Below are 57,671 nucleotides of genomic sequence, written 5' to 3' on the forward strand. Positions count from 1 at the left end.
AATTTTGGCAGCAGTACATGCAAAACAATCTATGCTCCAATATCCCAAACCCTCTCAAACCAAAAGAAGAGCTAGGCATCTGCACCGATTTCTGCCCTGAAACCAATGAATTTGTTTACATCATTGGTAAAGAAGTGGAACAAGGAACAAAGGCTCCAAGTGGATTAGTATACAGAGAATTTCCTGAAATGGAGTATGCCGTATTTACAACGCCAACAGCAAACGAAGAATCATTCACCTCTAACATTCAATCAACCTGGAATTATATCTTTGCAGAATGGTTTCCTCAAACAGACTATGAACATAATGGTACGACTGAATTCGAACTGTACGATGAACGATGCTACGGATCTGAAAAGGAAATGGATATTTATATACCGGTGAAAAAACGAGTCGTTTAAATAGAATCCTTTGCTAAAAAGTATAAGAAGCCCTTTCAAAAGCTAGTTGAAAGAGCTTCTTTTTTATTTCTGCTTATTGTTTTTAGAACATACACTTGACATCGATATTTTTATATATTATATTTAAATGATACGTAATAGATAAGAACAAACATAAAAGTTTATATATAAGATTTATTGGCATTCTATTAAGATTTTTTTACTTATTCACACTGGATTGGCTTCGGAGCCATGAGGATGTATGAGAGGTAGGGCTTACATTGTTTAGGTTTTTAAAGGTTAGAATAAAAGACGCGGCTATCTTACAAATTACTTGAAATGATCAGATTATCCTATATACGTAAATTCACGCGAACAAGATGATGATCTTGTTCGCGTTTTTATGACACGAACGAGACCACATCTTTTGAGAAACATCCCCCTAAAGAATCGTATGATCATTAAAGCTAAACATATAACTCCAAGAGGATTCATTTCATCCTTTCTATCATACACCGAGTAAATTTAAGAGGTTGCATCGTTTAGTTGACTAGAATGTCACGTAGTATCACATTCCTGTTTTTCTTGAATTAGTCACAGTAATATATATAGTTAGAACTATACATAATAACAATATAATATGAAATAGTGTATGAAGAGTATTCGGAATAATACCATTTAATTCAGGAAGGAAAGTGTGTGTATCTCCAAACATTTGATTGTACCTAACCGTCCTTTGCTCTGCGCCATAGCCAAAGAAATAAGGAATCCACCAATCCAACAATGCCCCTGCAAAAATACAGATTTGATGGATAACCAACCAGAGCTTTACCCAGATTGGATACTCTTTACCCATAAAAATAGATAAGAGTCCCATTAATAATAAAATTTGCATTACACCAATCATTGTAACGATCAACATCTCATTAAATGAACGGCCTTCTGCAATAGCTTGGACATCATTTAATGATCCTAATGGTATCCAATCTTGCATAATCATAAATAATAAAATCAAACTGAACCCTGCAAATAATATCTTCTCCGAAAACCTAATTTCTCTTCTCACAACGTTTCCCTCCTAGTATTTAATAACGCATTTCACAAGGTAAAGTCATATGCTGTATAAAAGATTATGGCGTTTATTGCACGAACATCATGAATTTCCTCGGTTACACTTTAAAATATCTGTTTTTTTCAAATATACCCAATAGAACACCATGAGATTAGCGCTCGGGAAACAAACATGTCCTTGCATTTTTGAACTTAACAAAAAAGAAAGTGCTCACAGCTTTATAACGCTGTAAGCACATTTCCTTTCCTATTCTTAAATAGCTTTTTCGATACTCTCAGCTTTTTTTCTCTTTTTACGAGTAAAAATCTTTTTCACACCACGTCCAACGTCGTTAAATAACAGATAAACAGATGGAATTAGCACTAACGTAATCACTGTCGCAAACAGCAAACCACCAATAATAACGGTCGCCAATGGCGCCTGATACGCACTAGCACTTCCTGTTGCAAGAGCAAGTGGAAGCATCCCACCTACTGTTGTTAAGGTTGTCATGAAAATCGGACGAATACGGTTTTTCCCAGCTTCTTTGACTGCTTCATGAACGGTAAGTCCCTCATTACGAAGCTGTTTCGTTCGATCAATTAGTAAGATCGCATTGTTTAGCACAATTCCAATCAGCATTAACAATCCTAATGCAGAAAACACACTCAGTTCACTCTGTGTGATTAATAATGCCAAAATCGCTCCAATCACTGTCATCGGAATAACAGACATAACAATAATCGGATGGACTAAGCTGTTAAATTGAACAGCCATGACAAAGTATACAAGGAAAATCGAGATGGCTAAAACGATTAACAGGTCCATGATCATTTCTTGCTGTAGCTCAATGTCACCAGCCATCTCTACCGTATAGCCTGCAGGCGTATCAAAGTCAGCTACAACCTGTTGAACATCACGTGAAACCGAGCCTAAATCTCTACCTTCCATTTCTGCAGAAACCGTCACATAACGCTCGCCATTATCTCTGCTAATTTCTAAAGGTGAATGGATCGTCTCTAAACTCATATAATTCGATAACGGCTCTGTTCCAGTCAGTGTCCCAATTTCGAACTCCTCTAGCGCTTCCTCGTTATCAAGCACAACATCTAATTTAGCAACAACTGGTACGGTCAATCCATTTTCAACCAATTCCCCTACTGGCGCAGTAGAGAAAGACCCTTGCAATTGCCCTAGTATCTCTGAAGCAGTTAAACCATCCTCTTCTAAGGCATCCTCGTCAAGTACTAATAAACGCTCCTCACTTGTCTTATCGATTGAAGTTCCAACATTTACTAAGCCTTCAATCCCTTCAAGCTCACTTACTAAATGATCACCTAGCTCTTGAATGGTTGATAAATCATCACCTTTTACGACTAACTGAATAGGCGCAGCACCTGTTGGTCCCATCAACATGCCAACACTTTTCACAGGGTACTCGTCTTCAAGCTCTCTTAACGCCTCATTAATCGCAATGTTTACCTCATCTTGATCAGTCGTAATCTCATCGCCCTTGGTCATATTTATAAGAGCAAACAAATACTGAACATCATCGAGAAAAATACTCGTCTCAACATCTGGAACTGTTGTTAACTTCTCGCTCGCTGCTTGAACGATTTCATCTCTTTCAGAAGGAGTCAAACCACTTTCAAGCTCAATACCAAGTTCAGCATAACGATCATATACATCTGGCATCAGTGTAATAGGTACTTTCGTTGTCATCACAATTGAGCCAACAAATATGAGGAAGAAGAGACCGATCATCGAATAACGACGTCTTTTCTTACCACTTAACCAACCAATCAAACGGCCATACCCTTCAATGATTCGACTCGATCGCTTCTTTTTATTGGCCTTTCTTTTCAGCTTCAGAAAGTTTTCCGAAAGAGAAGGGATAAGACTAAAGGAAACCACGACCGAACTTACTAACGTAATGACGACTACAACGCTTAAAATAAGAATAAACACACCAAAATCGCCACCAAATAACCCTACAGGAACAAATACAACAACTGTCGTTAACATCGAAGCAAGAACAGCAGTGGCTACCTCACGCACCCCCTTGACAACAGCATCCATTCCAACAAAGCCTTGTTCCTTCTTACGATAAATCGATTCTAAAATAACGATTGACGCATCGACCATCATTCCAATCCCCAGACCGAGACCAACTAATGTCAAAATATTAAAGCTATATCCAATTATCCACATTGTGGAAAAAGTTAAAAGAATCGATACAGGAATGGTCAATCCAACAATGATTGTCGCTCGAATGTTTCGTAAAAACAGCATTAAGATAACGAGTGCAATCATTCCCCCAATCAAAATATTTTGTACCACACCATCTAACGCTGAGCTTACGTAATCAGCCTCCGCGACAATTTCCGTAAAGGAAAATGGAAAGCCTTCTTCTTTCATCGTCTCTACTTCGGCACGAACAGCTTCAGCCATATCTAATTGCGTATAGCCATTCGCACGGCCAATCTCGATCAGAATGAAGTCCCTGCTTCCATCCTTCCACGCGATAGATGAATGTTGATTCGCTTCTTCTCTTACATCAGCAATTTCATCGAGTCTGATCGCTCCATTCATTGTCGGAATCATCGTCTCTTCCAATTCTCCTAGCGTATGAAAGGCTGTATCCCAACGGAGTGACGGTGCATTCTCTTCTTCAGTCAATTCCCCTAAAGACATCGCGATATTTTCTTGCTGTAGAACACTAATCACTTGATTCATATCAAGCCCATGCTCTACTAACTCATCACGATCAAATTCAATGACATACTCTTTCTCTTCAATCCCACTTAAACGAACTTCTCTTACTGAAGCAATGGCTTCGAGTCTTTTTTTCACTTCATTTCGAGCGAAGGTACTTAACTCATCCATCGAACCATCAGACAGCTCCATGTAAAACTCAAACCCTTGATCTGTAGACATCGGGAACACTTCAATAAAGTGAACCTCCGACAGCTCTGCCTCCAAACGACTCGCCCCAGCCTCGAGATCTTTCATCACATCTTGTAAACGTCCATCTTCTATTTCTACATATAAAGAACTACTTCCGGTCGCTGAATTAGACTGAAAGGACTCTACTCCGTCCGTCCCACTTAAAAGCTGCTCAAGTGGTTTTGTTACCCGTTCCTCAACATCTAATACCGGCATATCACCCGCATAGACGGAAACAAGAGCCATATCAAAATCAATGCCCGGTATGAGCTCCTTATCAAGCTTATTAATCGAATAAACCCCTACGATAAAAACTAATACAACCATAAGTCCAATTAAAATTTTACGTTCTAAAATCTTACGTAGTACACTCATTAAAACCCCTCGCTTTTTTCATTGTTATGTATGGACGCATCATCCACACATCATTTCCTTCACTACTTACTATACATGGAAGGATTATCCTACTCGACGTGCTTGAGTCTGTTCCATTCTAAGACTTAAGACTGATTTTCTATTAGATTGCAAACGATGAACCACTACCGGAACGAATAAAATCACATTTACGTATCAAAAGATAAGAAAAATACGATAGCAAACTTTCTTTTCTACAGATATGTACGTAGTGGATTTATTTCAGAAAAACTTATAAAGCACGCATCCTACGCACTCGTGAATTCGTCTTTCTACTCTTTCATTAAATTTCCAGCAACCCCCCTCGTCACATGTAAAGTTATACTGTTTATATAGATATACACAGTATAACACCGAATTTTTCATTGTCAATACAAAATGGCACAGAAAAAAGATGCTACCCATTACGTATGATTTTCATTGGTGCAATTCTCCACTTAAACGTCCATGTTCACCATCTACGTTCTTACATTTGTTCATTACATTGAAAAAAGCCTCTAAATTAACAGAAAGCCATTTATCCCTATGGACAGCACTATAAATCGCAAGAGGGGTATTATCAAGATTCGTTTGTATCTCCACAAGCTCCCCACTGTTCATTTCTTCTTCCACCGTAAAGTCTGGAAGAATTGCTTTTCCTAAACCAGACAGTACACACTTTTTAATTGCTTCAATGCCAGGTAATTCAATCTTTCTCATTGACACTTGTTCCATCGTTTTGACATATTCGTCAATTATCGAACGCCAGCTACAAGCATTTTCCGTTACAAGCATCGTATGTTGATGAAAATGATTTTTATACTTTGTCGATTGAATGAGTGATAATCTAGTATCCTCCATTTTAGTGATGGTCAATTCATTCGTAGTCCAACCGGCTGTTTCTACTAGAATAGCCACGTCTATTTCGCCCTTCCGTAGCTGATCTGTTAAATTCTCATACTTAATCGATTTAACGGTTAATTGGACATTAGGATAATGCTCCGTGAAGTTCATAATGATTGTTGGGATCCAATAAATCATTAACGATTCACTAACACCGATTGTGAGCTCTCCTGAAGGTTCATCCGATTCTTTAATCATTTCTTTTGATTTAGTGTATAAGGTAATGATATCCAACGCATAAGGGAGAAAACGCCGGCCAGTTTGTGTCAATGTTACTTTTTTACCTAATCGATCAAAAAGCGGATAGCCCAATTCGGTTTCTAACTCTTTAATATGAGCTGTAATGGATGATTGGGCATAACCTAATTCTTGAGCAGCCTTGTTAAATCCCCCTAAATCAACAATTGTTCTAAACGTAATAAGATGACGAAGCTCCATTTCAATCCTCCTATCATTTTTAATGAATTTATATATCATAATTATCAATTTTACTGAATTATAATCCTATTATATACTGAATCTATACAATATTCCAAAGAGAAAAGAAAGAGGTGCATGATGAAAGTATTAACCGTCGTTACCCACCCAAGATCAGACTCATTAACTTTTGAAGTAGCTCATTCATTTATTAAAGGGCTAAAAGAAGCAGGTCATGAAACGGAATTATTCGATCTTTACCGAAGTGGCTTTGACCCAGTACTATGGGAGGAGGATGAGCCGGATTGGAAAGCAACTGAACAAAGCTATTCTCCTGAGGTTGAATCAGAAATGAAAAAGTTAAATGAATTCGATGCATTAGCATTTATCTTTCCGCTCTGGTGGTGGAGTATGCCAGCTATGATGAAGGGCTATATCGATCGTGTCTGGAATTACGGATTTGCATACGGGCCAGGCAAGCTTCAACATAGTCATGTTTTGTGGCTTAGTCTAGCAGGGGCTCCAATTGAACGTTTTGAAAAAAGAAAATACGATCACATGATCACTCACTACTTTAATGTCGGTTTAGCTGATTACTGTGGCATTCCTCATTCAACCTTTGAGCTTTTTTACGATACTGTCAATGTTAAATCAGGTTATGTAAAAACCTGGTTAAATAGAGCTTATGAGCTTGGTTACCATTATGGAAAATAGATATCATGAATGAATCGAGATGAATACTCTTATATTCATTAATGATCACTGGAGAAAATTGAATCACCATTCGAATTTTCTTTGACTTGACTACAACTCTTATGTCCCTACCTCAACACTTTCAATTTTGCTTTCTATTTGACTTTGAAACGTAATCCTATCATAATTTAAATCGTAATAATTACGATTTAAATTAAGGAGGAACTATGACAAATCAAATACACCCTTTTCAATTAGGCGCTTTCAAGTTAATGGCTATATCAGATGGTGCTTTTCCTGTTACAAGAGATTTTTTCTTTGCGGAAACACCAGATGAACTTATTCAACATATTCCAACTCAGTTTAGAGCCCCTTTAAACTTTTTATTGATTGACTCTGGAGATAAGAAGGTATTAGTTGATACGGGACTTGGATATGAACATTCTCCAACAGCAGGTAAACTGCTCTCCAATTTAAAAGCAGCAGGAATTGACCCAGAGGATATCCAAACCGTCATCATCACGCACGCCCATCTAGATCATACTGGCGGTATGCTAACGAATGGAAAACCAACTTTCCCCCACGCACAATATATTATGCACAAAGAAGAATGGGATGTATGGACAAGCCAGCCAGATTCTAATGAATATAAGCAATTACTCCCTCTTAAGAATCAAATTAAACTGTTAACAGAAAACAAAGAGATCCTTCCTGGCATCCGTCTTATTCATACACCTGGACATACAGCAGGTCACCTGTCTCTTTCTATTTTTTCAGAAGGGGAACACCTAATGCTCGCTTCCGATATTCTTAATTACCCAACAACGCTAGAGCATCTGCCTTCCCATATTCGGGCAGAGCAAACACCGACACAAGCATTGGAAACTCGGAAAAAGTTCTTAGAAGAGGCATCATCCAAATCAGCACTTCTATTTGTTTGTCACTATCCTTTCCCAGGGTTAGGGCGAATCGAACGAACTAATAAAGGCTGGAAATGGATTCCTGTATTAGTGCAATAATCGGTACTTATTTCTTGTTGAACTATAACATTAAATGAAAATTCATCCCTTGATAACTTTCTAATCAGGGGGTGATTTTTTTAGTCTAAGTTAATATTGATCCTTGACTATAGGGTTACTCCATACCTTAGAGTGTATATGTTAATAGTATCTAATAGGAGATGACCATTATGTCTATTTCAAAAGGAATCGAACAAGAATTTACCATGAAATCGTTACTAGAATATGCTGCTCCTACCATTGGAGTAATGGTATTTGTTGCGATTTATACAATGGTTGACGGTATTTTTGTAGCACGTTATGTGAATGAAACAGCATTATCTGCAGTAAATTTATTCATGCCAATTTATACTTTACTATTTGCCATTGCGTTAATGCTCGGTACAGGAGGAAGTGCCATTGTTGCTAAGAAACTTGGGGAAAAGAACATCCTTGAAGCGAGAAGTAACTTTACATTTCTCCTAATATGCGGAGCAGCTATCGGCCTATTCATTATGTTGTTAGGATTATCCTTTCTTCAACCAATATTAAAATGGTTTGGAGCAGAAGCAAATGAGCAACTCTTTGAATACACACACACATATGGAAAAATCATTTTAGCCGTCAGCCCATTGATAATCATTCAAATGATGTTCGAAAATTTCTTTGTGACCGCTGGAAAACCGAAATTAAGTCTAGCCATTACCGTTGCAGGAGGAAGTTTAAACATTATTTTAGATTACGTATTTATCGTTAAGATGAACATGGGAATACAAGGAGCTGCTGTTGCAACAGCAATAGGAATTGCCGTCCCAGCCATTATTGGAATCGTCTATTTTCTATTTGCAAAAAATAATCAACTTCACTTTTCTAGTCCTAAAGCGCATTGGAAGGTATTGATACAAAGCTGTATCAATGGTTCGTCTGAATTGGTAACAAACCTCTCCACTTCAGTTATCATTTTTGTCTTTAACCTCTTAATGCTATCGTACTTAGGAGTCGATGGAGTTGCAGCTGTTACCATCATGCTTTATGTCATGATGTTTTTAACTCCTGTTTTTATGGGATACTCCGTTGGTATTGCACCAATCATAAGCTATCATTATGGCAGTAAAAATACAACTCAGCTTAAACGTATCGTTAAAAGTAGCCTCCTAATTATTAGTATAGCCTCAATCATGGTATTTGGTTTATCCTTTCTCATTGGACCAATTCTTATTCAATTCATGGTCGAGAAAGGTAGTAATGTTTATAACATTGCTAGAGACGGGTTTCGTATTTTTTGCATCAGCTTTTTATTCATGGGAACTAATATCTTCAGTTCAATGTTATTCACTGCACTTTCAAATGGGAAGGTTTCAGCTATTATTTCATTGCTTAGAACATTCGTATTCGTACTAATTGCATTATTCGTGCTCCCATTAGTTATCGGTGTTAACGGAATTTGGATCGCTATACCGTTAGCAGAATTTCTATCTATTATTGTTTGTACCATCTTTTTATTAAGAAATAGAAAAGTGTATGATTATTTCTAAAGCACTATTTAAATGAAAGGAATGATGAACATCAACCCCCAAGTCAACTTAACGACTGGTCAATTTGCAAAATTAATGGAGATTAGTAAAGATACTTTGTTTCATTATGATAAGGTTGGAATATTTTCACCAGACATGATTGCTTCTAACGGCTACCGTTACTATTCCATTTATCAAGTAGACGTGTTCCATGTCATCTCGTTATTAAAGGAATTAGATATGCCTTTAAAGGATATTAAAACATTTCTTGATAATCGATCACCTGAAAGGCTTATTCAATTACTTGAAAGAGAAGAAAAGACTCTTACAGCGAAAATCCATCGTCTCGAAAAGATGAAAAAAATGGTATCAGAAAAAATAAACGTAACAAAAGAAGCACTGGAGATAACTCCTACAAGCATTCATGTTGAATACAATGATCAAATGTATTTAGTCATTACCGATTCAAAGCCTGTTACAAGTGACAAAAACATTTATGAATCCCTCCTTAACCACCACAAGTATTTAACTGAACATAACATCGACGAAGCGGCTAATGAAGGTTGGATGATAGGTGTCAAGAAGGTTTTAAGTGGAGATAATTTGCTGTATGACTATCTTTATACAAGAGTAAATGATTCAAAATACGCTAATCACTTAATAGAGAAAGGAATCTATTTAGTTGCTTACCATGATAAGGGATATCTCACCATCGAACAAGCTTACAGTCGATTAATTCAATATGCTCAAGATCACAACTTAGTGTTAAAAGGATACTTTTACGAGGATATATTACTCGGCGAATTAGCTGTAAAAGGGTTTGAAAAATATGTCATTAAGCTTTCGGTGCAAATTCAAGATTAATTCGACATACTGAGACGCTCTTTTGTCACTTGCTTCCATCAATGAATGGAGGATTTTAGGACCGGCTGATCTTTATATTAACATCACTCGATATTGCCTTTTCTTCTATTCAAGTTTCTGACACGTATCCCATCCACTAACCCTTTATAAATTCGTTTTTTTTAAAGTTACTCTGTCAATAGCATGTTATATTGTAAAATCTACTTGAAAGTGACGTAGCGTCATTTTGTATAATGTAATATTGAAGCATACAGACATGGGGAGGATGCCAATGATTTCGATAAAAGAGGTAGTCAAGCAAACAGGTGTGACAGTCCGCACATTACGCCATTATGATCACATTGGCTTACTGAAGCCAGCTGGAAAAACGGAAGGAGGACATCGATTATATGGTGTTAATGAAATAAAACGGCTGCAGCAAATCCAATTTTTAAAGACACTTCGGTTCACGTTACAGGAAATCCAAGACATGTTAGCAGGAGAACAACAGGATTGGTACAGCAGTCTTCAAAATCAACTAACGTTTGTTTTAGAAGAAAAAGCAAAGCTAAATCAAATGGCTCAATTACTTCGTGGCTTAATGAATGAATACACTTTAGAAGGAAAAAACGACCTCCTTCATATTCAAAAGCTCATCAAAATGTATGAAGGTGTTAAGGACGAGCAGAAAACTTTTCTACATGAATCATTCAATCAAAATGAAAGAGAGCTATTAGACCTCCTACCAAACGTTAATAGTGGCGATCCTGATACATTAGAATGGATCTCTTTACTCGCTCAAATCAAAAGACATATGTCAAAAGGTATTGGAGCCATTGAAGTTCAGCGGATCATTCGCAGAATGGAGGAAAAAGAAAAGGAGCAATTTGGTGGTGACGAAGCCTTTGCTGAAAAGGTATGGGAAATTAGAAGATCAGAGGAGCAATCAAAACAAGCAGGGTTTTATCCGATCGAGCCAGAAGTGCTTACATTTATTGAAGACGCTACGAATTATTATTTGAAACAGCAGAAGTCATTATGTTAAGTCGTTACAGAGGTGATTAGATGGATTTTTTAATAGAGTTTCAATGGGAGTTATTTATAGCTGCCGAGGTGCTATCCATTACTTCCCTATTATTATTTGGCTATTTTCGCTATTTTCTTGGGCAACCAAGAATTAGCTTGATCTTTATTCTCGGCTTTATTGGCTTTCTCATACTCGAAGTATTGCTTGGTTTGTATATTTACGAGCGTACCGGCGAGTTTTCAACGATCCTTCTCGTCATGACTATTTTTGTGATTTACGCTTGTACTTTTGGGATCGCTGACTTCATTAGACTGGATCGGTGGATGCGCAGAAAAATAGGCCAATTCCGTGGTGTAGAGCTATTATCCAAGAAGGACTATAACATAATCGAACGTAACAAAAATCCCAACTATATTGCAAAAAAATACCGGATCAGTGCGTTTATTCATCTGATCATCTTTGTTATCGTTCAAGCGATTTTCTGGCATTTAGGAACATCTAGTACGAATGAGATGGTGGAATATATTACTGATTTTTCTTGGATTGAAACGGGGTCAGCTGCCAACTCCCCCTACGCAAATGAGACAATGTATGCCATCGGTATCATATGGGGCATTGTCTTTATTATCGACTTCCTTTATTCGATTTCTTATACCATCTTTCCGAGTAAGAAAGCATAATCCTATAAAAGAAAGCCGCCTAAGTATGATTCCTAGGCGGCATTTACTATATATTATACGATTCTTCTCTTTGTAGAAACAATCGCCGTGAAGACGATCCCCGCTAATAAAGCAAAAAGTCCGAAGAAAAGAATCGTATAGTAATTCGTTGCTGTATCTGGAAGACCTTGTCCTCCTGATTTGCTTTCCCCAGTAGTATCATCAGAACCTGAGCCTAGTTGACCTTCCTTATGCTCATTTTCATCTATAACTGGTTCTTCCTTTTCATCTTCAATATCCTCTAGCTGAGCCTCTAAGCTTTCTATCATTTTTCTCAGGTCTGCAATAGCCTGCTCAAAGCTAGCTAGTTGATCTCTTAGTTCCTCATCTAATGCTAACAAGCCTGCCATGAGTCTCTCTAACAGTTCAAGCTCCTTTTTCAATTCATCTAATTGCTCTTTTGTAACATCCTCAAGGCCCGCTAATCTACGCTCTAAGTCATTGATGTAGTCGATCAATTCGTTAATAAACCTTTCCAAATCCTCTAGATCGGGATCAGTTGGTAGAGTAGGAGGATCTTCTTCAGTTAAGTTAGAGAATCGTAGAACGCCAAACCTTGAAGTATTTTGATAAGATTGACCAGTTGGGTCATTCCAAATCGCTATACTATCACGAGATCCATCACCATTCTCATCGTTATTCACTTGAATATCAAATCCAATGATCGTTCCTTCTGCTGGATCAATATCTGTTAAGCTAATGGCTGCTTCCACCACATAACCATCTTCCGTTAGTCTAGTTGCTGTTTCGAATGTGTCAGCATTAGCGTAGCCACCATAGCTTTGCTCATTTTCATAGTTTACTCGGAATTGACCATCATCCGCTTGATAGTATTCTGTCTTTGCATTGTTTTGGTCAACGAAAACTTCAATAGAATCCTGCTCCCACACATTAGCACTTTCTTTACTTAAATAGCTGTCTGTTACATCAGCATAGACATAAAGATTCTCTTCATCCCAAAGTGTGCGAACAACTGCAGTTGACCCTTCTGAACCTTCTACCCACACGTCAGTAGATAGTTCATTTGCATTCTCCCAAATATCATCAAACTCTGCATTAATTTCTGGTGTACCATAAATCGCTTCAGAAACATTTACTTCAGGCAATAAAGATAATGTTCCTAACCTTCCACTAGTCTCCTGCTCATGGGTAAGATCATTCCAAGATAAGAAGCTATATGTCTCACCGTCTAAGACACGTAGATCAAAGGCTACTTGATCCCCTTCCGTTAATCCATTCGTTAATGGAATCATCGCTTCGACAATATATCCACCATCTATCTCAGAAATAGACACTTCATCAGTAGAGCCACTTCCTCTAGCAAAAATAGAATGTGACAATTCTTCGCCGTCAACAATGAACACTTCTAACGCATCATCTTCGTGAAGATGCTCGTCACTTACTTCAGCCCAAAGATATAAATGATTCTCATCCCATGTTGTTTTGAATGATGCTGATAAAGCTTCTCCTGCTCCAATCGTAACCGGTACAGTTGTTTCCCAAAGGAGTTCTTTCTCTCCATCAATTTCAGGTGTACCGTAAGTTGAATTCGCTTCCTGTTTCAATTCAGGTAATCGTGATGGGTCGACTAGCGCCCAAAAAGCTAGCTTCGGTTGTAAATTATGATCAAATACAAACGGAGCATTTTGTCGTGGAATCGGTCTATCCGTTAACCAAGTATGGTCATCTCCAATTCCCCAAAACGTTACATTACTAATAGAGTCACTCATTCTAACAAACTCATCAAATAGCTGCTTATACCGTTCAGCTTGAAGAACAAATATCTCTTCAGGAATATCATCAAATGTCTCATATACTGTCGTATCATCTGTATAGATACTTACATCAAGCTCAGTAATTTGAATATCGAATCCTTCATTCGCAAACAGCTCAATTGAGTCTGTAATAAGGTTAATATGAGGATTACGTATATTCACATGCGTTTGATGGCCAACACCATCAATTGGAACACCATCTGCAGTTAATTCCATCACAAGATCAAATAGAGCATCCCGTTTGGCTGGTTCGTGTGTGTTGTAATCATTAATATACAGTTTGGAGTCATCACCATACTCATCTAGTACCGATTTAGCCGTACGAAACGCAGTAGCTATGAAATCTGTTCCCGTTAGTCGGTACCATTCACTCTCTCGCATACCTTCTGGACCATTCGGATTAACAACCTCATTTACTACATCCCACGAATCCACTACACCTGGATAGTTCTCCATAATATGTCTGACAACTGTATCCACATGCGTTTCGACACGATCTAATACGAGCTGCTTATTCTCTTCTGTCGCTTCTAACGGATCACCATTTTCATCTTCATGGAACCAATCTGGTGATTGGCTATGCCATAACAATGTGTGATAACGCAAAGATAAGTCATGATCCTGCGCATATTGCATCATTTGATCTAACTGACTAAAATTAAATTCACCTTCTGATGGCTGAATATATGCTGGTTTCATTATATTTTCAGCAACGATGCTATTGTAATGATAATCAAGCATTTCTCCGTGTGGCCCTTCCATTTGATACAACTCAATGGCCGCCCCAATTTGGAAATGCTCTTCATAGAATTGATACAAAGAAGGAATCACTTCTTCCTCTTCTTCTTGTGGTTCTTCAATGATCGCCCAATAAGCTGGCTTCGCTTGAAGATTATGGTCGAATACAAACGGAGCATTCGTCCGTCCACTTACCGGAAAGTCATGTAACCACGTATGGTCATCGCCAATCCCCCAGAATACAACGCTACTTATATGATCCTTTAATCGTCTAAACTCATTAAACAATTCCTTATAGCGTTCTGCCTGTGTTTCCAATACTTCAGCTGGAATATTGTCAAATCCATCATAATTTTGGTTATCGTTTGTGTAAATGCTAACATCTAATTCAGTAATTTCATTATCTAAGCCAAGCTCTGCAAACTTTTCAATGGAATCTGTAATTTCACTCATTGGTGGATATTCAATGTTGATATGTGTTTGATGACCAACTCCATCGATTAAACCATCCTCAACTAGGTTTAAGTCAAGAATCATATCATAAATGAGGTCTCGTTTTTGAGGACTGTGCGTGCTGTAATCATTATAATAAAGCTTTCCACTAGCATTATGCTTCTCTAGCTCTCTCGCTGTAATTTCAAATGCGTGGCGAATAAAATCTGACCCTGTAATAAGATAATATTCACTTCTGCGGTATCCATCACTTTCATGAGCGACTATAACTTCATTGACAACATCCCATGAGTCGATTCGATCATGATAGCGATCCACTACAGCAACAATATGATCTTCAATACGATCTAGAAGTAATTGTTTATTTTCTTCGAGGTTATCAGGATCTGCCACTTCTCCACCAACTACCATAGGATTTCCATCTGCATCATTGAACATCCAACTTGGTGATTGGCTATGCCATACTAACGTATGAAAGCGAGTTTTCATCCCATTTTCTTCAGCGAAGTCGAGCATCGCATCAGCTCTTGACCAGCTAAATTCTCCTTCATTGGGCTGAATGGCTTCTGGCTTCATTACATTCTCAGCAACGAGCATATTATAATGCTTCTGCAGCATTTCACCATGTCTACCGAACATTTGATCACGCTCAATCGCAGCTCCAATGTCAAAGTAATCTGCGAACACTTCTTTTAATTCCGGAATATCTTCAATCTCATCTTGTATTTGTGCTTCAGCTTTGAAATCATCCAAATAGAAAGAAACACCTGATGATTGATCCGGGTCATATGGCTCCTCGACATAAAAGAATAAGTCGTTTACTCCACTAGACAACGTATATGTCCCTTCTAATAAGACCCATTCCTCGTCTGTTACCATTTTTGGCGTCACTACTGGCGGCCAATAATTCGTACCATCCGCATCCGTTTCAGCTCGCGATACTTGTAACTCTGTCGGTTCTTCACCAGGAGCTAATTTCACCCATACACTAATGTCATATGTATAACCTTCATACATATTTTCAAGAAAATCCAACTTCGCACTGTAAAACGTACCTTGACGATTTTCAATTAATAAACTGTATTCACTGTCTTTACCAGTTCCAGCATTGACAGATAATTCTTCCACACCTTCTCGTGGCTCCCAGCCTTGTAAAGAACCATCTTCAAAGTCCGTATAAACAGCAATACCTTCTCCTTCAGGAATTTCAGGACCATCTGATTCAGAACTTCCCTCTGTTGTAATTAAAATATTACCAATATAAAACGGAACAGTCTGACCTGCGTCATTGGATTGTATCCGTAACGCTGAATCGCTCTCTACATTGACAGTATATTGTCCTTCTAAAGTAAACGGCTCACCCGCTACATAATTAGCGTTTAAATACAAGCCATCATAGCTGTCTATATTTTGAAGTAATGCTTGTCCACCTTCTGGAACACTTACACTTTCATCGACATACCCTGTCACCTTGATATCATAAGTTTGTCCATCTTCCATTCCAACATCGGCAAAGGAAATGTCCACCCCATCCCAATTGTTCGTTCTTCCAGTTACATGTAAGGCATATCCATCATCATTTCCATCAAATACAACGTCAGATACCGCTTCTAATTGTGAGTCACCTGATTGTGTAGCTAAACCTAAATCATTTTCGAACGTTTCGTGATAGACCGTCTCCGTTTCTGACTCTGTCCCTGTCGCTTCCTCAGCGAACGCAGACAGCCAGCCAGTTGGCATGATCAGCAAAGCAATTAGAAAAATTAAAGTGAATTTTTTCATCTTCCTACTCATTTGTTGCACTCCCCTACAGTAGAATTTTCCTCCAATTAAAGTAAAGCGCTTACAATCTTTCGAAACGACTAATCACCACCTTTCTTCATCCTTCAATTTCTTATTATCATCTTTTTATGTAAAGGCTTACATCCGAATAACTAAAGATATTACTTTAAAAAATTAATATGTTTAATTCTGTCTATAACTAATGACTCATGCCTTTGTTTATACAGAAAAAAGCCCCGGTATAAAATACCAGGACTCTTATACTAACGAAGACATTATTTAATTTTATACCTGTACTTCAAATACCGGATCAGAATCGGTTCCAATTCTATCTCCATTCACAATCATTTTCCGTGTCTCACCTTTAGTTAAGTACACTCGAACAGTATTATAAGGTAAAACAAACTGCCCTTTTTTCTTGACCTCTATTTGAACCTCTTTCTTCGAACATCTCATTGTTATATTTACAAACGAACTTTTTCCATTTTTATAATCATTTGTAAGACCATCATCTTCATAAAGAGAAAAGCTTGTTTCACCCACTTCAAAATGTGGGTAGCAAATAAAGCCTCTCGACTCTTCATTTTTGTTTTCAAACGTGATCTGCTGATCATTAATTGGAACAATCGATCCAGCTTGAACCATAAGCGGTGTTGAATTGTACGGTGCAGGAAGTACAATCGTTTGACCTGCATCATACTTCATTTCTGTATAGAAATCATACCAGCCCTTTTGATTAAGAGGTAAATATACCTCTCTTTGTTGAACACCTTTTTCAACAACAGAAGCAACCAATAAAGAGTCTCCAAGCATAAAATCATCATTCTCTTCAAACGTTTTTTCATCTTCAGGGAATTGATAGAATGTAGGCTTAATGATCGGCTTATACTTTGTGTGCGATTCATACATCAAATGATATAAGTATGGGATCATTTTCACTCTAAATTTCATTAATTCACTTACTGGTTTAATGATTTCTGGATACATCCATGGAACATTTACACTTTTGTCATCGTTCCAAGAGTGAATCGTAAAACGAGGATGAAAGATCCCATTTTGAATCCAACGAACAAACAACTCCGGCTCTGGTTTCCTTCCAGCAAAGCCACCTACATCATGTCCAACATTATAAACTCCTGATAAGCTTAAGCCTAATCCGGTTTTAATATTAAACTTTAATGAGTCCCAGCTCGTTCTATTGTCTCCAGTCCACGTTTGAGCATACCTTTGCATTCCAGGGCAACCCGAACGAGAAATAAGGTACGGTCTTGTATGAGAATCAAATTCTTTTTGCGCTTCATAGGATGCTTTCATCATTAACAAAGGCTGAATGGGACGGAGCAATCCAATATTAATTGGCGATCCAAAACCATTAACTGTAGCATCTGAATTCCACAATTCAAATTCATTATTATCGTTCCATGTTGAATCAATTCCGAACTCTAATAACTGTTCTTTTATGTTCTCTTTCCACCATTTAATCGTATCAAAATTTGTAAAATCCAAATATGCTCCTACATCATCCCAAAATTGAACAACCTCTTCTCGTTCACCTTCTGAATCTTTAATAAACATTTCACCTTGCTTCAACTCTTCATATTTTGGATGATCATGTAGAAGAGCAGGCTTAATATTAGCACAAAGCTTGACCCCTGCTTCATGGAAATCAACAGTAAATTGTTTAGGACTTGGAAATTTGCTCTTATTCCAATTAAAAACATAACGTTTATTCTCAATAGAAGTGTAGCCAGAAGATAACTGGAATGAGTCACAAGGAATGTCATATCTTTTGCAATCTTCTAAAAATTGATATAATTGCTCTTGTGCATTTTCAGCATCTGTATATGTCATTGTCGAACCAGAGTAACCTAAGCTCCATTTCGGAAATAATGCAGTTTGACCAGTTAACCATGAGAATGTCTCAACAATTTCAGAAGCTTGATATCCTTGGATCATATAATAATCTAAATCCCCACCTTCCGAGTGATAATAGCGATAGAACCCATGGTAGTTATCTAATTCATTTCCCATATCAAATGTCGACGTTGACGTATTATCATAAAAGATGCCATACCAACTTTTTTCTTTCGTTCTCGTAAAATAAAAAGGAATGTGTTTATATAATGGGTCTGTGTGAATCGGGTCATATCCCATTGGGTCAAGATTCATCATACGATATCTTCTTCCATGGCGATTAAGATTCCCTGTTTTTTCCCCTAAACCATAATACTTATCTTCTAAATCTCTTTTCATATAATGAAAAATACCATTACCAAGAGAATCATCATGGTTATACGATTGAGTTTTTCTATCACCTGCAATTTCATGCCAGTGATTATTCCTATTTTCAAACCATGTTAGAATAAAGCCATCTAATTGAACGATTACTTTTAATTTATCTGTAAAGATTGATATTTCATTATCATTTTCTTCATACTTAAATGTAGGTAAAGAAAAAGGAGTCAGATCCATGCGATCTCTCCCTTCAAATGGGATATCCTCCATACCTGGTGCCACTAGCCATGTATTTTTCATTTTCAATTCGTTATTTTTTTTAAAAAGAACACGAAAGATATTCTGTTCTAATATTAAAATACTTATTTCAATGTCTTTCATACGGTTTATAAAATGCAAACCTTCTTCAGTTATTTTATTTACAGTAAATTGTTTCTTTGAATAATTCACTCTTCATCCCCCTCTACAGACTACTATATTTCTACTAATTCATTTTTTGCATTCTATAACAGACCAAGCCATCGTGGCAAAGCTAAACTAATCTCAGGAATATATACAACAAACAACAATGTAACAACTAAAACAATAAAAAATTTACTAAGTGGCTTTATAACAGCTTCAATAGGAACATTCCCCACACTGCAACCTATAAATAGACAACTCCCTACAGGTGGTGTAATCACTCCAATTGCTAAATTGAATACGAGCATAATGCCAAAATGAACGGGATCTATTCCTAACTGAATGGCTATCGGTAAAAAGATAGGTGTAAAGATTAATACAGCTGGAGTTAAATCCATAAAAGTTCCAATAACTAACAACATAAACATCATGATCAACAAAATAATAATAGGATTATCTGAAATACTTAGTAGAGCATTACTTATAGCACTCGGTAAACCCGTTACAGCCATGGCCCAAGACATAATAGAAGAAGCACCTACTAAAAATAAGACAATACCAGTCATAACAATAGTTTCTTTTAATATTTTCGGAACATGTGACCACGTCAAATTACCGTAAATCAATGAAAGGACTAATGAGTACAAGACAGCAATTGCTGCACCCTCTGTTGCTGTAAAAATTCCAGCAACAATCCCTCCGATAACAATGACAATTAACATTAAACTTGGAATCGCTTGAAATATAATCTTAATGGCGTCTCTTATACTTACTTTTTCAGAGACTGTATAATTATTCTTTTTTGCAATAAAATAAGCCACGATCATAACCGCTAGTCCCATTAAAATCCCTGGTAAGTAACCCGCCATAAACAATGCTGAAATTGACGTCCCTCCACTAGTCAATGAATAAAGAATTAAGACACCACTAGGAGGAATGAGTAAACCTACGGGTGAAGAAGCGATATTTACTGCTGCGGAAAACCCTTTATCATAGCCCTCTTTTGCTTGTAATGGAGACATAACACTTCCAATAGCAGCCGCAGAGGCTACAGCTGAACCCGATATAGAACCAAATAGCATGTTTCCAACTACATTCGTATGTGCTAATGACCCAGGCAACCTACCAGCTATCAATTTTGCTAAATTTACTAACCGTAACGCTATTCCACCATTGTTCATAATACTTCCTGACATAATAAAAAAAATAACAGCTAACAATGCAAAACTATTTATACCACCTAGCATTCTTTGTGCCGCTGTAAATAGAACAATATCTATTGGCAAAACAAGAATTACGGAGGCTAAAGAAGATATTCCAATACTAATTGATATTGGTACCCCTAATAATAGAAGCAAAAAAAATACTCCAAACAATAACAGAGCCGCTTGTACTGCTAATTCCATTGTTATCCCTCCTTTTTATTCTCTAGATTAGAAGAACTAGGGGCAATTACAGCTTGTTCAATCGAACTTTCCTCTTCTCTTCTCTCAAAGACATTTATGATTTGATAAAATATTATCAGCACCCCAGAAACCGGTAAAATAGCATAAATATAACCCATTGGAATTTGTAAAATTGGAGAAGTTTGATTGAGAGTTGAAATTGTAATACTATATCCACCTTTTACGAGAATTAATGCTGCAAAAAATACGATAGAGGCATCAATAAAAATTTGTAATGACTTTTTCTCCTTGCCACGTAACTTGTTCTTCACAAAAGTAATTGCTAAATGTTCATTTGAGCCAAATGCATAAGTTGTTCCTAAAAAAGCTACCCAAATTAACAGAAATCGTAAAAGCTCTTCGGTAAATACACTTGGATCATTTAATACATACCTACTAAATACTTGCCATAGCGCTCCGCAAACAAGGATAACAGTTAGTATAGAGGCGAATATCATAATTCCTAGGTTCAAGATATTCTTCACTTTTTTTAAAATTTTCAGCATATTTAGTCACCTCTTTTTATAAAATCATGTTCTCCTTAATGGTAAAACCTTTATCTATGATCAAAATAATTATCTTAGTCTCTCTATATGAATCCCGCGTGTTAAATCTATTTCAATAAATGTCAGTGCCCCACTAAAAAGAGGGGCACTTCATTTAAAGTTTTCCTATTATCGTAAAGCTTCAAAAGCATCTAACAGTTCAGCGATTTGCTCATCTTCTCGATACTTCTCATGCATTGGTTGAACAGCTTCGAAAAATGGTTCCTGGTCTGGATAGAAAAACTCCACTCCCATTTCTTCAGCCTCTTCTATGGCTTGATTAATAGCTTCAGCCCATAATTCTTTTTGATACTCTGTTGATTCTTTAGCTGCATCTCTTAGTAATTCTTGTTGACCTTCTGTCAGCTCATTCCATAAATCACTGCTAATTACTACAATATCAGGAATTCGTGCATGTTCATCAAATGAGAAAGCTTTAGCAACTTCACCATGCTTTCCCGTTGTCAAGGCAGTTGGGTTACTTTCAGCTCCATCTACTACTCCTGACTGAAGTGCTGTATATATCTCACCGTAAGGCATTGGAGTTGGTGATCCACCTAATTCCTCCATCATTTCAATTTGAGTTTGGCTATCCATCACACGAATTCGAAGTCCACTTAAATCATCTGGATGCAGGATCGGCTGATCTTTTGTATAAAAGCTCCGAGCACCAGAGTCATACCATGTCAATCCTACAAAACCTTCTTCATCTGTTGAATCAAAAAGATCTTGTACCACTTCAGAATCCATTGACGTAAAGAAATGATCTTCATCACTAAAAACATATGGCAAACTAAACACTGAATATTGTGAAGAGAAATTCTCAAGTGAAGCTGCGCTTACCTTTGTAATATCGACTCCACCTACTTGAACTTGCTCTAGTATCTCTCTTTCTTCACCCAACACTGCATTAGGAAAGATCTCCATTGTAATTTGACCTTCAGAACGTTCTTCTACTATTTCAACAAACCTTTCTAATCCCATATGAACAGGGTGATCTTCACTCAAGTTATGAGCCAGCCTTAAGTTATGCTCTGTTGCTTCTACATTCTCGTCCCCGGTTGGTGTTTTTTGTGGATCATCATTATCATTCCCACATGCAGATGCCAACACTAACAAACTTCCCATGATTAAGCTTCCAATTATTTTTTTCAATGTAAATCCCCCTTTTAGTATTGATCTTATATAATGAACTGCTTTGCAGCTAATTCTTTAGTATAGACTCAACCCACTAACTTAAGTAACATCCTCAAAACCACCTGGCACATCCAAATGTATAGCCTTATTTTGTGCGTCAATACATAATTCAGCAGCTTTAAAAGCATGCTCTTGACTCATTGATTCTTCGCTTCCATTCATACAATCCAAAATAAACTTTCCAAAGAATGGATACCCTACTTGGCCATGACAATGAATATGTTGCTCTCCTTCATGATTCACTACATAAACGTGATCGCCTTTTTCATCTCTAGCAATGTCTATATATTTTCGTACTTCGATGTACCCATCTGTTCCCAATATGATGACACGACCATCTCCCCATGTCCCTAAACCATCTGGTGTTAGCCAGTCTACGCGAAAATAAAAAGTAGCACCATTATCAGCAACGAGTGTGGCATCTCCAAAATCCTCGAATTTAGGATAATCCTTAAATTTATAATTAGCTACTTTACTATGCAATACTCTTGCATCCTTCGCTCCTGCATAATATAAAAACTGTTCAATTTGATGGCTTCCAATATCACATAAAATACCTCCAACATAATCACGATCAAAAAACCAATTCGGTCTAGACGACGGATTAGCTCGGTGTGGACCAGTTCCAATAACTTGAACAACCTTGCCAATTGCGCCATCTTCAATTAATTGACCTGCTAAAATCGCCCCCTCAACATGTAAACGTTCACTGTAGTATATCCCCCACTTCAACCCTGTTTCTTCTGTTTTCTTCCTTGCTTCTTCCAATTGCTCTTTAGTCGTAAATGCAGGCTTGTCTACAAAGAAATGTTTTCCTTTATCAAGTGTTCTTAATCCTAACTCACAGCGCATTGCTGGGATTCTAGCACTTGCAACTAGGTTAATCGTCGAATCTAGCAATATTTCTTCCTCTGAATTAGCTATTTTAGTATTAGGGAACTTTTTAACAAATTCTTTTACTTTTGTTGAGTCAGGGTCATAAACAAGTTTCAATTCTCCTCCTGCTTCCAACAATCCATTACACATTGCATAAATATGTCCATGATCTAAACCAATTGCCGCAAAGAAGAATTCTCCACTATCGATAACTTTGCTTGCTTTTCCTTTTGGCTGATAATTCATCCCATCACTATTACTCATTTTTTATTCCTCCTTAATGGCAGTGGAATTAACTAATTCATGATGACTACTCATATTTGCCACCTGTCGTAATCTCATTTGTAGCGAAGTTTTCTATACTATTTTTCTTTTCATAAAAATAAGTGGCATTCTTTAATACCCCTTCTCTAGAATAAAATGGGCTATTCTTTCCTAGAGGTAATGTAACGCTTTCTCCTAAGCTAGAAGATTGATATATAGCCGTGATAAGCTCCAAAGTTTCTCTTCCATCCTTGCCAGTCACTAATACGTCTTTCTCCCCTTCTATGGCCAATAGAACATCTTGAATTTGTCCTGCATGACCTTCATATTGCAGTTTTGGTTTTAAATCATATTCTTCCTGTATTTTAGATTCTAGTTCTTCATTGATTTCAGGAAATCCATTTTCCTGTGGTTTAGATGCCGTTACTTTCCATGGTACAGAGACACGAGCAAATTCCCCTTGAAAAATTAGCTGTTGCTCTTCTCCATGATGTACAACAGAGCTTGTAATTTGCGCTAAACTACCATTTACATAACGAACAATAGCGATTGAAATATCTTCTACTTCCGCATTATCATGTGCCACATTACTCATTACCGCTGTAACTTCAGCTGGCATACCATTCATCCAATTAAATATATCGATATGATGAACCGCATGGTTTAAGGTACACCCTCCCCCTTCTTTTTCCCACAAACCTCTCCACCATAAATCATAATAAGAATAGCCCCTCCACCAAAATGAATCTACTTGAGTATGAAGAATTTTTCCCATTAATTTAGAATCGAGCACACTCTTCAGTTTCATCATCGGAGATGTAAAACGATTTTGTGCAATAACCGATAAAATTTTCCCGCTCTGTTCAGCAGCCGCATTCATTGCATCGCATTCCTCTAAAGAGGACGCCATAGGTTTTTCAACAATGACATGCTTTCCTTGCTTTAAAGCTTCAATTGTAATATCTGCATGAGTGTACGGAGGCGTACATATAGAAACTAAATCTATGTCATTACGAGCCATTACGTCTTTATATTCGTTAAATATTTCTACATCTAAATTAAAATCTTTGGCCTGTTTTTGAGCCTTTTCTGAATAAATATCACATAATGCAACAATTTTGCATTGATCTTGAAATGCTAAAAAACCGTCAATATGAGAAGTAGATATTGCACCTGTTCCTATTATCGCGACTTTAATCATTGTTAATGCTCCTTTTATTTATAGAATAGATTACTTGTTCCAACAAATTAATGAAGACTCTTTCTAAAACTCACAATTTTGAGCTTATTTATAAAGAACTTCGCTTAAACTTCATCGCGGCTTCGACTGCTTGCTTCCATCCGTCATATAATTCTTTTCTTTCCAATTCATCCATCTGCGCAGTAAACGTACAATCGATGTTCCACCTTTGTGTAATCTCATTTTTATCCTTCCAAAATCCAACAGCAAGTCCTGCCAGATAAGCAGCTCCAAGAGCGGTCGTTTCCTGAATGACTGGTCGTTGAACAGGTACATTGAGAATATCACTTTGGAATTGCATTAAAAAATTGTTTGCTACTGCCCCACCATCAACCCTTAATGCTTTGAGATCGATTCCAGCATCTGCTTCCATCGCATCTAATACATCCTTCGTTTGATATGCTAACGATTCTAGCGTCGCACGTATGAAATGCTCCTTCTCCGTTCCACGTGTCATTCCAAAAACAGCCCCACGAACATCACTATCCCAGTACGGTGTCCCAAGTCCAACAAAAGCCGGTACGACATACACTCCATCCGTTGAATTCACCTTAGTCGCATACCTTTCACTATCTGCTGCTGATTGAAGCATTCGTAGCCCGTCACGAAGCCATTGAATTGCTGAACCAGCGACAAAGATACTCCCCTCTAGTGCATACTCGATTTTCCCATCAATTCCCCAAGCAATCGTCGTTAATAAGCCATGATGGGATTTAACCGCTTCTTCCCCTGTTGTCATGAGCATAAAGCAGCCGGTTCCGTACGTATTTTTCGCCATTCCTGGCTCAAAGCATGCTTGCCCAAATAGTGCTGCTTGCTGATCCCCAGCCACTCCTGCAATCGGAACAGTTTCACCGAAGAAATGATAATCAATCGTATGCGCATATATATGTGAAGATGGGCGAACTTCAGGTAGCATCGAGGCTGGTACACCTAATATATCTAAAAGCTCCTCATCCCACTTTAAGTCATAAATATTAAACATCAGCGTTCTAGACGCATTCGTATAATCCGTTACATGTGCCTGCCCACCAGAGAGCTTCCAAATAAGCCACGTATCAACCGTACCGAATAATAGTTGACCTTGCTCAGCCTTTTCACGTGCTCCTTCAACATGATCTAACATCCACTTCACTTTTGTTCCAGAGAAGTAAGCATCAATTAACAGTCCTGTCTTATTTCTAAATGTCTCATTAAGCCCCTGCTCCTTAAGCTCTTCACAAATACCATCTGTTTGCCGCGATTGCCAGACGATTGCATTGTAAATCGGTTTACCCGTTTCTTTATCCCAGACAACTGCTGTCTCGCGTTGATTCGTAATACCAATTGAAGCAATCTCTTTCGGTGAAATCTCTGACTTACTTAATAGTTCGGCGATAACTGATAGGATCGAAGACCAAATTTCATTGGCATTATGTTCAACCCAACCCGGCTTTGGGAAAATTTGTGTAAACTCCTTCTGCGCGATATCTACGACTTCTCCTTGCTTGTTAAAAAGGATAGCTCTTGAACTAGTTGTCCCCTGATCTAAAGCTAATACATATTTTTTCTCCACTACATTACCTCCAAGAACAATGACTTTTTTTTACCCTTTATACCTAATGCCTTATTAGTCGCCTTCACATACTGATCAAAAGAGTCTAAGATGAGAAAATGTTAATAGTAGACTTTATCAAAGAAACACTTAAGACAACTTATGGAATGAATACACATTACTTTCTTAAATAATAGTCAGATATGATACCCTTCCATTAATAAGCCAACATTCATTGCTTTTTTGAAAACTGAAACATGCTACTCTCAAAAAAAAAATCAACGAAACAGGGTGTCTACAAAAAACTAGACACATAGCTTCGTCGATCTCCAAGTCTCATCGAAAATTATTAACTTAGTAACAATTAAAACAAACATTGAAAACGCTGTCAATACTTTTTCCTTTTTAAAAAGAAAAATCGCAGTGATCTTTTCTTACAAACGGTGTGCATCGTCATGATTAAATGGACGTGCTCTTCAATAACCAATCGATAACGAACGGAGGTGATAGCACCCATGTATCCATTTCCACATCTATGATTAAACATCCAAAATGAATTACTCCTCACTAACAATCCCTTTCGTCAAAATCACATTCGCATACAACGCTTTTTCACTTGTTGTAATAACAGCAAACGCTGACTTTGCGCGCTCATAAAAGTCATAGCGCGACTCCCATTTTATACTGTCCTTTTTAAAACCTTCCTGCTTTAAAATTGTTACATATTGCTCCCAAATGTTAGGTATTGAATCACCAGGTAAAACATCCATTAATGCAACAGGTTTGTCTACATACGTATCTAACGGTAAATGCTGTAATACGGCTGTTAGAATGGGAACAATCTGATGACCATCACACCTTATTACATTTTCATTTAAACGTGCTGCAGGAAAATGTCCATCTGCTATGACGATTTCATCTCCATGTCCCATTTCCATTAATCCTTTAACAAGCTCAGGAGACAAAATAGAAGGAATACCTTTTAACATATCACTCTACCTTCTTCCTATTATTCATACAGAGCCGCTTGAATGTCTTCATCATCAATATTCGATTGATCGTACCAGAAAAAACCGGTATCTATCAATTCTTCAACTTCCTCACCCTTCACCGCTTGAACCGCTGCTTTAACCGTCTCATAACCAATTCCAACTGGATTTTGCGTAACCGCACCAGCCATGACACCACTTCGAATCGCTTCCATTTGCAGATCTCCTGAATCAAATCCGACAACCACCACTTCTCCTGCTTTATTTAATTCATTCACCGCGTTAATAATACCGATTGCTGAACCTTCATTGGATCCAAAAAAACCTCTTAAGTCTGGATATGCTAGTAAAATTGTTTTCGCAAGGTCTGTCGAATTTAAATGATCGCCTCCCCCATATTGAATATCAACAATCTCAATAGCAGGAAAATGTTCTTCCATATATTCGACAAACCCATCTCGACGATCCACACCAGTAATACTTGTTTGGTCATGAACAATTAACCCAATTTGCCCTTCGCCATCTATTAGTTCTGCCATTCTCTCAGCAGCTAGTGCTGAAGCCGCCTTATTATCAGTTGAAGCGGTCGTAATCGGAATCTCACTATCTACACCCGAATCAAACGCTACCACAGGAATTCCACTATCCTCGGCTTGCTGTAAAATGGGAATCGACGCTTGACTGTCTAACGCTGCAAATCCAATCGCATCTGGCTGGTTATCTAAGGCCGCTCTTAGCATATCAATTTGGCGATCAACATTTGACTCTGATTCAGGCCCTTCAAATGTGATGACTGCCCCATATTCCTCAGCAGCCTGCTCGGCACCCTGTCTAACCGCTTGCCAAAATTGATGCTGAAATCCTTTTGATATAATCGGAATAAATAATTCATCCTCTTCAACATCTGGTTGCGCCTCTCCTTGATTAGATTCATCACCCTCTTCACCACAAGCCATAAGTAAAAGAACAACAAGAAACATAGAAAACAGCACACATTTTCGATTCATCGTCATTTCTCCTTTTTAAAGTTTTGTATGATCATGCTCCTGAGGAAGGAGTTCATTCAACAAATGGGTTTACGTGTTTTTCCGACGTAGATTATCCGCATAAACCGCTAGAATAATTACACAGCCTACAACGACCGTTTGCCATTCTTGTGGCACCGATAATATCCGCAAGCCATTCGTCAGCACACTCATAATTAAGGCCCCGATCACCGTCCCAACAATCGTGCCTTTTCCACCACTTAGAGATGTTCCACCGATTACGACAGCCGCGATAGCCTCTAGCTCATAGCCCATTCCTAATGCTGGCTGTGCTGAATTTAATCGAGAAGCCATAATGACACCAGCTAATCCTGTAAACAAACCCGCTAACGTATAAATTTTTATTTTCCAGCGCTTCACATTCACACCTGATAAAAGAGTTGCCTCTTCATTACTACCAATAGCAAAAGTAAAGCGCCCGATAACCGTTTTAGACAAAATGAGTGCTGCGATCATAGCTACGGCAAAAAAGAGCACAACTCCATTAGGGATTCCTGGAATAATTGTCCCTAGTGCAATATTGGAGAATATCGGAGTGTTTGTAAAATAGATCGGTGAAGCCCCTGAAATGACGAGAGCCATCCCTTTTGCAATCATCATCATAGCTAACGTTGCGATAAAAGGTGGAATATTCATCTTAGCAATCGCTAGCCCGCATAATAATCCACATATTGCTCCAGTTACTATCCCGACAAATACACCGACGATGATAGGGAATCCCAAAGTTGTAATCATTACTGCTGTCATCACTGAGGAGAGTGTCATGACTGTCCCGACAGATAAATCAATCCCACCCGTTATAATGACAAATGTTGCTCCAAGCGCCAAAATACCGATAACAGCCGTAGAAAGTAAGATACCTATAATATTCGAAAATTGCAAAAAGTTAGGTGAGGCAATAGAAAAGAAGACAATTAATAAAATTAAACTAGTAAATGCCAATAGTTGTTGAACAGCACCTGATTGAAATAGAAAACAACCTTTACTAAAACGATTTATGAATTCAACCCTTTTCATATGAATTCCTCCATACTTTTGCGTTTTGTTGCATAGGTCATAATCGCTTCCTGTGAAGCGTTTTCATAATCCAATTCTCCAGAAATCCTTCCCTCACACATGACGATCACTCTATGACTCATTCTCAATATTTCTGGTAATTCAGATGAGATCATGATGATCGCTTTTCCCTGCTTAGCTAACTCATTCATTAACTTATAGATTTCCCCTTTTGCTCCAACATCAATTCCTCGCGTCGGTTCATCAAATATCAAAATATCACAATCTCTTGTTAACCATTTGGCGATGACAACCTTTTGTTGATTTCCTCCTGAAAGAAATTTCACTTGCTGATGCACCGACGGCGTCTTAATCGTTAGCTGCTCAGAAACAGCACGTGCTGTTTCAACCATGTCCTGATCTTTCGTCCAACCGAATGGATACAAAAAGTGCTTTATAGAGGAAATGATGATATTCGTTTTCACATCCATATCAACCATTAGTCCGAGTTGTTTACGATCCTCTGAGACATAACCAATGCCATGACGAACCGCATCATTAGGGTTTTTAATCGTTACTTTTTTCCCTTTAACATAGATTTCACCACTCGTGATAGGGTCTGCACCAAAAACAGCTCTTGCCACCTCTGTTCTTCCAGCACCCATCAATCCAGCAAACCCAACAATCTCTCCCTTTTTCAAATGGAAGCTAACGTGTTCAAGCTCTCTGTTGCACAATTGACGAACGTCTAATACAACCTCTTCCGTTCGAGATTCTACGTTCGGCTTCAACTGTTGATCGATCTTTCTTCCGACCATCTTTGTAATTAATTGATCAATCGATACACCCTTTGTCTGAAACGTATCGATATACGTACCATCTCGTAAAATGGTCACTCGATCCGTTATCCTCTTCAATTCTTCCATTCGATGTGAAATATAAATGATTCCGACTCCTTGTTTTTTTAAATCGGCAATAATAGAAAACAATCGATCAATCTCACTATTAGTTAAAGCTGCTGTCGGTTCATCCATAATGAGAATTTTCGAGCGAAAGGATAAGGCCTTAGCAATTTCAACCATTTGCTGTTTAGCAACAGAAAGCTCTGAAACAAAGGATTTCGGATTGATTTGAAGATTTAATTGATCGAATAAGGACAGGGTATTTCGATTAAGCTCTTGCTCATCTAGAAAAAGTCCTAATTTTCTCCTTGGTTCTCTGCCAATGAAAATATTTTGAGCAACTGTCAAATCTGGCATTAAGTTCAGCTCTTGATGAATGATACTGATCCCTAAATCTTGAGCTACTTGCATATTCGTTATCTCTACTTCCTCCCCACAGTAAGTAATGGTCCCCTCATCCTTTTCATAAATTCCTGTGAGGATTTTCATTAAGGTTGACTTTCCCGCCCCGTTCTCTCCTAAAATCGCATGAACCTCACCACTATTCAAATCAAAGTGGACATTTGATAATGCACGCACACCAGGGAAATTCTTTGAAATGCCGTCCATTCGTAACAAATTCTCACTCATCGTCACCCTCCTAATAAAAGTGGAATGATTTCATTTTTAACGATAAAGCGGGCCATAATTGGAGCATGCTCGATAATCGGCTCCTTCTAAATCATAACTACCAAACATCGACCAAGCACTTGGACGGAAAATAGCTTCGTTAGAAATATTGTGCATATTGACAGGTATTCGAAGCATTGACGCTAACGTAATTAAATCAGCTCCAATGTGTCCATAGCTCACTACACAATGATTCGCTCCCCAATGATTCATAACCGAATAGACATCTTTAAAAGCTCCCTCTCCTGTTAATGTTGGGACAAACCAAGTTGTCGGCCATGTCGGATCTGTTCGCTCATCTAATAGTTGGTGGACATGCTTCGGTAATGTCACTGTATACCCTTCTGCTAGTTGTAGCACTGGTCCAAGTCCTTTCACTAAATTTAATCGAGCAATCGTAACAGGCATATTTCCCTTCGTTAGAAAGTTACTTGAAAACCCTCCTCCTCGGAAATATTCGGTATTAGCAGGTCTGAAGCTTGTTGCATCTAAGCATTTCGTCACTTCATCTTCTGTTATTTGCCAAAAAGGCTTCATAGCTGGTGTTCCACCAATCTCTTGCTCCCCTGTCCCATCCAATGCGGCTGCACCAGAGTTAATTAAATGAATGACTCCGTGCCGCGCCTTTCCTTCTAAATTTTCACCTGTTACACGTTTAATCGCACTAGGACTCCAATACGTTCTTACATCAGCGAATATTTGTGCCGTATTTGTTAGCAAATGACCGAATAGCATCGTAACCGCATTTAACGAATCATTTTCCGTCGCAACAATGTATGGCGCGCGAATACCATTCCAGTCAAACGATGAATTTAAGAATGCCTCCATAAAATCTCCATTCGGTAGGAAATCCGTCCACTGACGTTGCCCTTGAAAGCCTGAAGCTATCGCATTTCTCCCTGTTGCTTCTTCCTTGTAGCCTAGATCAGCTAGCTTCTCATTACCTACCATTAGATCACGAGTAATCATCGCCATTTTTATACTCATTTTTAAATCTTCTTCCTTCTCCTGATCACTCCTTGCACGGCTCTTCGGATTACGATCAGCACCGATGTGACAGTTATCCTTCACCCAAAGACATGCACGTTCAAATTCATCAGGATCATATATCTCCTCTTGAACGCGACGGAGGATTTCGGTCATATCAACATACTCATTTCTCATACCTAAGTAATCTTGAAAGAAATCCTCATCAATCATGCTTCCAGCAATCCCCATTGATACCGATCCCATTGATAGATACGATTGATCCCTCATCATCGCCACCGTTAATCCTGCCTTTGCAAATCGTAGCAACTTCTCTTGCACATCAACTGGAATCGTTTCATCTTCAATATCCTGCACATCACGTCCATAAATGCCAAAAGCCGGAATCCCCTTTTGGTTATGAGCCGCTAAAACAGCTGCTAAATAAACAGCACCAGGCCGTTCTGTCCCATTAAATCCCCAAATCGCATTTGGTTTGACTGGATCCATATCCATCGTTTCTGATCCATAGCACCAACAAGGTGTGACAGTAATGGTTAATCCAACAGATTCTTGTGCAAATTTCGCTTTTGCCTCTGCCGCTTCAGCCACCCCTCCAATGCATTGATCAGCAATAACAACCCGTACCGACTCACCATGATTGTCATATAGACTTGACTCAAGCAATGTCGCCACAGACTGCGCCATGGTCATCGTCTTCTCTTCTAACGATTCACGTACGCCTTTACGTCTTCCATCAATCGTCGGACGTATTCCAATCGCAGGCCTATTTCCGATTAAACGTTCTACCTTAGTCATCTTCACTCACCTCTATTAATGTCTTAAAAGATTCATAGGCTGTTTGCCAACCTTCTTCCACAGCCGGTTGATAGTGCTTCACATCAAATGAACGCTTAACGATGCTTCGAGCCTCTTGAAGGTTCCCAATTTCCCCTAACGCTATCCATTGAGCAATCGCATTTCCAATTGAACTAGCTTCAACAGGGCCTACTATCACTTCTCGGTTCGTTGCATTTGCAACAAACTGACAAAATAATTCGTTTTGAATGACGCCACCTCCCATATGAACCGTCGAGAACCGTTTATGAATGACTCGTTCTAATTGATCCATCACAAAACGGTATTTCAGCACAAGACTTTCGAGTATACACCTAAGAATTTCAGCAGGGGTATGAGGGATAGGTTGATTCGTTTCCTGACAATAACGCTTAATTTCCGCAATCATATGTTCAGGATTAAAAAAACGATGATGATCTGGGTCAATAAATGAACGAAAGGGGTCAGCCTCCATCATTAGCTTCTTCTCTTCTGCATAATTAAATTCAACACCCTGCCGCTTCCAAATCGTCCGACATTGTTGCAAGAACCACATTCCCATTAAATTCTTCTGTAGTCGATACCCCCCATCTATCGTTCCCTCATTCGTAAAACCATTCTTCCTTGCTTCGTCACTCGTAACGGGCTTTTTGACGGGCACACCAATAAGTATCCATGTACCACAGCTCATAAATGCTGAACCTTCCTTTTCAATCGGCAAAGCTGCGAGTGCACTAGCTGTATCATGACCTCCTACATTGACTACCTTTAGTCGATTCATTTGTAATTCACCATTAATCGACGGCAATGTATACCCTGAAGTCGTACACGGCTTCACGACAGGTGCTAATATTTCATGTGAACAACCAATCTCCTGTAACAGACCCTTTGACCAATCTTGGTCTGTTACAGACAATAACTGAGTTGTTGAACTAATCGTATATTCATTTTGCTTTTCACCTGTTAAAAAGTATGTTAATAAATTTGGTGTTAATAGAAGCGACTCTGATTGTTCGATTAACGCCGGATTACTATTGGAAAGCGCATACAATTGAAACAACGTGTTAATTGGAGAAGAGGTCACGCCCGTTAATTGAAACAATTCTTTTTCTGGAATCCTTGTGAGCACTTGCTCCATTGCTTGATCATTTTGAGGATCACGATAACAATATGGATTTGCTAGTAATTCACCTGTTTTCGATATCAATCCAAAATCGACTCCCCAAGTGTCTATCCCTACGCTTGCAAGCTCCATATGATTTCTCTTCAAGCCTATGAGCATTGCTGCTTTTATTTCCCGGACAATATTTAAGACATCCCAATATAAATGGTTCATTAATGAAATTGGTTCATTGACAAATCGGTACTCCTCTTCAAGAAATAAACGTTCCCCATCAAATCGAGAAAGCATTAAACGACCATTAGATGCACCGATATCAAACGCCCACACTCCCTTCATGATTCTCACCTCCTACACATCATGTTGGTTTCTTCAATAAAGTCGCACGATATTTTTCACTTGATAGATTTCTTAATTCCTGACACTCTTCATCTGTTAAAAGTCGAGGTGTTCCAACAGATTGTGAGATCGCATACACTTTAGCCGCTTCTTCTACTAGCTGCATATAGAAATATGCCTGCTTCATCGTTTTTCCAATCGTTAAAACACCATGGTTCCTCATCACAACGACATCATGATGTGAAATGACGTTATCTACTGCATCCGCTAGCACATTAGTAGTCGGAATTAAATAATTTATATACGATACACTTTTAACCATAGCGGGAAAATCAGGGAACATACTAGGAATCTCCTTCCCAGTAGAAGCTACGGCAACCGAATAAGTCGGATGCGCATGTAAGATTGCTTGAATATCTGACCTCCTTCTGAAGCAAGCCAAATGCATGGACAGTTCAGAAGATGGCTTCAAATCACTGATCACTTCCCCTGACGCAATGTGGACTTTCACCCATTGATCATCAATTTCTTGTAAATCAAAACCACTAGGAGAAATATACATGTAGTCTCCATCACGCATGCTTAAATTCCCACCAGCACCAACGACTAATCCTGTTTGTACGACCTTGTTAGCATACTCGTTTAACACATTCAACATTTTCAAGCTCCAACTCCTCCTTTTTTCCTCTTTACTTACTTCTTTTGATCACTCTTGTCGATTTGCGTATATGGATATTCGGTTGAAGAACAACCTTTCGGGCTTCCGTTGTCATCTTTTGCTGTACATGTTCAATTAAGAACTGAATCCCAATTCGACCAAATTCTTGAGCTGGCTGAGCAGCTACAGTAAAGAAGGGATCAAAGTACACAACTGGTTCTACCTCATCAAAGCAAACAATCGAAACATCTTCAGGCACTTGAAGATTCATATCCTTTAACGCTCGAATGGTATTAATCGCAATGAGATTATTAGCGGCAAAGATTGCCGTAGGTCTTTTCATTTTTGGTAACGCATACAATCGTTCGATAATATCTGCTACACTTTCGCTGTTATAATCAACCTCGGAAATATAATGGTCATATACAGGCAATTCGTTTAGCTTCAATGTCTCACAATAGCCTCTTTTTCGTTCACGAGAAGTGGAAATACTAAGAGGACCATTAATAAAGGCCACCCTTTCATGTCCTAAAGAAATAAGATGCTCCATTAACCTTCTACTTCCTATATAGCTGTCACCAATAACGTAATCTCCATTAAATGCTGCAATGGTTCGATCAATTAATACAACTGGAATCTTGTGTGCAGTTAATCGTTCAATTTGCTTAATCGAATGATCACAGGTCGGGGCAAGCAACACACCATCAACTCTTGCAGACAAGACTGAATCGATATAATGAACCTCTTTCTCCCTACTCTCATCTGTATTACTCAGCAACAGTCGATAGCCTTTTTTAGCCGCTTCATCCTCTGCTCCTCTAGCGATTTTTGAAAAGAATGGATTAGAAATATCAGGTAACAACAAAGCTAGATTATTTGATTGATTCGATGTTAAGCTTCTTGCTGCAGCATTTGGGACATATCCAAGCTCCTTAATCGCTTTCTCTACTTTTTTTCTCGTTGATTCTCTCGTGTTGCCGGTATGATTAATGACTCTAGATACAGTCATTGGAGAAACACTCGCTCTTTTCGCAATGTCATATATCGTTACCATCTCATCCATTCCTCATTGTTCATTTGTTAGTAAGATGTGTATGATACCGATAACATGAATATGCTTGATTTTATGTCGCCTCCTCTTTCTCTTTCCCCTACCACATATCTAATGGTTAACGTCTACGCCCAATACTAGCCGTTAACTGTTACTGAAAATATGTATATTTATTACAGCACACGTACGATAGAAAACATTTAAATAACTAAAGAATTTCATGGAAAACGATCAATAAGACTAGCAATCTATTGTAAAATGAATAAACGACCAACAATGAGAAAGTGGGAAATGAGATGAAATTATCCAGTATCATAAGTAATGGGATGGTTCTTCAACGACATCAGACGATCACCATATCTGGCGAAACAAAACCCTCTCAAACGATTCAATTATCCTTTCTTCACCGTACATATGAAACGACATCTGACCGTCATGGGAATTGGGCAATTGTGTTAGGAAGCTTTAACCATGGTGGCCCTTATGTAATGACGATTTCAGCTGATGAAACGCTCGTCATAGAGGATATATTCATTGGGGATGTTTGGTTGTTAAGTGGTCAGTCAAACATGGAGCTACCGATAAGGCGCACACTCGATTTATTTTCCGAAGAAATGAAAGCGGTTCAAAACCCTTCCATTCGCCAATTTTCTGTACCACAAACATATCAATTTCATCAACAAAATGATTTCCTAGAAGGGGGAAAATGGACGAAAGCGATCCAAAATGAAGTGTTAGACTTTAGCGCTGTCGGTTATTTCTTTGCGAACGAACTATATAAAAAATACGAGGTCCCGATCGGACTTGTTCATGCTGCTGTCGGTGGTACACCAATTGAAGCATGGATCAGTGAAAAGACTTTGCGCGAGCTTCATGTCTATGACGAAGAATTACACCAGAACAAAGATGATTCATATGTTTCACTTACAAAGCTTCAAGATGAAGAGCGGCATACTAAATGGTATGAGCAATTAAATGCGAATGACCTTGGATTGCAGAAGCCCGCTTGGTATGAGGAGAACCTTTCAACGAATGATTGGCAAGAGTTCAGCGTTCCGAACTCCTGGAAGAGTAGTGAACTTGAGTCATTAAGAGGAGCTGTTTGGTTTCGAAAAGAATTTCAATTATCTGATGAAATGTGTACGGAGAATGCGAAGCTCATGCTCGGTACGATTATCGATGCTGACGATACGTATATAAATGGCACACACATCGGTTCAACGGCATACCGCTATCCACCAAGACGTTACAACATACCAGCTGGAATATTGAAGCCTGGCAAGAATACGTTAGCCGTCCGCGTCATAAGTACACAAACGACAGGAGCCTTTGTAACAGACATGCCCTATAAGCTTATCGTCAATAGCAACGAAATCAATCTTGAAGGTAGTTGGAGCTATAAGATTGGAGCGATAACAGAAACACTTGATCCACCAACTTTTTTCCAATACAAACCGACTGGAATGTACAATGGAATGATTGCTCCACTCAAGCAAATGACTATGAAAGGGGTCCTTTGGTATCAAGGTGAATCCAATACAGCTAACCCAAGCGGCTACGCTCAGCTTTTTGCCAAGCTCGTTCATGATTGGCGGACGAATTGGCAGCAACAAGACCTTCCTTTCTTATACACACAGCTAGCAAATTTAGAAAATGGAGACCCTCATCATCATTGGGCGATCTTACGTGAGGAGCAGCGCAAATCTCTTACCATTCCGCACACAGAGATGGCTGTAACCATTGATGTCGGTGAGCAGAATGATCTGCATCCACAAGATAAGAAAAGTGTCGGTCAGCGACTCGCCTTATGTGCTAGACATATCGCATATGGTGAAAATATCGTGTATAGTGGACCACACTATAAAGAAATGAAACGAATCGATGGTAAGATCAAGCTATCATTCGATCATATCGGAAGTGGTTTAGTGACCAAAGGTGGGGAGCTACAAGCGTTTGAAATTTGTGGTTCGGATCTGAATTTCTTCGCTGCTACGGCGAATATTAAAGATGATCATGTCATCGTATACCACGATCAAATCCAAAACCCCGTACATGTACGCTATGCATGGTCCGATAACCCTGTGGAAGCAAATTTATATAATAAAGAAGGATTGCCAGCATCGCCATTTACGACTGAGTAACATCCGACTTAATGGTGCACATATTGTCGGGTACCTTCAAGAGAGGTTTGTTATTCTTGAATCGAAGGGAGGTCATTTAGTTGGATTCACTGAAACGAATGAATGAAGCGATCAGTTACATTGAAGCGAACTTAACGGAAAGCATGGACTTAGCAAAGGTCGCACAGCTTGCTCATTGCTCCGAATATCACTTTAAACGCATGTTTTCGTTTCTAGCAGATATCACCTTATCTGAATATATTCGGAGAAGGCGGCTCACATTAGCCGCGTTCGATCTCAAGCATTCCAATGATAAGGTGATTGATATTGCTTTGAGATATGGCTACAGCTCACCCGATGCTTTCACTCGTGCTTTTCATAGTATCCACGGTGTAACACCAACCGATGCTAGAAACAATGGCTCATCGTTAAAAGCCTATCCGCGTATGACCTTTCAATTATCCATTCAAGGAGGAACAGAAATGAATTACAGATTGGAACAGAAGGAAGCTTTTCGAATTGTCGGATTAAAAGAGAGGGTACAGCTAGCACCAACTGGGGATAATCCCCAAATCGTAAAAATGGTGGAAACGACTAGTGATGAAACATATTCGCTGCTTGAACAGCTTTCTAATGTTTCCCCAAGTGGAGTGATTAACGTATGTGCCAATTATTCGGAAGAGGATTCTAGTGAGGGGGAGCTTGATTATTATTTAGCTGCCGCTACAACAAAGCCTTGTCCCCCTCACCTTTCTGAGCTTCACATCCCTCGCTATACATGGGCCATCTTTGAAATAGAAGGCGATTGGTCTCAGGTGCAAACAGCATGGGGACAAATTTATTCGGAATGGTTTCCAACTTCAGGATATGAGCATGCAGGCGGGCCAGAAATATTGGCAAGCGCCAATGAAAAAAGTGAGATTTGGATTCCTGTCATAAAAAAATAACACTTCATGCACACCAAAGCCCTTAGGTTCAGTTTCTGCTGACACTAAGGGCTTTTATTTTCATCTCGGTTATATGTTACTCATAACCATTATTACACTTAAAAAAGCTCCTCAATGAACACTCCGCTGAAATTTCAAATAAAGCACATACAACCATCCTAGCGTCACAGCTCCTCCGCCTGTTATAAGGAACACAACATTCATAGGGTTAACAGTACCATTTCCATTCATCGCTACACTGAACGCCTCCACTCCCCACGTCAACGGAATTGCATAACTTATCCATGTCCACCATCCATCAAATAAATAAGGAACGAGCGGGGCAATCATGACAAGATTAACAAGCTTCGTATAAGCAATTCCCTCGACTTTATTTTGAGCGAACGACGCTAAATACATCGTAATGACAGGCCCCAACAAGGAAACGACGACAACAGCCGCTACGAATGTGCTCCAATGAACAGATTCACGAAACAGGAGAACACATCCCATTACCATTGTGATCATTAAGGAAAGAAAGGCCGGAAGTGAAATCCGATACCAAATGTAACCAGCTTTTTTTAACGGGGTAATCTCCATATACTGCAAAATTCCATCATCTTTTTCGTCTAATAATAAATACCCTGTTAGCATCCCTACCATCATTGGCACCATTGTCATGATCATCGCAATGATAAATACTCGATGATCCATCAGTTGAAAGTGACTAAACTGAACGATTTGCTGATCTATATAGGGCAACCCAAACGTAACGAGCATATACATTAAAAATGGAATCGTGAACACAAGCAGCATTAATGGATCGCGAATCGTACTGCGAATATCCCCCTTGAGAAATAAGACGATTTTCTTCATTGTGAGCATTCGCTTCTTACTATGCTGCGTATTCATACCGACACCTCCTTGCTTTCACCTGTTTGAGCAGATATATATTTACGAAATCGGTAGAAAGCAATTGAAAATGCTACTAACGTCCAAATGATAAGCAAGCTAAAATGGACAAGAGACTCATTATGTATCAGCCCTGAACCTTCTATAGATAATTGCAACAAAACGAGCACAGAATAACTCGGCATGATTTCAAATATGGAAAAAGAAATCCAATTCAAGTAATGAAGAAACGGCGTACATAGAACGAGCAATAGAATGATGGAGCGAAACATAAAATGATTAAGAGATGGTGCATCGATGGAAATGCTCATTCCACAAGAAGTAAAGAAAAAGCTACATAGAACAATCGTCAACGACAGTAATAGGAAGGAGGTGGTTGTTCCTAATGTCACCGTGACAATAAGAAGACTCGTTAACCAAGCGATAAGTGTTAATGAAATGATTTTAGAAAGCAGATAGGTGCTTAGCTTCAATGGTGTAATAAACATGTACGTTAATAGCTGCTGATTTCTCTCTAGCATGATAATCGTCCCGACAAAGAACAAGCCTAGCGTTCCTGGGTCAGTAAATATAATCAAAACCGTCCAAAAGCTACGATAATCACTTGGGATAAATAATAAAATCGCTATATAGACAACCGTAAAAAAAGCATATACATAATAGAACCCGTGCCTAAATTGAAACTGAACATCCTGTTTCAACAATCTCATCATTGGAGATTCCTCCCCGTAACAGCAATAAAGATATCTTCTAATGTCTTTTCTTCTGTTTCAATCTTGATGATTTGATCGCGTTCTAGAATGGTTTGAAACGTCGTTTGTTGTCCGAGCTTCTTAAGTTCGAACTGCTCGCTTCTTTCCACACCGTCACTTTCATAAACGACAGTGACGGTCTTCTCACTATATTGCTTCTTCAACACATTCGGTGATTCGACCAATTTAACACTACCATCGACAATGAAGGCGACTCGATCACAAAGCTCTTCAGCTACACTCATATTATGGGTATTTAATATAATCGTTTTTCCTTGCGCTTTCTTCTCTAAAATAAAGTCCTTTACTTTCTTCACATTAACAGGGTCTAAGCCTGATGTCGGTTCATCTAAAAAAATAAGCTCTGGATCATGTAAAAAGGCCCGACAAAGATTCAAGCGCATTTTCATTCCTTTTGAAAACTCTGAAACCCGTGTATGATAAGCATCACTTAGCCCCATCTTAGCCATTAGCTCCTTCCCATCTAACCGATTCTTTCTATAAAATGATTGAAAGAATTGTAGATTTTCAGCAGCTGTAAATTTTTGATAAAAATTGGGCGTTTCAAACGCCACACCTAGTCGATTATAAAAATCCGTATGCTTCACTTTATGATGTAAAACGGTGACATCACCTTTATATCCTTTTAACACGCCAATTAAGATTTTTTGTAACGTACTTTTGCCTGCACCAGATGGACCTAAAAACCCAAAAATTTCTCCTTCGTCTATCGATACATTTATATCTTGAATCGTCGGCTCTACGTTCTTTGGATACGTAAACGTTAAGTCCTGTACTTGAATCATCACTCAACCTCCTTAAATACTCTCATTGCGATCGCTTCAGCAAGAAAGTGTAAGCTTTCCTTATACATCTTTTCACCAATTTCCTTTTCATGAATCATCATTAGAAAAAGCGCTCTTAACGCTCCACTCACGATATCATTTGATAGCTGAGAATCGATTTTCCCTGCCATCCTTAACTGATCCAACAACGGTGCTAAACTGACCGTATCCTCTTTTCCATGCTCGTCTAAAAGTTCCTTAGGGAGCTTTCGTACAACCATTTCATATTCATCTGTCGTATAAAGCCTTCTAATCAACGGATATTGCTCAACCTGTTTGATTGCTTCAATGAGTCCTTCTGCTAATACGTCTGCATCGATCGTTTTCTCCGAAGCAAACTTAATCATAAGCGCCTGCTTGATCTCTTCCTCATCTTCCTCTAGCAAACGAAAATAAAGAACCTCCTTTGAATCGTAAAATTTATAGAACGAGCCTTGCGCAATTCCAGCGTACTCTGTTAAATCCTTTATACTCGTTTTTTTCAATCCAACAGATCCGAACAGTCGTCTTCCGGCTTCCTGTAACTTCTCTTTAATGTGCTCTTGCTCTTCTTGATTAAAGCCACTTGGCATTTCAGTTCACCCTCTTTTATGAATATTTTTATTTTTTATTCATACGTTCATATTATAGAAATACTTAGCATATGTCAATTTTTTCTTGCAGATACTACTAAACAATTAAAGCCACGGGAAGTGGATTTTAACTTCTCAGTGGCCTCTACATCAATCATTTTATTTTAATAGACGTTATGAATTGGAAGAATTCTTCCTTAATTCACTATACTGAATATGAATTGTGTCACAAACAGCTTAATTAAAAAACTCCATATGTGTTTTTTCCTGCTTATAGTAATCCAACCTATCAGATAACGTACCTGTATGGAACTCAAATTTATGACCATCTGGGTCAGTAAAGTAAATTGATTTTTTGTCTCTTTCATCTCTCGGACGCCCTGATAAGATAGGTACATTCAATTCCTTTAATCGATCATACATTTTATCAAACTCATTCTCTTCAATGGAAAAAGCAATATGCGTATACGAATGATGTATGTCATTACGAGGTATGTCTTCTTCTACGTTAAGAGCTAGCCACATTCCATGTAAATCGAAGTAAGCCGTTTTTCTACCCTTCACCAATAGTTTCGCATCAAAAACGTTTTGGTAAAAATGAATGGAAAGGTCTAAATTAGAAACAGAGAACAAAAAATGATTAAGTCCTTTTATCGACACTAGTTATCACCTCTAAGGTCGTTTTATTATTATCACATCAAGCAGAAGGTAGATCGCTTTACCACTTCCTTCTGCATCTGTTTGTAGAACAGTTCCAGCTTTTTTCTACCGTCGCCGTTTGATTATGAACAGCACATGACAGCTTTATCAAAATCACTCGCATCAATTAGAATATGACCACTTTCATCAATAATAAAATCAATTTTAGTACGTGATAGTCTTTCTATCGCTGAATGAAAAACGCACTAGCATCCATTCAAATGCCATGTACGTCCCTTCATCAGCCTACCTCACGTCATATTCGCCTTTTCTTCTGCCTTTACCTTCCACAAACCATACAAATGCGTCACAATCACCTTACAAACTGCATAGGTCGGAATGACAAGAATCATTCCTAATACTCCAATAAAACGACCTGCCACTAATACTAAAATTAACACCGTCACTGGATGAATCGACATCTTCTTTCCGATAATTTGTGGCTGAACAAAAATACTTTCAATTTGCTGAATAACCACAACTATGATAAGTACGAGTAGCGCCATCATCGGTGAATGAAGCAAGCCGACAATAAAGGATGGTATGGCACCAATCCAAGGACCAACATATGGAATGACATTTGTGAGCATACCAATCATCGCTAAAATCAACGCATACTCTAAGCCAATACTCGTAAAGCCAATGTAATAAAGAACACCAATGAATGAGCAAACAATTAAAACCCCTTGAATATAGCTACTTAATGTTTTATCCATATTCGTCAATATTGTGCTCACTTCATCTTTTTTCTCCTTGTTAAAAAAACGAACCATATATTTTGGAAGCTTCTCTCCTTCCTTCAACAAATAGAAAAGAAGAAAAGGAATAATTAAAAACATTAATAATGTATTGAAAATAGAACCAATAAAACCAACACTTCTAGGAACAAGATCCCCAAGAATCCCTCCAATGACAGCACCTATTTGTTCAATTTGACCTTCAATTTCAAATGTTTCCGCTAAACCTATACGATCAATCCATTCATTTCGCTGTATTTCCGCAATTAATAACTGCAGCTCAGCAAAAATAGCGGGAATATTATTTATAAAATTCGTAAATTGCTTTTGGATTTCCGGTCCAATGATCGAAATAAAAATCGTACCGGCTATTAGTAAAGCGACATATATAATCAAAATAGATAACACTCTAGGGACTTTTTTACTTAGCAAATGTACGAGAGGTCTTAACAGATAGAATAAGATTCCCGCTATCAGGATTGGGAAAAATAATGTTTGAACAAACACGACAACCGGTCGAAAGATCCAATCAATCAAGGTGCCCAAATAAATAATGACAAACAGCATGATAATGATGGACCCGACTTTTAATGTTTTTATGTACACGGCGAATGATCTCCTTTGACTTAGATAACTGCTTCCCATTCATTTTAGCACTTCCAAATTTTATCGTCATCTGTCAACAGAAAAAAGACTACTGAAAGTAGCTTTTTTGCTTATCAGTAGTCCTTTCTAAACCTAACTCATTATTTACTTATTTTTTTATCTTTTGGCGTGTAGTAGTTAATCCTGTACCTAACAAGACAAATAAGATCCCAATTAAAAACCATTGAACGAATTGAGTCGATGTAACAGGCAAGACCCCTTCAGTATGATCAGTTTGCCGGTTGCGTTCCTTTTTCTTCATTTCATTTTTGTATTTTGCTTCCTTCGTGTCGTCCTCTTCCTTCGTGTCATCCTCTTCCTTCGTGTCATCCTCTTCCTTCGTGTCATCCTCTTCCTTCGTGTCATCCTCTTCCTTCGTGTCATCCTCGTTATCCTCTATACCCGAAATGTCATTTGGATGAAACACAGCAAAAATACTAAAATGATTCGTCATTGCTCTTATGAAGCCGTCCACATACGATCCTCCTACATCCTCCCATTGCTCGAGTTCTGCATTCCAAAAATACACTTTTAATTCATCCACAATATATTCATCTGAATCATCAATCGGAAACACTAATTCAATAGAATGTTCAAACTCTCTTATCTTCTTACCGTTCTGTTTAATAGTGAAATCATATATGGAACTTTTCGAACGATCAGAAGCATTTGGCCAATTCCTCTGTTCCCCTATTCTTTCAAGATAAATGAGTAAATCTTCTGAACTATAAAAATTAGCGATTGCTACATTGACTGTTACATCATCCTTTACAACCATTACATTGACATTTCGCTTGCGAAGGGTTGCAACTTGTTCTATAGATAATTGGAACTTTTCTATATTTGCCAATTCATTATTTAGAGTAGCTACTAGCACTCCATTGTAATCAACTGAATGAACCTCATCATCTCGAACAACAGCCGTTCCATTGACTTCAATAGGGGTACTTTCTACGATTTGTTTTAATCGATTAACTTTCACAATATACTTATTAATATGACCGTTTTCAGCAGTTATAACGATTTCAATTTCATTTTTACCACTGTTTAGTAAAATATCTTCACTTTTTTCACCGTTACGTGTTGCCTTACCGTTAATAGTTACAGTTGCGCTTTCCGTGAATAGTGTTGTCATGTTTATACGGTCATATCTTTCTCCTACTGTTATTGTGTACTCATTAAGATCAGAGCGAAAAGTCGGACTTAATTCTCCTATATTTGTCGTTAAATCATGGAGAATCGCCTCACTATCTAGCTCCTTCCATTTTGCATATAGAATAATATTCTCAGTAACTCGGGCTGTTTCAAAATACCACTCTTCCGTTAACGCTTCATCACTATACCAGCCGACAAACGTATAGCCTTCTCTCTCTGGTCGCTCCGGCTTCTCCACTACCGATTCGTACGTCACCTCAACAGGAGAAACCTCACTTCCTCCGTTCGATTCAAACTGTACCGTATAGGCATTCACTTCCCACTTCGCGTACAGTGTCGTGTTGCCTGTGATCGCACTAGTAAAATCAAATGCCTCGTCATACAATGGAGTCGTGTACCATCCAACAAACGTATGACCGGCTTTCTCAGGCTCCTCAGGAATCTCTGTCACTTCCCCATGTCTTACCGTTTGAGCATCTACTTCACTTCCACCGACTTCTTCAAACGTCACCGTATAGGTATTCAGCTCCCAAGACGCATACAACGTCGTCTCTTCCGTAATGACATCCTCATCGAAGCTCCATTCCTCCGTTAACGCTTCATCACTATACCAGCCGACAAACGTATAGCCTTCTCTCTCTGGTCGCTCCGGCTTCTCCACTATTGATTCGTACGTCACCTCAACAGGAGAAACCTCACTTCCTCCGTTCGATTCAAACTGTACCGTATAGACATTCACTTCCCACTTCGCATACAGTGTCGTGTTGCCTGTGATCGCACTAGTAAAATCGTACTCTGTCTCATACAACGGAGTCGTATACCATCCAACAAACGTATGACCGGCTTTCTCAGGCTCTTCAGGAGCCTCTGCCACTTCCCCATGTCTCACCGTTTGATCATGGACCTCACTACCACCGACTTCTTCAAACGTCACCGTATACTCATTCAGCTCCCAAGACGCATACAACGTCGTCTCTTCCGTAATGACATCCTCATCGAAGCTCCATTCCTCCGTTAACGCTTCATCACTATACCAGCCGACAAACGTATAGCCTTCTCTCTTTGGTCGCTCCGGCTCCTCCACTATTGATTCATACGTCACCTCTACAGGAGAAACCTCACTTCCTCCGTTCGATTCAAACTGCACCGTATAGGCATTCACTTCCCACTTCGCGTACAGTGTCGTGTTGCCTGTGATCGCACTAGTAAAATCAAATGCCTCGTCATACAATGGAGTCGTGTACCATCCAACAAACGTATGACCAACTTTCTCAGGCTCTTCAGGAGCCTCTGCTACTTCCCCATGTCTCACCGTTTGATCATGGACCTCGCTACCTCCCTCAGTTTGAAAGTTAACGATATATTCATTTGCTTTCCACTTAGCATAAAGAGTCATATCTATCGTAATAGGAGTTGTTATATGAAATATATCCGAATATGTCTCATCAATATACCAATCTATAAATGTAAAACCTGGTTTCATTGGTGTTTCAAGCTCTGTAAGCGTATCTCCATGCTCTACAACTTGATCTGTCACATCGCTTCCACCTATTGAATCAAATGTAATAGTATAGGTTTTCGGATTAACAGTGACAGGAGCTGCTTCAGTCGCTGTCGTTGCTATATTTTCTCCATTTACCTGATTATTTGTGTTTGTCACAATCGCATAATAATACGTCGTTCCTGCTACTTCTGTAGGTGCTTCATAGGTCGAACTTGTTGCTCCTAAAATGGGGATACCACCTTCATTAGCGTTCTCTTCATGACTATACCATTGGTATGACAATGTCCCTGAATCATTAATAGCTGCTACCGTCTGCAAAAGTGGTTTGGATTCAAATTGATCGACTGTAACTCCTATAGGTTGGGAAGTGATTACAGGTTGTTCAGCATCACCATAGAACAGTGGATTCTCTATTGTAAAACCAATTAAAGTCAAGTGATGTAGATCATCATTTCCTCCTCCCCCATTTGTTAACGTTACATCAAAATAGCTCACATTTTGAAAATTCATGAACAATTCATAATCAGTCTGATTATCAGAACTTGTATCCAAACGAGCAGGAGAACCGATTAACTGTCCATTGACATCATAAGCGGAAATTTCCAATGAAGCCGTCACACTTCCAAAACCTGAATGAAATTGAAAACGAACTAAATCAAATGTACCACCTGTAAATACATCAGATGGCTGAAACCTTACTGTTCCTGATCCTGGTTCTGGCAAATCAAAATACAACCCTACACCAGGATCATCTACTAAAGGTTGAGTCGCTTCAACAGCTTCAAATCCATTTGTTGTATTGTCTAACCAATTCGAAATAGTAAAATCATGATGCAAATCTGGGGAAGTTGAGGCTTCTACCATATCGACTCTTAAAGCAAAACCCTGTAGCTGATAAAACATCATTAATAGAACACAAAGGATTATCTTCAGTCTTTTTGAACTCATTTTCTCACCTCTTTAATCTAAGCTACTATGAATGAATAGGAATAATCCCTTCCAAAGCAATAATAAAATGCATACCGACATATGGTTGCATATTATTATGAGGAGCCCCTCCTCCTTCTGGTTGTACAGCTCTTGAATTCATTGAAGTATCAGGAGCTTCAGAAGAATACACATTTGGATTCAATCTCCCCGTTGGACTATCCGCCCATAATGCATCAATGGGTGATTTCTCGTCATTCTCACTTTGACTCTGTGGGACATGAGCGTGCTGTGGCATTTGACTTTCTAATAAAGTGATAGACTTCTCGCCTCCTATCTCTCCAATTTCTCTTGAAACCAATCCACTCCCCTGACCTTGATGAATCGCGATTCTATCTCTCAAATCTGGTAAGGCAAACGTAGTTGTTCCGTTGCCTCCGTATGTTGTACCTATAACAGAAAACAAAGATACATGTTGTGATATAGAAATCAATTGTCCATCGCAAAATGCCCAACCCTTCGGTGCAAAATTTCCTGTAAATAAACGAACCTCTCCTATTAATGGATCCAAAAGATCCCCTCCTTAAATAGACTTCTAATTTCTTGTTGGAAAGTACCCACTTACTGCAATGCAATAATTCGCTACACAATAAGGCTGCATATTAGAATGGGGCTGACTGCCCCCTGCACTCGAAAGGGCGTCATCTCTCATCACCCCTCCTGCTTGATGATGAAAAGGTTGACTATCGCTTTGAGCCCAAATGTGATGTTCAGACTGAGTGGTTGTTGCCATGTTAGAGCTCGCTAATACTCGGTGTGTATGCTGAGGCATCTCAGCTATAGTTAATTCGTGTAATTCTTCTCCACCCTTCTCTCCTAATTGAATCGTTGTTCCACGGTGTACAGGCACTCTACCTCTAAGATCAGGCAAACAAAATGTCGTACTTCCATTCCCTCCAAACGTCGTGCCTAAAATAGTAAATAACGCTTGATTTTTTATGATCATTAATGTCCTTCCATCGCAAAAGGCCCAGCCTTCAGGTTCAAACGGAAAGCTAAAACACCGAATTTCTCCTAAAAAAGGTTCTGCCATTATAATCGTCTCCTCTAACTAATTTTTTCTTGATGGATACAAGCCTTCAAGGGCAATAATGTAATTTAAGGTGAAGAATGGCATCATATTATCATGCGCTTCTAATCCTCCTGATTGTTCCATTCCTTTTGTATCCATAACCTGATCTGGACGTTTGTTAGAGTATTGTTTCACTCCAGCCGAAGCCCAATAGTGATTGGCTGGTGACTTCTCCACTCCTTCTTCATCCGAAGCTATGATCTGGTGTGTATGTCGTGGAAGCTGATTTAACGTTAAGGTTACTTTTTCATTCCCACCATTTTGTCCGACCTGATAGCTCGTACCTGTTTGCGTGTTGGAGCCTTGGTGAATAATGGCTTTACCACGAAAGTCAGGAAGAGCAAAGTTGGTTATACCATCTCCGCCATAGTGATTATTAATTAACGTGAACAGAGCTTCATTTTGTGAGATTGATAGTAGTTGCCCATGGCAAAATGCCCAGCCTTCAGGTTCAAATGAGCCTGCAAAAGTTCGAATTTCACCAATAAATTGATCTGACATATCCATCATGTCTTCCTTATACATTGATCGTCCCTCCTATGACATTTGAATCATTATCTGTTCAATAAAGACCTACATAAAATAGTTCTTTATTGAACTTTATCAACTGAAGTTAAAGGTTTGTTAAACTACTGACTAAAATTAGTTAAAGTCTAAAAGCAAAGAACCAAGCTACTCACATTAGCTTGGTTCTTTCATTTCGTTTATCATTTTCATTACAAACACTTCTCTATGTACTTTTATTCATCATTCAACTGCCCACGTAATCGCTTTCACAATATATTCATCCCAAAAGGCCCATGAATGCTCTCCTGGTCCTTCCACATATGTAAATTCAATTTGCTCAGCATTTAAAAAATCGCGATACTTATGGTTTACGTCTAGTAAGAAATCTTCTGTTCCACACGCCATGTAAATAGCAGGAATATCAACTTTCGTATCCTTTACACGTTTGATTAGAGCTTCAGGATCCATATCGCTGCCTTCAAGCTTTGTCAAATCACCAAATACTCTTCGAAAATAGTTATAATCAGCAATACCATCATTAAAATCAGTATCAGCATTTTGAGCTTTATACGTAATCAATGCTGAGGATAATGCGATTATTTTGCTGAAATTTTCTGCATATTTCAACCCATTTCGAATAGCACCGTATCCTCCCATCGATAAACCACCAATAAACGTATCTTCTTTCCGATCAGAAATAGGAAACAGCTCTCTCGTGTACTTTACTAGTTCATTACCAACATATTCCCCATTCATCGCACCTTTGTCTTCATCATCGACATAGAAATGGTTCTCCCCTGCCGGCATGAAAACGGCAATACGGTGCTTATCAGACAACTCACGTATTCTAGTAAAACTAATCCAATCTGTATGGCTACCCGTGTACCCATTTAAGAGGTACAGAGCTCGCATCGGCTGCTGCACATCCTTTTCTCTCCCGGGCATTTCCATCGTATCCAATGGAATAAGTGCATTAAATGTGACTTCTCTTCTCATCGCTTTTGAATAAAAGTTAACTTGGAGCATTGCCATCGTGTATCAATCTCCTTTTCAAAAAATACTAATCCATGCCTCGATTCCAATTTAAAATTGAATGTGCTTTTTCTATAATTCAACCTGAACGGGCCAGCCCTCTTTGTTCTCAACCATATCCCAAAACATATATTCAAGCTGACTCGTTCTAACAACAATCTCTTCTAATCTCGCTAACTCCTGTTCAGGCTTCCCTTCCGCAAGCTTATTCATTAATTGCTTACTACTTTCTGCAAGTTCTGTAAATTCCGCAGAGCTATACATCTCCACCCAGCTACTATAAAAATTATCATCCAATGCACCAGGCCATTTAGCAAGGGAGGCCCCAATAAAATGATAGCTCCATTCACAAGCTAATACTGAAGCCACAACATTCTCAACCCCACCGCGTTGTGATAGATTTAACATATAGCTCGTATAGGCCGTCGTAATGGCTGAAGGCTCAGTTTGTTCTAGCTCTTCTACTGAAATCCCAAAATCAGCTGCATAGTTTCGATGAAGACCCATTTCCACCTCTAAGACTCCATGCAATAGCTTCGCAAAAGTGGTCATTGTTTCTAAATCTTCTGATTTCGAAGCACCTAATGCAAACAAACGCGAATACTCAATTAAATAGACATAATCCTGCTTTAACCAATGCTTAAACTTTTCTTGTTCTAACGTACCATCTCCTAGTCCTTTCACAAATGGATGCTCTAAATATGAATTCCAAATCGGTTCAACCCTGTTCCAAAGACGATCTGTAAATAATTGACTCATCCTAATCACTCCTATTCATAATCTAAGAACAAACACGCTTTGCGGTTTGTTAAAGCCATTGCCCTTTTTGTATCCGCTTTCGTATTGACTACAACGAGAGCCACGTACATCAAAAAACTATCTCCTACGCAAGAGATAGTTTTGGTAGCAAAAAGTAGCATCATTATGTCATCTACTCAATGACCAATTCCACTTCCCTACGCTAGTACGAACTAGATCAACTTCAGAGCGTCGAAACACTCTTAGCACATACAGAGCCACTCCAGTAAAGTTGAACTACGTGCTCCCCTAGTCAAATCTACCATATATTATACGTAATCAATATAGATAAAAGCAACTATACCGATTCATATCCAACTCATAATACAAACGTTGTCATCATTGCTGATAGCTCTTTCTAACTCGTTGCTTCCGAAAAAGCGACGGAGACAATCCTACCTTTTGACGAAAGACTCGGCTAAAATGAGCGCTGCTTTCGAACCCTACGTCCATAGAAATATCAGATATATTTTTGTATGGCTCCATTTCAAGCATAAATTTTGCATGATCAATCCGACAACTCATGACATACTCCATTACAGTCATCCCCACTGATTGTTTAAAAAGATGAGAGATATAATGTTTGTTTAATTTAAATTCCTGTGAAAGTCGATCCAAGCTTATCTTTTCCATGTAATGATCCATAATCCATGCTAACATGTATTCTATTTGTCTATCTGACGTGTTTTTTTTCGTCAAAATTTCGGCAATTGGTAACTGAGATAAATGATTAATCTCAAATAATAGCTCCACAAGCAAATGCTTTACTTTGCTTTCTACAAACCGATTATTAATAGAGAAACTTTCTCTACTATGAGACAATAGCTGTTTGATTTTCAACAAGGATGACTCTATCTGTGTCAGGTTCGCTTTATCCTCAACCCGGATAAGAGAATTATTCAAATCCTGAAATAACTCAAGCAATTCTATCGCTTCTAATGATTGTAATACGGGTTCAATATATTCAGGAAAGAACTCTACCGTCGTGCGAACATTCGAATGGGAAGGAAAAGGACACGTCCGATGCTTCGTTAAGCCATTTAATATAACTATATCACCAGGGTGTAAGTCATATATACGATGCTGAATAAAGATTCTAGATCTACCCTCATGAAAATAATATATTTCAAAATCACGATGTGTATGAAAATGCTCCATACCGTATGTATCATTTTTTTTATAACCGAAGCTCAACCAATTACATTCCATCAGTCTTTCCTCCTTCTAACGTCCCTCTTAATTGTGTAAGCGTTATCATAAAAAACATAACAACACTACTCACTATTATGATTAGAAGTTTAATTGACCACAACTCTTCTGTCTAGTTACGTTTAGACTAATTGTATGTATGAATGTATGATTCATTTTCCATCTTTTAATATCATTTTTATAGTCCAAAAGACTTCCCTAAGAATACCAATAGGCACTGAAAAAGCATACTTTTTCAGTGCCTATCAATAAACCTTATTCTAAAGGAGGTCCCATGTAAATGGAGTGCCTCTTTTCACATCTTTGCTAACTGATTTCCCTAAAATCATATCATAATATTTAGCTGGGAGCCCGTACCCTGGACGAATAATTCGAACCTTTTCCTCTGTAATAACATCGCCTTTTTTCATATCCTCAGTCACATATAAGGATCGTCTAAACATCATTGAACGTTTTTCATGATCCGTTGCTCCATAATGAATGCTTCCTAACGCTTGCCAAGCTCTATTTGTTTCTGCAACAAGTGATTTCATTTCAGCAGGCTCCATAGAAAAAGCCGCATCTGCACCACCGTCTTCACGTGATAAAGTAAAATGTTTTTCAATGACTGTTGCTCCTAAAGCAACACTCGCAACTGATACACCTATTCCTAAAGTATGATCAGATAGGCCAACTTGACATTGAAATAAATCTTTCATATGTGGAATAGTTAAGATATTCGTTTTTTCTGGTGTTGCTGGATACGTACTTGTACATTTAAGTAAAATGAACTGATGACAGCCGTTTTCCCTAAGTGTTTGAACAGTTTCACCAAGCTCTCCAACTGAAGCCATTCCAGTTGAAATAATCATTGGCTTTCCTGTTTGAGCTACTTTACGTATTAATGGTAGATCTGTATTTTCAAACGATGCAATTTTATATAATGGCACATTTAATGATTCAAGAAAATCAACAGCCGTTTCATCAAAAGGTGTACTAAAACCTATTAGTCCTAACTCTTTACACCGTTCAAAAATCGGTTTGTGCCATTCCCATGGCGTGTATGCCTGTTCATATAATTTATATAACGATTGGTTGTTCCACAAACTATTTGAATCTCGTATCACAAAATCCTTATGAGTAAGATCTAATGTCATCGTATCTGCTGTATATGTTTGAATCTTTAGTGCATGTGCTCCAGATTTTGCAGCTGCCTCTACAATCGATAAGGCTTTTTCTAATGATTGGTTGTGATTACCAGACATCTCTGCAATGATCAAAGGTGGGTGATTTGGACTAATTGTACGCTCATGAATGTGAATCCCTTTCATAATCCTCTCCTTTCCCGTTTAACCATCTTCTTTTAACATCAAGCCATTTGTCATTAAAGAGAGCAAATACATATACATCGATATATTGGCCATTTCGTTCTATATGATTCTTAAACTTTCCCTCTTCTTTAAACCCTAGCTTTCTATGAAACTTTAAACTAGGTTGATTAAATGCTAATACCTCTGAACATAACTTTCTCATTCCTATTTGCTCAAATATACATTCCAGCGCTAAAAAACCTAATGCAGTCCCCGACCCCTTTGGTGCATTTTGTTCACCGATATAAAACCCCCAATAGCTTTTCTTGTTACGTCGATCTATTTGTGAGAAATGGACAAGACCAATTGGATGATCCCGATAAAATAAAAGTTTAATCATTGCATGATCACTTTGTTTGATTTTTTGAAACCATTTTTCGTGTTCTTTGAGTGTGATTACATGGTCTGTATACATACATTGTCGTATCGACTTCGAATTTCTCCACTTTAAAACGAGTGGTAAATGTTCTTCTTTCATGCTTGTTAAAGTATATTCCACAAAATGTTCCATTACTCAACCCCTCCAACAATGTGTTGGGTCACCATCGAAGTAGGAAACTCTTTACCCATCATAGTCATACAAGAATATGACATCTCCTTTACTTTATCAGGGTGTTTTAGTAGGTGTTCTACATGTTTCACAATATCTTCTGCAGTTACTTTTTGACTATCACCTATATGATGGATGATCCCATATTTGAATGCAGAAGCAATGACATTTTCTTGATTCTTTGCTGTCATAATCGTCAATGTTGGTAGTCCTAAATAACACCTTTCCCATGTTGTACTGCCCCCTGCCCCTATAGCCAAACTTGCTTTTAGCATCACGTTTGCAATATGATTAATATGTTCATAATAAACAACGTTCGGGTACTGTTTGCATAATCTTTTGATTTGATCTTTTCGAACATTAGACTGACCTACTATTACATCAAATAATATGTCTATTCTGTTCATTAATCCAACAGCTTTCAACGCTTTTCTCGTTTCATTAGTTGGATCACTCCCTCCAAAGAAAATCATGATACGACGAAGTACCCCATCCCGTTCAGCTAACTCTCTTCTAGCTTCTCTAAATTCTGAACGTAACAAAGCGAAGTCAGTTGAGTACAATGGGTAGGAACCAACCCTTTATAACGATTATTTCGATTAATGTACTCATTTTGATCTAATAATATATCACAATCGTGCAAGCGATCCGCTAAATCATCTATGACCATCACTTTACTCACTACTGTTCTCATTTCACTTTCCCATTTGTGATCAAGCGAATAGTGATCAACAATGAGCAATTCTATTTTAGTATGGAAGAGTATTTTTTTCGTTTCATAAGCATCTTGTTTCCAATCTACTCTAAGCCAGCTGGAATGTGTAACGTCTCGATCAACTTCATAAGAACGCTCTATTGGTGTACGTAATGAATGAACATGGAAACCTTTCTCATTAATGAACGAAATGAGGTTCCCATCTAACTTTCGACAAAGAAATGAAACAGTCGCACCGTTATGCTGTAATTCTTCAGCAAGCGTAAGACAACGCATGACATGACCTGTTCCGATTTCAACAGAGGCATCTGTACGAATAGCCACATTCATTTATCCTCGTTCTCCTTTTGTTCAACATGAACATTCAATTGCTTCCAATGAGGAAACTGTTTAAGTAACTGTAATGTATCTTCCAATGTAAACAATGGGTTATTTGGATGTAACTTCTCAATGATTCGCTTGATTAACTCAAAATCTTCAATTGTATCTACAGTCCACCTATTGGCGCTTTGATCTTCTTTATAATAGAAATTTAAAATCCGAAACAAATCAGATTGATTTCTAAAAAATAAAGTGACATGTTCTCTTTCCGAATGTGACCGTGCCATATAATATGCCTGCTTCAACGCATCAAACGAGAACACCTCTGTATCCATACCTCGTGGATATGTCCTTTGCATAGTATTAGATATATAGTCGAACTTATTGTGATACTCTTCAAATAAGGAAATACCCTTTTCAATCACATGCGGATCAATAATAGGACAGTCTGAGGTTAACCTTACAATGACATCTGCCTTTAATGACGTGGCTGCTTCATAAAATCTAGCTAAGACATCCTTTTCATCACCTCGATAAAAAGGAACATTTAGTTGATGACATAATGAGACAATCGCATCATCTCCTGCAAGCTTTGTCGTTGCAATAACAATCTCATCTAATCTAGTAACTTTTTGTACTCTTTCAATTTGATAGGCTAGCAACGGCTTATTTAATACTTCTTTTAGCACTTTTCCAGGTAATCTCGTTGAACCCATTCTTGCTTGAATGATGGCGACTACTTTCACTTGATCACCTCGAATAATTAGAAATGACTTTTGTAACACCTTTGATGACATCATTTACATCTTTCATGGTCATAGCTGGAAAAAGAGGAAGTGTGATGATTTCTTCATATAACTTCTCTGCGTAGGGACATTGTTTTTTGCTGTACCCTAATTTTTGATAATAAGGTTGTAAGTAAACAGGGATATAGTGTACATTTACCCCTATATTTTCTTTTTGTAGTGCTTCAAAAATTTGTTTTCTCCCTACTTTTAATTGCTCAACGCGTAAACGAATGATATACAGGTGCCAGCTAGAACAAGAAGCATTTGTTTGATGATCAAGAGGAATTATCACCTCTTTTATCTTTCGAAATGCTTCTTGATACTTAGCTACATATCTCTTTCTAGTTTGTATAAATTGATCTATTTTTTTTAATTGACTTAATCCAAGAGCCGCCTGTAAATCGGTCATTCGATAATTAAAACCGAGAAAATGCATTTCATAATACCAAGGTCCTTCATATTGATTTAATTTGTTTTTCTCTCGGGTAATTCCATGGCTTCTAAATTGTACTAGCTTTTCATAGTATTCCTTATTATTGGTCGTAATGACACCACCCTCACCAGATGTAATATGCTTCACTGGATGGAAGCTAAACATCGTCATGTCACTAATAGAACCGACCTTTTTCCCTTTGTATGTTGCACCCAAAGCATGAGCAGCATCTTCTATGACAGTTAGATTATGTTGTTTGGCTAGCTTTTGAATGTCTTCTAATTCGGCAGGTTGCCCTGTAAAATCTACGGGAATAATTGCTTTTGTTTTTTTTGTAATGAGGGATTGAATGTTTTTAGTAGCGATATTATACGTTTGAGAATCTATATCTGAAAAAATTGGTTTTCCTTTTTGGTAGAGGATACAATTTGCAGTCGCAACAAATGTCATCGGACTCGTAATAACTTCGTCACCTTCTTCAATACCAGCAGCAAAACAAGCACCATGCAAAGCAGCTGTCCCACTCGAGAATGCCACAGCATATTTGGCTCCAACATACGTAGCTATTTCTTGCTCAAATTGAGCAATAGTCGGTCCAGTCGTTAAATAATCACTTTTGAGGACTTGGAGAACAGCTTGAGCGTCATCATCATCAATCCATTGTCTCCCATAAGGGAGGTAGGAATCCCTTACAGGCTTTCCTCCATCAATCGCAAGTCTTTCTATTGTCATCAGTTATTTCTCCTTATTAAATAAGGTTTGTTGTTTTAATCCATTCTTCTGTTCGACGAATTCCTTCCTCCAAACCCACTTTCGGCTCCCAATCTAATAACTGCTTAGCTTTGTCATAATTACAGAGCAGCTTTTGAATTTCACTTTGTGGATGAATATGCTTCACATGTTCGATCTGGGATTCATCTTTAGCAATCAATGCTGCTAATCCATTAATCGCAATATCACGCCCTAAACCAGCATTCACAATTTCTCCATTAACTTTGTCCGAATAGCCTGCTTTCACGACGAAGCGAGCACAATCTTCAACATATAGGAAATCTCTCGTTTGTGTTCCATCTCCATAAATAACAAGGTTCTTTCCTTCC

48 protein-coding genes (2 of these 48 running past the window's edge) are annotated in these 57,671 nt (G+C 38.3%); 9 read left to right on the plus strand and 39 right to left on the minus strand.

Going from position 1 to position 57,671, the window contains the following annotated elements; translation table 11 throughout:
* A protein-coding gene (locus tag MW695_RS03695) for an AraC family transcriptional regulator (RefSeq protein WP_247103504.1) crosses the window boundary here: on the plus strand, positions 1 to 401 show its 3' portion. The gene continues 484 nt to the left of window position 1, outside the view; the window shows 401 of its 885 coding nt (coding positions 485-885); the start codon falls outside the window, past its left edge; the stop codon is at positions 399 to 401.
* A gap of 547 nt (positions 402 to 948) precedes the next feature.
* Here the strand turns inward: MW695_RS03695 and MW695_RS03700 are convergent.
* The 3 genes from MW695_RS03700 to MW695_RS03710 form a co-directional block, all read right to left on the minus strand.
* On the minus strand, positions 949 to 1,446 hold the full coding sequence (locus tag MW695_RS03700; RefSeq protein WP_247103506.1) for a hypothetical protein: 498 nt from the start codon (positions 1,444 to 1,446) through the stop codon (positions 949 to 951).
* Between the two features lie 258 nt (positions 1,447 to 1,704).
* A complete protein-coding gene (locus MW695_RS03705; protein ID WP_247103508.1) occupies positions 1,705 to 4,752 on the minus strand; it encodes an efflux RND transporter permease subunit in 3,048 nt (1,015 codons plus the stop codon).
* A gap of 456 nt (positions 4,753 to 5,208) precedes the next feature.
* Positions 5,209 to 6,111, minus strand: coding sequence for a LysR family transcriptional regulator (locus MW695_RS03710; protein WP_247103509.1), 903 nt, complete (start codon positions 6,109 to 6,111; stop codon positions 5,209 to 5,211).
* 120 nt (positions 6,112 to 6,231) lie between these two features.
* On the opposite strand from MW695_RS03710, the gene MW695_RS03715 reads away from it, so the two are divergent.
* The 6 genes from MW695_RS03715 to MW695_RS03740 all read left to right on the plus strand — a co-directional run bounded on the left by MW695_RS03715 (position 6,232) and on the right by MW695_RS03740 (position 11,845).
* A complete protein-coding gene (locus MW695_RS03715; RefSeq protein WP_247103510.1) occupies positions 6,232 to 6,804 on the plus strand; it encodes an NAD(P)H oxidoreductase in 573 nt (190 codons plus the stop codon).
* Positions 6,805 to 7,010: 206 nt separating this feature from the next.
* Positions 7,011 to 7,802: an MBL fold metallo-hydrolase gene (locus MW695_RS03720; RefSeq protein ID WP_247103511.1), complete on the plus strand. Its 792-nt coding sequence runs from the start codon at positions 7,011 to 7,013 to the stop codon at positions 7,800 to 7,802.
* 170 nt (positions 7,803 to 7,972) lie between these two features.
* A complete protein-coding gene (locus MW695_RS03725; RefSeq protein WP_247103513.1) occupies positions 7,973 to 9,316 on the plus strand; it encodes an MATE family efflux transporter in 1,344 nt (447 codons plus the stop codon).
* A gap of 12 nt (positions 9,317 to 9,328) precedes the next feature.
* The gene (locus MW695_RS03730) at positions 9,329 to 10,159 is read left to right on the plus strand and encodes a MerR family transcriptional regulator (protein ID WP_247103514.1); all 831 of its coding nucleotides are present in this window, start codon (positions 9,329 to 9,331) and stop codon (positions 10,157 to 10,159) included.
* A 271-nt stretch (positions 10,160 to 10,430) separates the two neighbouring features.
* Positions 10,431 to 11,183, plus strand: coding sequence for a MerR family transcriptional regulator (locus MW695_RS03735; protein ID WP_247103516.1), 753 nt, complete (start codon positions 10,431 to 10,433; stop codon positions 11,181 to 11,183).
* 20 nt (positions 11,184 to 11,203) lie between these two features.
* Positions 11,204 to 11,845, plus strand: coding sequence for a hypothetical protein (locus MW695_RS03740; protein WP_247103517.1), 642 nt, complete (start codon positions 11,204 to 11,206; stop codon positions 11,843 to 11,845).
* A 53-nt stretch (positions 11,846 to 11,898) separates the two neighbouring features.
* On the opposite strand, the gene MW695_RS03745 is transcribed toward MW695_RS03740, so the two are convergent.
* From MW695_RS03745 to MW695_RS03820, 16 genes are all read right to left on the minus strand, one after another.
* Positions 11,899 to 16,644, minus strand: coding sequence for an endo-1,4-beta-xylanase (locus MW695_RS03745; RefSeq protein ID WP_247103520.1), 4,746 nt, complete (start codon positions 16,642 to 16,644; stop codon positions 11,899 to 11,901).
* 273 nt (positions 16,645 to 16,917) lie between these two features.
* Positions 16,918 to 19,248, minus strand: a complete 2,331-nt coding sequence (locus tag MW695_RS03750; RefSeq protein WP_252120646.1) for a glycoside hydrolase family 31 protein — start codon at positions 19,246 to 19,248, stop codon at positions 16,918 to 16,920.
* Between the two features lie 122 nt (positions 19,249 to 19,370).
* Positions 19,371 to 20,675, minus strand: a complete 1,305-nt coding sequence (locus MW695_RS03755) for a TRAP transporter large permease (protein ID WP_247103522.1) — start codon at positions 20,673 to 20,675, stop codon at positions 19,371 to 19,373.
* A gap of 2 nt (positions 20,676 to 20,677) precedes the next feature.
* Entirely contained in the window at positions 20,678 to 21,220 is a 543-nt protein-coding gene (locus MW695_RS03760; protein ID WP_247103523.1) for a TRAP transporter small permease, read from the minus strand.
* 168 nt (positions 21,221 to 21,388) lie between these two features.
* On the minus strand, positions 21,389 to 22,414 hold the full coding sequence (locus MW695_RS03765) for a TRAP transporter substrate-binding protein (RefSeq protein ID WP_247103524.1): 1,026 nt from the start codon (positions 22,412 to 22,414) through the stop codon (positions 21,389 to 21,391).
* 81 nt (positions 22,415 to 22,495) lie between these two features.
* The gene (locus MW695_RS03770) at positions 22,496 to 23,596 is read right to left on the minus strand and encodes a Gfo/Idh/MocA family protein (RefSeq protein ID WP_247103525.1); all 1,101 of its coding nucleotides are present in this window, start codon (positions 23,594 to 23,596) and stop codon (positions 22,496 to 22,498) included.
* Positions 23,597 to 23,642: 46 nt separating this feature from the next.
* A complete protein-coding gene (locus MW695_RS03775; protein ID WP_247103526.1) occupies positions 23,643 to 24,797 on the minus strand; it encodes a Gfo/Idh/MocA family protein in 1,155 nt (384 codons plus the stop codon).
* An 88-nt stretch (positions 24,798 to 24,885) separates the two neighbouring features.
* The gene (glpK, locus tag MW695_RS03780) at positions 24,886 to 26,391 is read right to left on the minus strand and encodes a glycerol kinase GlpK (RefSeq protein WP_247103527.1); all 1,506 of its coding nucleotides are present in this window, start codon (positions 26,389 to 26,391) and stop codon (positions 24,886 to 24,888) included.
* A gap of 536 nt (positions 26,392 to 26,927) precedes the next feature.
* Positions 26,928 to 27,359, minus strand: a complete 432-nt coding sequence (locus MW695_RS03785; RefSeq protein WP_247103528.1) for an RbsD/FucU family protein — start codon at positions 27,357 to 27,359, stop codon at positions 26,928 to 26,930.
* Between the two features lie 20 nt (positions 27,360 to 27,379).
* Positions 27,380 to 28,372 carry an ABC transporter substrate-binding protein gene (locus MW695_RS03790; RefSeq protein ID WP_247103530.1) on the minus strand — a complete coding sequence of 331 codons (993 nt, stop codon included), beginning with the start codon at positions 28,370 to 28,372 and terminating at the stop codon, positions 27,380 to 27,382.
* A 63-nt stretch (positions 28,373 to 28,435) separates the two neighbouring features.
* Positions 28,436 to 29,422 (minus strand): ABC transporter permease, encoded by a 987-nt coding sequence (locus MW695_RS03795; RefSeq protein ID WP_247103531.1) that lies wholly within the window; start codon positions 29,420 to 29,422, stop codon positions 28,436 to 28,438.
* A complete protein-coding gene (locus tag MW695_RS03800) occupies positions 29,419 to 30,933 on the minus strand; it encodes a sugar ABC transporter ATP-binding protein (protein ID WP_247103532.1) in 1,515 nt (504 codons plus the stop codon). The genes MW695_RS03795 and MW695_RS03800 overlap by 4 nt, the downstream gene beginning before the upstream one ends.
* 36 nt (positions 30,934 to 30,969) lie before the next feature.
* A complete protein-coding gene (locus MW695_RS03805; protein WP_247103533.1) occupies positions 30,970 to 32,757 on the minus strand; it encodes an L-fucose isomerase in 1,788 nt (595 codons plus the stop codon).
* Entirely contained in the window at positions 32,750 to 34,234 is a 1,485-nt protein-coding gene (locus tag MW695_RS03810; protein WP_247103537.1) for a rhamnulokinase, read from the minus strand. The genes MW695_RS03805 and MW695_RS03810 overlap by 8 nt, the downstream gene beginning before the upstream one ends.
* A gap of 19 nt (positions 34,235 to 34,253) precedes the next feature.
* A complete protein-coding gene (locus MW695_RS03815; RefSeq protein WP_247103738.1) occupies positions 34,254 to 34,892 on the minus strand; it encodes a class II aldolase/adducin family protein in 639 nt (212 codons plus the stop codon).
* Between the two features lie 31 nt (positions 34,893 to 34,923).
* The gene (locus MW695_RS03820; protein ID WP_247103538.1) at positions 34,924 to 35,955 is read right to left on the minus strand and encodes a LacI family DNA-binding transcriptional regulator; all 1,032 of its coding nucleotides are present in this window, start codon (positions 35,953 to 35,955) and stop codon (positions 34,924 to 34,926) included.
* 284 nt (positions 35,956 to 36,239) lie between these two features.
* Here MW695_RS03820 and MW695_RS03825 point away from each other — a divergent pair, with 284 nt between their 5' ends.
* Positions 36,240 to 38,084, plus strand: coding sequence for a sialate O-acetylesterase (locus MW695_RS03825; RefSeq protein WP_247103539.1), 1,845 nt, complete (start codon positions 36,240 to 36,242; stop codon positions 38,082 to 38,084).
* Positions 38,085 to 38,164: 80 nt separating this feature from the next.
* The gene (locus MW695_RS03830) at positions 38,165 to 39,010 is read left to right on the plus strand and encodes an AraC family transcriptional regulator (RefSeq protein ID WP_247103540.1); all 846 of its coding nucleotides are present in this window, start codon (positions 38,165 to 38,167) and stop codon (positions 39,008 to 39,010) included.
* A gap of 111 nt (positions 39,011 to 39,121) precedes the next feature.
* Here MW695_RS03830 and MW695_RS03835 read toward each other — a convergent pair whose 3' ends face one another.
* The 20 genes from MW695_RS03835 to MW695_RS03930 form a co-directional block, all read right to left on the minus strand.
* Positions 39,122 to 39,901 carry an ABC transporter permease gene (locus tag MW695_RS03835; protein WP_247103542.1) on the minus strand — a complete coding sequence of 260 codons (780 nt, stop codon included), beginning with the start codon at positions 39,899 to 39,901 and terminating at the stop codon, positions 39,122 to 39,124.
* Positions 39,898 to 40,614: a fluoroquinolone export ABC transporter permease subunit gene (locus MW695_RS03840; protein WP_247103543.1), complete on the minus strand. Its 717-nt coding sequence runs from the start codon at positions 40,612 to 40,614 to the stop codon at positions 39,898 to 39,900. The genes MW695_RS03835 and MW695_RS03840 overlap by 4 nt, the downstream gene beginning before the upstream one ends.
* Positions 40,611 to 41,459 carry an ABC transporter ATP-binding protein gene (locus MW695_RS03845; RefSeq protein WP_247103544.1) on the minus strand — a complete coding sequence of 283 codons (849 nt, stop codon included), beginning with the start codon at positions 41,457 to 41,459 and terminating at the stop codon, positions 40,611 to 40,613. The genes MW695_RS03840 and MW695_RS03845 overlap by 4 nt, the downstream gene beginning before the upstream one ends.
* Positions 41,459 to 42,070, minus strand: coding sequence for a TetR/AcrR family transcriptional regulator (locus MW695_RS03850; protein ID WP_247103549.1), 612 nt, complete (start codon positions 42,068 to 42,070; stop codon positions 41,459 to 41,461). The genes MW695_RS03845 and MW695_RS03850 overlap by 1 nt, the downstream gene beginning before the upstream one ends.
* A 237-nt stretch (positions 42,071 to 42,307) precedes the next feature.
* On the minus strand, positions 42,308 to 42,730 hold the full coding sequence (gene fosM, locus MW695_RS03855; protein WP_247103550.1) for a FosM family fosfomycin resistance protein: 423 nt from the start codon (positions 42,728 to 42,730) through the stop codon (positions 42,308 to 42,310).
* A gap of 290 nt (positions 42,731 to 43,020) precedes the next feature.
* Positions 43,021 to 44,112, minus strand: a complete 1,092-nt coding sequence (locus MW695_RS03860) for an AI-2E family transporter (RefSeq protein ID WP_247103551.1) — start codon at positions 44,110 to 44,112, stop codon at positions 43,021 to 43,023.
* A 148-nt stretch (positions 44,113 to 44,260) separates the two neighbouring features.
* Entirely contained in the window at positions 44,261 to 47,758 is a 3,498-nt protein-coding gene (locus MW695_RS03865; protein ID WP_247103556.1) for an InlB B-repeat-containing protein, read from the minus strand.
* A 25-nt stretch (positions 47,759 to 47,783) separates the two neighbouring features.
* On the minus strand, positions 47,784 to 48,308 hold the full coding sequence (locus tag MW695_RS03870) for a phage tail protein (RefSeq protein WP_247103557.1): 525 nt from the start codon (positions 48,306 to 48,308) through the stop codon (positions 47,784 to 47,786).
* Between the two features lie 24 nt (positions 48,309 to 48,332).
* Complete coding sequence (locus MW695_RS03875; RefSeq protein ID WP_247103559.1) at positions 48,333 to 48,830, minus strand: phage tail protein; 498 nt, start codon at positions 48,828 to 48,830, stop codon at positions 48,333 to 48,335.
* A gap of 18 nt (positions 48,831 to 48,848) precedes the next feature.
* Complete coding sequence (locus MW695_RS03880) at positions 48,849 to 49,394, minus strand: phage tail protein (protein WP_247103562.1); 546 nt, start codon at positions 49,392 to 49,394, stop codon at positions 48,849 to 48,851.
* Positions 49,395 to 49,616: 222 nt separating this feature from the next.
* Positions 49,617 to 50,408: an alpha/beta hydrolase gene (locus MW695_RS03885; RefSeq protein ID WP_247103569.1), complete on the minus strand. Its 792-nt coding sequence runs from the start codon at positions 50,406 to 50,408 to the stop codon at positions 49,617 to 49,619.
* 72 nt (positions 50,409 to 50,480) lie between these two features.
* Entirely contained in the window at positions 50,481 to 51,167 is a 687-nt protein-coding gene (gene tenA, locus MW695_RS03890) for a thiaminase II (protein WP_247103570.1), read from the minus strand.
* A gap of 378 nt (positions 51,168 to 51,545) precedes the next feature.
* Positions 51,546 to 52,415: a helix-turn-helix transcriptional regulator gene (locus tag MW695_RS03895; protein WP_247103571.1), complete on the minus strand. Its 870-nt coding sequence runs from the start codon at positions 52,413 to 52,415 to the stop codon at positions 51,546 to 51,548.
* A 260-nt stretch (positions 52,416 to 52,675) separates the two neighbouring features.
* Positions 52,676 to 53,725 carry a pseudaminic acid synthase gene (gene pseI / locus MW695_RS03900; protein ID WP_247103574.1) on the minus strand — a complete coding sequence of 350 codons (1,050 nt, stop codon included), beginning with the start codon at positions 53,723 to 53,725 and terminating at the stop codon, positions 52,676 to 52,678.
* Complete coding sequence (gene pseH, locus MW695_RS03905) at positions 53,703 to 54,275, minus strand: UDP-4-amino-4,6-dideoxy-N-acetyl-beta-L-altrosamine N-acetyltransferase (protein ID WP_247103579.1); 573 nt, start codon at positions 54,273 to 54,275, stop codon at positions 53,703 to 53,705. Before pseH ends, pseI begins: the two co-directional genes overlap by 23 nt.
* A complete protein-coding gene (locus tag MW695_RS03910; protein ID WP_247103581.1) occupies positions 54,275 to 54,856 on the minus strand; it encodes a glycosyltransferase in 582 nt (193 codons plus the stop codon). Before MW695_RS03910 ends, pseH begins: the two co-directional genes overlap by 1 nt.
* Positions 54,817 to 55,359: a UDP-2,4-diacetamido-2,4,6-trideoxy-beta-L-altropyranose hydrolase gene (gene pseG, locus MW695_RS03915; protein WP_247103583.1), complete on the minus strand. Its 543-nt coding sequence runs from the start codon at positions 55,357 to 55,359 to the stop codon at positions 54,817 to 54,819. Before pseG ends, MW695_RS03910 begins: the two co-directional genes overlap by 40 nt.
* Entirely contained in the window at positions 55,356 to 56,096 is a 741-nt protein-coding gene (locus MW695_RS03920; RefSeq protein ID WP_247103739.1) for a cytidylyltransferase domain-containing protein, read from the minus strand. The genes pseG and MW695_RS03920 overlap by 4 nt, the downstream gene beginning before the upstream one ends.
* Positions 56,097 to 56,100: 4 nt before the next feature.
* Entirely contained in the window at positions 56,101 to 57,303 is a 1,203-nt protein-coding gene (gene pseC / locus MW695_RS03925) for a UDP-4-amino-4,6-dideoxy-N-acetyl-beta-L-altrosamine transaminase (protein ID WP_247103586.1), read from the minus strand.
* Positions 57,304 to 57,319: 16 nt separating this feature from the next.
* Positions 57,320 to 57,671, minus strand: the final stretch of a protein-coding gene (locus MW695_RS03930) for a dTDP-glucose 4,6-dehydratase (RefSeq protein ID WP_247103588.1). Its footprint extends 590 nt past the window's final position; the window shows 352 of its 942 coding nt (coding positions 591-942); its start codon lies beyond the right edge, outside the window; it ends in the stop codon at positions 57,320 to 57,322.

Source organism: Halalkalibacter sp. APA_J-10(15) (genome assembly GCF_023017105.1).
Lineage (GTDB): Bacteria > Bacillota > Bacilli > Bacillales > Bacillaceae_D > Halalkalibacter.

Bases quoted from the DNA above. Each gene is read 5' to 3' on its own strand.
- MW695_RS03805 (WP_247103533.1), bottom strand. From the start codon at position 32,757: ATGACTAAGGTAGAACGTTTAATCGGAAATAGGCCTGCGATTGGAATA.
- MW695_RS03720 (WP_247103511.1), top strand. From the start codon at position 7,011: ATGACAAATCAAATACACCCTTTTCAATTAGGCGCTTTCAAGTTAATG.
- MW695_RS03795 (WP_247103531.1), bottom strand. From the start codon at position 29,422: ATGAAAAGGGTTGAATTCATAAATCGTTTTAGTAAAGGTTGTTTTCTA.
- MW695_RS03865 (WP_247103556.1), bottom strand. From the start codon at position 47,758: ATGAGTTCAAAAAGACTGAAGATAATCCTTTGTGTTCTATTAATGATG.
- MW695_RS03875 (WP_247103559.1), bottom strand. From the start codon at position 48,830: ATGGCAGAACCTTTTTTAGGAGAAATTCGGTGTTTTAGCTTTCCGTTT.
- pseC (WP_247103586.1), bottom strand. From the start codon at position 57,303: ATGACAATAGAAAGACTTGCGATTGATGGAGGAAAGCCTGTAAGGGAT.
- MW695_RS03790 (WP_247103530.1), bottom strand. From the start codon at position 28,372: ATGACGATGAATCGAAAATGTGTGCTGTTTTCTATGTTTCTTGTTGTT.
- MW695_RS03785 (WP_247103528.1), bottom strand. From the start codon at position 27,359: ATGTTAAAAGGTATTCCTTCTATTTTGTCTCCTGAGCTTGTTAAAGGA.
- MW695_RS03800 (WP_247103532.1), bottom strand. From the start codon at position 30,933: ATGAGTGAGAATTTGTTACGAATGGACGGCATTTCAAAGAATTTCCCT.
- MW695_RS03825 (WP_247103539.1), top strand. From the start codon at position 36,240: ATGAAATTATCCAGTATCATAAGTAATGGGATGGTTCTTCAACGACAT.
- MW695_RS03760 (WP_247103523.1), bottom strand. From the start codon at position 21,220: ATGCTGAAAATTTTAAAAAAAGTGAAGAATATCTTGAACCTAGGAATT.
- MW695_RS03810 (WP_247103537.1), bottom strand. From the start codon at position 34,234: ATGAAGGGAGTGTGGGCGTTTGATATCGGTGCATCTAATGGTCGTTTA.
- pseH (WP_247103579.1), bottom strand. From the start codon at position 54,275: ATGGAACATTTTGTGGAATATACTTTAACAAGCATGAAAGAAGAACAT.
- MW695_RS03775 (WP_247103526.1), bottom strand. From the start codon at position 24,797: ATGATTAAAGTCGCGATAATAGGAACAGGTGCAATATCTACTTCTCAT.
- MW695_RS03740 (WP_247103517.1), top strand. From the start codon at position 11,204: ATGGATTTTTTAATAGAGTTTCAATGGGAGTTATTTATAGCTGCCGAG.
- MW695_RS03850 (WP_247103549.1), bottom strand. From the start codon at position 42,070: ATGCCAAGTGGCTTTAATCAAGAAGAGCAAGAGCACATTAAAGAGAAG.
- MW695_RS03755 (WP_247103522.1), bottom strand. From the start codon at position 20,675: ATGGAATTAGCAGTACAAGCGGCTCTGTTATTGTTTGGAGTATTTTTT.
- MW695_RS03710 (WP_247103509.1), bottom strand. From the start codon at position 6,111: ATGGAGCTTCGTCATCTTATTACGTTTAGAACAATTGTTGATTTAGGG.
- MW695_RS03715 (WP_247103510.1), top strand. From the start codon at position 6,232: ATGAAAGTATTAACCGTCGTTACCCACCCAAGATCAGACTCATTAACT.
- MW695_RS03895 (WP_247103571.1), bottom strand. From the start codon at position 52,415: ATGGAATGTAATTGGTTGAGCTTCGGTTATAAAAAAAATGATACATAC.
- tenA (WP_247103570.1), bottom strand. From the start codon at position 51,167: ATGAGTCAATTATTTACAGATCGTCTTTGGAACAGGGTTGAACCGATT.
- MW695_RS03750 (WP_252120646.1), bottom strand. From the start codon at position 19,248: ATGAAAGACATTGAAATAAGTATTTTAATATTAGAACAGAATATCTTT.
- MW695_RS03815 (WP_247103738.1), bottom strand. From the start codon at position 34,892: ATGTTGAATGTGTTAAACGAGTATGCTAACAAGGTCGTACAAACAGGA.
- MW695_RS03840 (WP_247103543.1), bottom strand. From the start codon at position 40,614: ATGATGAGATTGTTGAAACAGGATGTTCAGTTTCAATTTAGGCACGGG.
- MW695_RS03880 (WP_247103562.1), bottom strand. From the start codon at position 49,394: ATGTATAAGGAAGACATGATGGATATGTCAGATCAATTTATTGGTGAA.
- MW695_RS03845 (WP_247103544.1), bottom strand. From the start codon at position 41,459: ATGATTCAAGTACAGGACTTAACGTTTACGTATCCAAAGAACGTAGAG.
- MW695_RS03705 (WP_247103508.1), bottom strand. From the start codon at position 4,752: ATGAGTGTACTACGTAAGATTTTAGAACGTAAAATTTTAATTGGACTT.
- pseG (WP_247103583.1), bottom strand. From the start codon at position 55,359: ATGAATGTGGCTATTCGTACAGATGCCTCTGTTGAAATCGGAACAGGT.
- MW695_RS03770 (WP_247103525.1), bottom strand. From the start codon at position 23,596: ATGAGTAATAGTGATGGGATGAATTATCAGCCAAAAGGAAAAGCAAGC.
- MW695_RS03885 (WP_247103569.1), bottom strand. From the start codon at position 50,408: ATGGCAATGCTCCAAGTTAACTTTTATTCAAAAGCGATGAGAAGAGAA.
- MW695_RS03745 (WP_247103520.1), bottom strand. From the start codon at position 16,644: ATGAGTAGGAAGATGAAAAAATTCACTTTAATTTTTCTAATTGCTTTG.
- MW695_RS03725 (WP_247103513.1), top strand. From the start codon at position 7,973: ATGTCTATTTCAAAAGGAATCGAACAAGAATTTACCATGAAATCGTTA.
- MW695_RS03835 (WP_247103542.1), bottom strand. From the start codon at position 39,901: ATGAATACGCAGCATAGTAAGAAGCGAATGCTCACAATGAAGAAAATC.
- pseI (WP_247103574.1), bottom strand. From the start codon at position 53,725: ATGAAAGGGATTCACATTCATGAGCGTACAATTAGTCCAAATCACCCA.
- MW695_RS03820 (WP_247103538.1), bottom strand. From the start codon at position 35,955: ATGGATGAGATGGTAACGATATATGACATTGCGAAAAGAGCGAGTGTT.
- MW695_RS03730 (WP_247103514.1), top strand. From the start codon at position 9,329: ATGAAAGGAATGATGAACATCAACCCCCAAGTCAACTTAACGACTGGT.
- MW695_RS03735 (WP_247103516.1), top strand. From the start codon at position 10,431: ATGATTTCGATAAAAGAGGTAGTCAAGCAAACAGGTGTGACAGTCCGC.